General features: G+C 38.5%; 47 protein-coding genes and 1 riboswitch. Of the genes, 21 read left to right on the top strand and 26 right to left on the bottom strand.

Annotation, left to right across the window (positions count from 1 at the left end; genetic code table 11):
* Window positions 1–3 precede the first annotated feature (3 nt).
* Entirely contained in the window at window positions 4–1,080 is a 1,077-nt protein-coding gene (locus ACIQXP_RS20020; RefSeq protein ID WP_387507199.1) for an Mrp/NBP35 family ATP-binding protein, read from the bottom strand.
* 131 nt (window positions 1,081–1,211) lie between these two features.
* Here ACIQXP_RS20020 and ACIQXP_RS20025 point away from each other — a divergent pair, with 131 nt between their 5' ends.
* From ACIQXP_RS20025 to ACIQXP_RS20035, 3 genes are all read left to right on the top strand, one after another.
* Window positions 1,212–3,377, top strand: a complete 2,166-nt coding sequence (locus tag ACIQXP_RS20025; protein WP_387507202.1) for a transglycosylase domain-containing protein — start codon at window positions 1,212–1,214, stop codon at window positions 3,375–3,377.
* Between the two features lie 152 nt (window positions 3,378–3,529).
* Window positions 3,530–4,072: a hypoxanthine phosphoribosyltransferase gene (gene hpt / locus ACIQXP_RS20030; protein WP_293745009.1), complete on the top strand. Its 543-nt coding sequence runs from the start codon at window positions 3,530–3,532 to the stop codon at window positions 4,070–4,072.
* Window positions 4,073–4,127: 55 nt separating this feature from the next.
* Window positions 4,128–4,787 (top strand): phosphatidylserine decarboxylase family protein, encoded by a 660-nt coding sequence (locus tag ACIQXP_RS20035; RefSeq protein WP_387507205.1) that lies wholly within the window; start codon window positions 4,128–4,130, stop codon window positions 4,785–4,787.
* 342 nt (window positions 4,788–5,129) lie between these two features.
* Here the strand turns inward: ACIQXP_RS20035 and ACIQXP_RS20040 are convergent, their stop codons facing one another.
* The 7 genes from ACIQXP_RS20040 to ACIQXP_RS20070 form a co-directional block, all read right to left on the bottom strand.
* Window positions 5,130–6,308: a mechanosensitive ion channel family protein gene (locus ACIQXP_RS20040; protein ID WP_387507208.1), complete on the bottom strand. Its 1,179-nt coding sequence runs from the start codon at window positions 6,306–6,308 to the stop codon at window positions 5,130–5,132.
* A 70-nt stretch (window positions 6,309–6,378) separates the two neighbouring features.
* Window positions 6,379–6,726 carry a 50S ribosomal protein L19 gene (rplS, locus tag ACIQXP_RS20045; RefSeq protein ID WP_057930964.1) on the bottom strand — a complete coding sequence of 116 codons (348 nt, stop codon included), beginning with the start codon at window positions 6,724–6,726 and terminating at the stop codon, window positions 6,379–6,381.
* 138 nt (window positions 6,727–6,864) lie between these two features.
* Window positions 6,865–7,539: a tRNA (guanosine(37)-N1)-methyltransferase TrmD gene (gene trmD, locus ACIQXP_RS20050; RefSeq protein WP_387507213.1), complete on the bottom strand. Its 675-nt coding sequence runs from the start codon at window positions 7,537–7,539 to the stop codon at window positions 6,865–6,867.
* Between the two features lie 124 nt (window positions 7,540–7,663).
* A complete protein-coding gene (locus tag ACIQXP_RS20055; RefSeq protein WP_387507215.1) occupies window positions 7,664–8,128 on the bottom strand; it encodes a hypothetical protein in 465 nt (154 codons plus the stop codon).
* A gap of 24 nt (window positions 8,129–8,152) precedes the next feature.
* Window positions 8,153–8,581 (bottom strand): hypothetical protein, encoded by a 429-nt coding sequence (locus tag ACIQXP_RS20060; protein ID WP_387507218.1) that lies wholly within the window; start codon window positions 8,579–8,581, stop codon window positions 8,153–8,155.
* A 70-nt stretch (window positions 8,582–8,651) separates the two neighbouring features.
* On the bottom strand, window positions 8,652–9,179 hold the full coding sequence (gene rimM / locus ACIQXP_RS20065) for a ribosome maturation factor RimM (protein WP_293745004.1): 528 nt from the start codon (window positions 9,177–9,179) through the stop codon (window positions 8,652–8,654).
* A 142-nt stretch (window positions 9,180–9,321) separates the two neighbouring features.
* A complete protein-coding gene (locus ACIQXP_RS20070) occupies window positions 9,322–9,867 on the bottom strand; it encodes a 30S ribosomal protein S16 (protein WP_090981327.1) in 546 nt (181 codons plus the stop codon).
* A 143-nt stretch (window positions 9,868–10,010) separates the two neighbouring features.
* Here ACIQXP_RS20070 and ACIQXP_RS20075 point away from each other — a divergent pair, with 143 nt between their 5' ends.
* Window positions 10,011–10,532 carry a 5' nucleotidase, NT5C type gene (locus ACIQXP_RS20075; RefSeq protein WP_387507220.1) on the top strand — a complete coding sequence of 174 codons (522 nt, stop codon included), beginning with the start codon at window positions 10,011–10,013 and terminating at the stop codon, window positions 10,530–10,532.
* A 187-nt stretch (window positions 10,533–10,719) separates the two neighbouring features.
* On the top strand, window positions 10,720–11,043 hold the full coding sequence (locus tag ACIQXP_RS20080; protein ID WP_090497467.1) for a heavy metal-binding domain-containing protein: 324 nt from the start codon (window positions 10,720–10,722) through the stop codon (window positions 11,041–11,043).
* Between the two features lie 85 nt (window positions 11,044–11,128).
* On the opposite strand, the gene pfkA is transcribed toward ACIQXP_RS20080, so the two are convergent.
* From pfkA to ACIQXP_RS20100, 4 genes are all read right to left on the bottom strand, one after another.
* Complete coding sequence (gene pfkA, locus ACIQXP_RS20085) at window positions 11,129–12,112, bottom strand: 6-phosphofructokinase (protein ID WP_090981448.1); 984 nt, start codon at window positions 12,110–12,112, stop codon at window positions 11,129–11,131.
* A gap of 4 nt (window positions 12,113–12,116) precedes the next feature.
* On the bottom strand, window positions 12,117–13,799 hold the full coding sequence (locus ACIQXP_RS20090; RefSeq protein WP_293745002.1) for a protein-disulfide reductase DsbD family protein: 1,683 nt from the start codon (window positions 13,797–13,799) through the stop codon (window positions 12,117–12,119).
* A 136-nt stretch (window positions 13,800–13,935) separates the two neighbouring features.
* A complete protein-coding gene (locus tag ACIQXP_RS20095) occupies window positions 13,936–14,385 on the bottom strand; it encodes a protein-disulfide reductase DsbD domain-containing protein (protein ID WP_387507224.1) in 450 nt (149 codons plus the stop codon).
* Between the two features lie 7 nt (window positions 14,386–14,392).
* Window positions 14,393–15,169 carry a biotin--[acetyl-CoA-carboxylase] ligase gene (locus ACIQXP_RS20100; protein WP_387507226.1) on the bottom strand — a complete coding sequence of 259 codons (777 nt, stop codon included), beginning with the start codon at window positions 15,167–15,169 and terminating at the stop codon, window positions 14,393–14,395.
* Window positions 15,170–15,213: 44 nt separating this feature from the next.
* Here ACIQXP_RS20100 and rsfS point away from each other — a divergent pair, with 44 nt between their 5' ends.
* From rsfS to ACIQXP_RS20115, 3 genes are all read left to right on the top strand, one after another.
* The gene (gene rsfS / locus ACIQXP_RS20105) at window positions 15,214–15,588 is read left to right on the top strand and encodes a ribosome silencing factor (protein WP_090981333.1); all 375 of its coding nucleotides are present in this window, start codon (window positions 15,214–15,216) and stop codon (window positions 15,586–15,588) included.
* Window positions 15,589–15,616: 28 nt separating this feature from the next.
* Entirely contained in the window at window positions 15,617–17,632 is a 2,016-nt protein-coding gene (gene ftsH / locus ACIQXP_RS20110) for an ATP-dependent zinc metalloprotease FtsH (protein WP_293744999.1), read from the top strand.
* 65 nt (window positions 17,633–17,697) lie between these two features.
* Entirely contained in the window at window positions 17,698–18,342 is a 645-nt protein-coding gene (locus tag ACIQXP_RS20115) for a LutC/YkgG family protein (RefSeq protein ID WP_090981337.1), read from the top strand.
* On the opposite strand, the gene ACIQXP_RS20120 is transcribed toward ACIQXP_RS20115, so the two are convergent.
* Both ACIQXP_RS20120 and ACIQXP_RS20125 read right to left on the bottom strand, forming a co-directional pair.
* Complete coding sequence (locus ACIQXP_RS20120) at window positions 18,343–19,437, bottom strand: hypothetical protein (protein ID WP_387507231.1); 1,095 nt, start codon at window positions 19,435–19,437, stop codon at window positions 18,343–18,345.
* A 40-nt stretch (window positions 19,438–19,477) separates the two neighbouring features.
* Window positions 19,478–20,374: a hypothetical protein gene (locus ACIQXP_RS20125; protein ID WP_387507233.1), complete on the bottom strand. Its 897-nt coding sequence runs from the start codon at window positions 20,372–20,374 to the stop codon at window positions 19,478–19,480.
* Between the two features lie 153 nt (window positions 20,375–20,527).
* On the opposite strand from ACIQXP_RS20125, the gene ACIQXP_RS20130 reads away from it, so the two are divergent.
* From ACIQXP_RS20130 to ACIQXP_RS20140, 3 genes are all read left to right on the top strand, one after another.
* Entirely contained in the window at window positions 20,528–22,405 is a 1,878-nt protein-coding gene (locus ACIQXP_RS20130) for a sensor histidine kinase (protein ID WP_387507235.1), read from the top strand.
* Window positions 22,405–23,058 (top strand): response regulator transcription factor, encoded by a 654-nt coding sequence (locus ACIQXP_RS20135; RefSeq protein ID WP_387507238.1) that lies wholly within the window; start codon window positions 22,405–22,407, stop codon window positions 23,056–23,058. Before ACIQXP_RS20130 ends, ACIQXP_RS20135 begins: the two co-directional genes overlap by 1 nt.
* Window positions 23,059–23,136: 78 nt before the next feature.
* On the top strand, window positions 23,137–24,213 hold the full coding sequence (locus ACIQXP_RS20140) for a 3-oxoacyl-ACP synthase III family protein (RefSeq protein WP_387507241.1): 1,077 nt from the start codon (window positions 23,137–23,139) through the stop codon (window positions 24,211–24,213).
* Here ACIQXP_RS20140 and ACIQXP_RS20145 read toward each other — a convergent pair.
* From ACIQXP_RS20145 to ACIQXP_RS20165, 5 genes are all read right to left on the bottom strand, one after another.
* Entirely contained in the window at window positions 24,210–25,697 is a 1,488-nt protein-coding gene (locus tag ACIQXP_RS20145; RefSeq protein WP_387507243.1) for a tetratricopeptide repeat protein, read from the bottom strand. The two genes, ACIQXP_RS20140 and ACIQXP_RS20145, sit on opposite strands and share 4 nt — an antisense overlap.
* A gap of 171 nt (window positions 25,698–25,868) precedes the next feature.
* Complete coding sequence (locus tag ACIQXP_RS20150) at window positions 25,869–26,612, bottom strand: zinc ribbon domain-containing protein (RefSeq protein ID WP_090981351.1); 744 nt, start codon at window positions 26,610–26,612, stop codon at window positions 25,869–25,871.
* A complete protein-coding gene (locus tag ACIQXP_RS20155) occupies window positions 26,612–27,709 on the bottom strand; it encodes a Nif3-like dinuclear metal center hexameric protein (protein WP_387507246.1) in 1,098 nt (365 codons plus the stop codon). Before ACIQXP_RS20155 ends, ACIQXP_RS20150 begins: the two co-directional genes overlap by 1 nt.
* A gap of 113 nt (window positions 27,710–27,822) precedes the next feature.
* On the bottom strand, window positions 27,823–28,209 hold the full coding sequence (locus ACIQXP_RS20160) for a TM2 domain-containing protein (protein WP_090981355.1): 387 nt from the start codon (window positions 28,207–28,209) through the stop codon (window positions 27,823–27,825).
* Window positions 28,210–28,214: 5 nt separating this feature from the next.
* Complete coding sequence (locus ACIQXP_RS20165; RefSeq protein WP_293744991.1) at window positions 28,215–28,517, bottom strand: DUF2752 domain-containing protein; 303 nt, start codon at window positions 28,515–28,517, stop codon at window positions 28,215–28,217.
* Window positions 28,518–28,747: 230 nt separating this feature from the next.
* Here ACIQXP_RS20165 and mfd point away from each other — a divergent pair, with 230 nt between their 5' ends.
* From mfd to ACIQXP_RS20180, 3 genes are all read left to right on the top strand, one after another.
* Window positions 28,748–32,086 carry a transcription-repair coupling factor gene (gene mfd, locus ACIQXP_RS20170; protein WP_387507249.1) on the top strand — a complete coding sequence of 1,113 codons (3,339 nt, stop codon included), beginning with the start codon at window positions 28,748–28,750 and terminating at the stop codon, window positions 32,084–32,086.
* 92 nt (window positions 32,087–32,178) lie between these two features.
* Complete coding sequence (locus tag ACIQXP_RS20175; RefSeq protein ID WP_387507252.1) at window positions 32,179–33,315, top strand: ATP-binding protein; 1,137 nt, start codon at window positions 32,179–32,181, stop codon at window positions 33,313–33,315.
* A complete protein-coding gene (locus ACIQXP_RS20180) occupies window positions 33,316–33,537 on the top strand; it encodes a DUF3820 family protein (protein WP_145858153.1) in 222 nt (73 codons plus the stop codon).
* Between the two features lie 422 nt (window positions 33,538–33,959).
* Here ACIQXP_RS20180 and ACIQXP_RS20185 read toward each other — a convergent pair whose 3' ends face one another.
* Together ACIQXP_RS20185 and ACIQXP_RS20190 are read right to left on the bottom strand one after the other, a co-directional pair.
* Complete coding sequence (locus tag ACIQXP_RS20185) at window positions 33,960–34,676, bottom strand: DsbA family oxidoreductase (protein WP_387507255.1); 717 nt, start codon at window positions 34,674–34,676, stop codon at window positions 33,960–33,962.
* Between the two features lie 304 nt (window positions 34,677–34,980).
* The gene (locus tag ACIQXP_RS20190; RefSeq protein ID WP_387507258.1) at window positions 34,981–37,677 is read right to left on the bottom strand and encodes a M14 family metallopeptidase; all 2,697 of its coding nucleotides are present in this window, start codon (window positions 37,675–37,677) and stop codon (window positions 34,981–34,983) included.
* Window positions 37,678–37,803: 126 nt separating this feature from the next.
* Window positions 37,804–38,008: riboswitch (cobalamin riboswitch) on the top strand.
* Window positions 38,009–38,200: 192 nt separating this feature from the next.
* Between ACIQXP_RS20190 and metE the strand changes: the two genes are divergently transcribed.
* From metE to ACIQXP_RS20205, 3 genes are all read left to right on the top strand, one after another.
* Window positions 38,201–40,534 (top strand): 5-methyltetrahydropteroyltriglutamate--homocysteine S-methyltransferase, encoded by a 2,334-nt coding sequence (metE, locus tag ACIQXP_RS20195; protein WP_387507260.1) that lies wholly within the window; start codon window positions 38,201–38,203, stop codon window positions 40,532–40,534.
* Window positions 40,535–40,738: 204 nt separating this feature from the next.
* On the top strand, window positions 40,739–41,125 hold the full coding sequence (locus tag ACIQXP_RS20200) for an acyl-CoA thioesterase (RefSeq protein ID WP_090497417.1): 387 nt from the start codon (window positions 40,739–40,741) through the stop codon (window positions 41,123–41,125).
* Window positions 41,126–41,185: 60 nt separating this feature from the next.
* The gene (locus ACIQXP_RS20205) at window positions 41,186–41,854 is read left to right on the top strand and encodes a class I SAM-dependent methyltransferase (RefSeq protein WP_387507263.1); all 669 of its coding nucleotides are present in this window, start codon (window positions 41,186–41,188) and stop codon (window positions 41,852–41,854) included.
* 120 nt (window positions 41,855–41,974) lie between these two features.
* Here ACIQXP_RS20205 and ACIQXP_RS20210 read toward each other — a convergent pair whose 3' ends face one another.
* Genes ACIQXP_RS20210 through ACIQXP_RS20220 form a run of 3 tightly spaced genes read right to left on the bottom strand, consistent with a single transcriptional unit; the run spans window position 41,975 to window position 43,939 of the window.
* On the bottom strand, window positions 41,975–42,784 hold the full coding sequence (locus ACIQXP_RS20210; protein WP_293744984.1) for a phosphatidate cytidylyltransferase: 810 nt from the start codon (window positions 42,782–42,784) through the stop codon (window positions 41,975–41,977).
* Between the two features lie 41 nt (window positions 42,785–42,825).
* Window positions 42,826–43,032 carry a putative signal transducing protein gene (locus tag ACIQXP_RS20215; protein WP_134204437.1) on the bottom strand — a complete coding sequence of 69 codons (207 nt, stop codon included), beginning with the start codon at window positions 43,030–43,032 and terminating at the stop codon, window positions 42,826–42,828.
* The gene (locus tag ACIQXP_RS20220) at window positions 43,013–43,939 is read right to left on the bottom strand and encodes a CPBP family intramembrane glutamic endopeptidase (RefSeq protein WP_387507267.1); all 927 of its coding nucleotides are present in this window, start codon (window positions 43,937–43,939) and stop codon (window positions 43,013–43,015) included. The genes ACIQXP_RS20215 and ACIQXP_RS20220 overlap by 20 nt, the downstream gene beginning before the upstream one ends.
* Window positions 43,940–43,983: 44 nt before the next feature.
* On the opposite strand from ACIQXP_RS20220, the gene dusB reads away from it, so the two are divergent.
* Both dusB and apaG read left to right on the top strand, forming a co-directional pair.
* Window positions 43,984–44,991: a tRNA dihydrouridine synthase DusB gene (gene dusB / locus ACIQXP_RS20225; protein ID WP_090981379.1), complete on the top strand. Its 1,008-nt coding sequence runs from the start codon at window positions 43,984–43,986 to the stop codon at window positions 44,989–44,991.
* Window positions 44,992–45,025: 34 nt separating this feature from the next.
* Complete coding sequence (gene apaG, locus ACIQXP_RS20230) at window positions 45,026–45,412, top strand: Co2+/Mg2+ efflux protein ApaG (RefSeq protein WP_387507271.1); 387 nt, start codon at window positions 45,026–45,028, stop codon at window positions 45,410–45,412.
* A gap of 533 nt (window positions 45,413–45,945) precedes the next feature.
* On the opposite strand, the gene ACIQXP_RS20235 is transcribed toward apaG, so the two are convergent.
* A complete protein-coding gene (locus tag ACIQXP_RS20235; RefSeq protein ID WP_090981452.1) occupies window positions 45,946–46,641 on the bottom strand; it encodes a zinc metallopeptidase in 696 nt (231 codons plus the stop codon).
* 82 nt (window positions 46,642–46,723) lie between these two features.
* Here ACIQXP_RS20235 and ACIQXP_RS20240 point away from each other — a divergent pair, with 82 nt between their 5' ends.
* A complete protein-coding gene (locus ACIQXP_RS20240) occupies window positions 46,724–47,863 on the top strand; it encodes an NAD(P)/FAD-dependent oxidoreductase (protein WP_293744981.1) in 1,140 nt (379 codons plus the stop codon).
* 111 nt (window positions 47,864–47,974) lie between these two features.
* On the opposite strand, the gene purU is transcribed toward ACIQXP_RS20240, so the two are convergent.
* Window positions 47,975–48,814: a formyltetrahydrofolate deformylase gene (gene purU, locus ACIQXP_RS20245; RefSeq protein ID WP_387507273.1), complete on the bottom strand. Its 840-nt coding sequence runs from the start codon at window positions 48,812–48,814 to the stop codon at window positions 47,975–47,977.
* Between the two features lie 118 nt (window positions 48,815–48,932).
* On the opposite strand from purU, the gene ACIQXP_RS20250 reads away from it, so the two are divergent.
* Window positions 48,933–50,318: a DNA recombination protein RmuC gene (locus tag ACIQXP_RS20250; RefSeq protein WP_387507276.1), complete on the top strand. Its 1,386-nt coding sequence runs from the start codon at window positions 48,933–48,935 to the stop codon at window positions 50,316–50,318.
* Window positions 50,319–50,797 lie beyond the last annotated feature (479 nt).

Genomic DNA, 50,797 nt, shown 5'->3' on the forward strand with positions numbered 1-50,797 from the left:
TTTTTAGTAATTCACCATTTGTGCATTGTTAATGGAGATCTGTTGTGCAATCTTACTGGCAATATCTCCAAATACAACATCCAATAACGGGTTTTGATTTAGTGCTACAGGTTTTCCTTTGTCACCAGCTTCGGCAATACTTTGGATAATTGGAATTTCTCCCAGAAACGGCACATCAAAACGCGATGCAAGCTCTGTACCGCCACCTTTTCCAAAAATATAATATTTGTTCTCCGGCAATTCGGCTGGTGTAAAATACGACATGTTTTCTATAACGCCTAAAATCGGGATATTAATTCCAGGCATTCTGAACATCGCCAAGCCTTTATGCGTATCAGCCAGTGCTACCTGTTGCGGTGTAGTAACCACTACCGCCCCCGAAATTGGAAAACTTTGGGTAATGGTAATGTGGATATCGCCCGTTCCCGGTGGAAGATCTACAATCAGGTAATCCAGTTCTCCCCAGTTGGTATCATTAAACAATTGTTTTACCGCATTTGAGGCCATTGGCCCACGCCAGGGTACCGGTTGGCCGGGATCTGCAAAAAAACCAAGAGACAGCAACTTAATGCCATACTTTTCGATAGGTAAAATCTTGGTCTTTCCATCAGCTGTTTCTTCCGCACCTGGTTTTGCATCAACCAGATCGAACATGGTTGGTACCGATGGACCATAAATATCGGCATCAATAAGGCCAACTTTGGCACCATCTTTAGCCAATACAACGGCAAGATTGCTCGCTACAGTAGATTTACCAACTCCTCCTTTTCCAGATGAAACCAAAATAATGTTTTTGATGTTATCTAATGATGATGAATTGCTGGGCTGGGTAACCCTTGACGTTACATTGATCACGACTTCTGCTGTTGGCGATACAAAATGCCTGATGGCATTTGTACAGGCATTTTTCAGCATTTCTTTCATCGGACATGCCGGCGTAGTAAGCTCTAATGTAAAATTGACCTGGTTATCTGTGATCTGTAAATCTTTAATCATGTTTAAAGTAACCAGATCTTTTTTAAGATCGGGATCTTCAACATTTTTAAGCGCATCTAAAACTTGTTGCGGGCTAATCTGCATGGTATTAATTTAAATTCAAAATTAACAAAACATAGCCACAAATACTTTTATTTAGGCTTTTTAACTGTAATTTTAACACGAAATAAACATTTAATTGTTACGTTTAAGCAATTAACCATTTTAACGACTATATGCGAATACCAAAAATTAAGATCCCCAAAAAATATTTGAAAATCGGAGCCTGGTTTTTAGGTGTTTTTGTTGTTGTTTGTATCGCTTTTGGAGCCGTAGCCTACAGCAAAAGGGAAGCGCTTCTTAAAAAGATGGTGGCCAAAGCAATCGCTAAGGCCGACAAAGATTATAATTTGGAAGTCAAAATCGGATCAGCAGATTTTGCCGGGTTCAGCACCGTTAAAATGACCAATATTTCTGTCGTTCCTAAAGAACGAGATACCCTTTCAAACATTAACGAGCTGAGCGTTAGCGTTAAGCTTTTTCCTTTAATATTCGGTAACGTAAAACTTTCTGAAATAAAACTGAAAGAAGGTTATGTGAGTGTAGTGTTAAAAGATTCAACCACTAATATCGATTTCATCTTAAAACGGAAGAAAAAAGACAGCATTCAGACCAATCAAAAAGCAAATTTATCAGAAATTGCCAGCAACATTTTAAATCAGGTATTATATAAAATTCCTGATGATATGGATGTGAAGAATATGATTTTTAAGCTAAATGATCATGATACAGCCAAACTGAGCTTTGCAACCACTGCTACAATTGATGGAGGGGATTTAAAATCAACCATTGACGTAAACAACAACGAATCTACGTGGCATGTCAACGGGTATGTTGATCCGGGAAGTAAAAAGTTAAACTTTTTAGTCTATGCTGATGGAAAAAAGCTGGAATTGCCTTACCTCAACAATAAATTACACGCCAGGCTTAGTTTCGACACCTTACAAACTGAATTAAAAAATGCCAAATATAGTGGCGATGATTATAAGATATCAGGCTCCTGGTCAGTTAGAAATATGTTGATCAATCAGCCCCGTATCGCATCAAATGATATTATTGTACAAAGCGCAAAACTGGATGCCGATATTTTGGTTGGACCTAACTACATTGCGTTAGACAGCACCTCTACAGCCTATTTAAAAAATGCACAGATCCACCCTTTTGTTAAGTATACCTTAGGGAAAAATAAAATATATGAACTAAAGCTCAATGCCGAAGAACAGGATGCACAAGCGGTTTTAGACGCTTTTCCGCAGGGCCTGTTCGAATCACTGGAGGGATTAAAGGTACAAGGCAAGGTTAAATACAGCCTTAACTTTTACCTGGACACCAAAGAGCCCGACAGTGTCCGCTTCAACTCCACACTCACACCGGTAAATTTCAAAATTTTGCAGTGGGGCAAAACCAACCTGCAAAAAATCAACAATACGTTCGTTTATACACCCTATGAATATGGCAAGCCGATGCGCGACATTGCCATTGGCCCGTCAAATCCGAATTTTACACCCCTATCTGCCATTTCAAAGAATTTTATAAACGCCGTTTTAACAGCAGAAGATCCTTCCTTTTTTACCCATAATGGTTTTGTGGAAGAATCGATCCGCAAATCAATTGCTGTAAATTTTAAGGAAAAGAAATTTAAGCGCGGGGGCAGTACCATCAGCATGCAGCTGGTGAAAAATGTGTACTTAAGCCGTCAGAAAACTTTGGCTCGTAAAGCCGAAGAGATCTTAATTGTCTGGCTTATCGAGCATAATCGCCTCATCAGTAAACAACGCATGTTGGAGGTATATTTTAATATTATGGAGCTGGGGCAAAACATCTATGGTATAGGGGAGGCCTCAAGGTATTATTTTGGAAAGCAACCTGCAGATTTAACCATTGGTGAAGGATTATTTCTTGCCAGTATTGTTCCCAAACCAAAAGCTTCGATGTATAAATTTATGGCCGACGGCAGCCTGAAACCTTATATGTTCAACTATTTCAGGTTTATGGGCAATATTATGGCCAGAAAAGGTTTAACGCCTAGCGACACCTCAGGTTACGGCTTTTATAATGTTCGCTTAAGGGAAGGTTTGCGTCGTTACCTGGCTCCAGACACGGCCGTGGTTGACACCTCTGCTTTCGATGATGATGGAGATGGATTGCCGGTTGTAATTGTTCACGATAAAAATAAAAGCTTCTTCGAACGTCTCTTTGGTGGCAACCCTAAAAAAGACACCACCAACAATAAGCAGATCAACGCTCCGGCCGATACCACCAAGACAAAAAAACAGTTGAGGCAGGAGCGAAGGGAAGAACGGAGACGCCAGAAGGAACTGGAAAAGAGCCAGGAGCAGTAGTTTTGAGTTGCGCATCTTAGGACTGAACCTGGGTAACAGGTTTTCAGTTAGCGGTTGTCAATTCGCAAAACAACCCAACAATAAAGCAATCATCGACAAAAAACTTACAACTTTCCAACATTAAAACCTTTTTCAAACAATAACAAAGCAGCATGCACAAAATAAAAGTAGAGGATAAAGAATTCGAGATATTTTTAGAAAATGATACCTTAAACAAAAGAATCCGCTTACTGGGTATCCAGATGAACGTAGATTATGAGAATAAATGCCCTTTATTCATCGGTGTGCTAAATGGCAGCTTCCTGTTTATGGCTGACCTGATTAAAGAGATTAATATACCTTGCGAAGTTGCTTTTATGCGTGTTGCATCCTATGAAGGAATAGCAAGTTCGGGAAATGTAAAAGAACTGATCGGATTGCCAGATAATCTGGAAGGCAGAGATATCGTTATTGTGGAAGATATTGTTGATACAGGTCTGACTTTAACACATATTTTAAAAACGATAAAGGAAAAAAATCCGGCTTCCGTTAAAGTAGCTTCTCTTTTGCTTAAACCAAGTGCTTTAAAACACGAAATTGAAGCCTTAGAATACGTTGGCTTTGAAATACCTAATGAATTTGTAGTGGGTTATGGGCTGGATTATAATGGCCTTGGCAGAAACCTGACAGATATTTACAGAGCAACGGGCGCATAATTTTTAGATTGGATTAATTTATTTTTCGCACCTTTGCCGTATAATTTCTAAAACAATGACCATACATAAAGAAGGCTATACCACTATTGCCTTAAGCATATTGTTTATCTTCGTAATCAACGCCATAGTCGATTATAAATACCATGACATTACCTGGTTGCGCTGGTTTATCTATATCTTTTCTGCTGCTTTATTTATTATTGTGCTGCAATTTTTCCGCAACCCGAGCCGCAGCTTTTCTTCAGGCGATAATCTGGTGATTTGCCCTGCAGACGGCAAAGTTGTGGTAATTGAAGAGACGGAAGAAGGCGAATATTTTAAAGATAAACGTTTACAGGTTTCGATTTTTATGTCGCCCGTAAATGTGCACATTAACCGTAATCCGATTTCGGGGATAGTGAAATTTTTCAAATATCACCCTGGAAAATACCTCGCCGCCTGGAATCCAAAATCTTCTACTGAAAATGAGCGTACTACCACTGTTGTTGAACATAAAAACGGTACGCCTGTATTGTTCCGTCAAATTGCAGGTGCTTTAGCACGCAGAATTGTATGGTACGTTAAAGAAGGCGATCAGGTGGTACAAACCGAACAGTTTGGTTTCATCAAATTTGGATCAAGGGTGGATGTTTTTCTTCCGGTAGGCACCAAAGTTAATGTAGAACTAAACCAGGTTGTAAAGGGTGGGATCACTACCTTGGCGACTTTAAGTTAAGAATATAATATTTTAAAAAAGCCGTCCCGATTTTGCATCGTGGCGGTTTTTTTGTTATTACCATTTGATTAACACGATGTTCTGTGATGATACAAACCACGGCAAAGGAAAGGGATTTTGAAACACTAAAGAATCCACCTAAAGCTGATAGCAACGGAAAGCCCGGATTCCGATTTTTCATCGGGAGAGGACTTGTCGTGGATAGCAGGAGCAAACTTTAATCATTCTCACAGGCTTTGCTTGCCAAAAAAGCAACTTTTTCCATTATTCATTATACTTTCTGTATAGTAATTTCTTTAATTTAAACAGCGGTTTGTGGAAATACAAACCAAAGGATCAGAACTAATCCATAGCATCATTACCCACTTCTTTTTCTGTTGCGGCGTTACCGGGTGGCCTGTCGCTGATTAAACGTTGTGTAGGGTAAGCAAAATCCGATTTATTCCTAACTACAATCTCCATAATCTCCAGGTTAATTTCCTGCCTGATTTTCAGGAATTCAACAGAATCAAGTACGGTTACGAAATAATTGATCTCCACATTCAGGCTTGAATCGCCAAAGCTTTTAAAAGAGGCATTTCCATCATCGCTGGTACCTTCATGGTTGTTGATATAATCCTGGATTTCAGAAATAATTTTTCTTAAGGAATCAGAACTGGTTTCGTAGGTAAGTCCGATTACAAATGATACCTTACGCGAATTTCGCAAGGAGAGATTTTCCAAAACCCCATCAATCATACCTCTATTGGGTAGGGTAGCCATGGTTCTCTCAGAAGTCCTGATCCTTGTACTCCTAAAACCAACCTTTTCTACAGTACCTTCTACACCATCAACCTTTACCAGATCGCCGACCACAAAAGGCTTATCTAAAAATATGGTAAAAGAACCGATCAAGTTCTCCAGGCTCTCTTTCGCGGCCAAAGCAATGGCAATACCACCAATCCCCAATCCGGTGATCAGAGTTAAAACGTTAACCTCGAAAACAAAACCCAGCAGCGTGAAAAAACCGATAAAGATTACAGTTGTTTTAAGTAATTCTTTTAAAAAAGGTACTAATTGATCGTCAGCCTTATTTTCGGTAAGCGATGCTTTAAATAACAACACGTGGGTAATAAAATCAATTATCCTTAAAATAATCCAAAAAAACGATAGGATGATGCCAAACAAAAATACCCTGTCGATACAATCGCCAATAGATACCGGTATAGGCTCTTTAACCTTTCCAATTAACTTGCTGTAATGGAATACAGTTACCTCTAAAGGGTGTTTCAACTGGTTGATTGAAAGATAAAGTGTGGTTAACAGAATGAAAACCTCTATTGGCTTTACCAGCAGTGCCACAAAAGCTTCATCATGTGATTGGTTTGAAAAGTTCCTGAAAAGCTTGAAAAGCAGCTTGCTTAACAGCTTAGAGACGATATTTTTGAAAACTAAGCCGAAAAGAAGTATTCCTCCGAAAAGGAGATAATCCTTTATGGTATTGCCCCAAAAAACCTGATTGAAAAAAGCAGAGTCTAACATTTAACAAAGGTATAAACAAAAAAACCTCCACGAAATTAATCGTGAAGGCTATATCTTATAATAAAGAATATTATTTTCTCAAAGATTTGATACGAGCAGCTTTACCGGTTAAAGCACGTAAATAGAACAATTTCGCTCTACGAACTTTACCATAGCTATTCACTTCAACTTTCTCGATGTTAGGAGAACTAAAAGGGAAAATACGTTCAACACCAACGCCATTGCTCATTTTACGAACAGTAAAAGTTTCGTTAGCACCTGCACTGTTACGTTGTATTACAACACCTTGGTAAATTTGAACACGTTCTTTATTACCTTCGCGAATTTTATAGTGTACGCTCACTGTATCGCCAGACTTGAACGCAGGAAAATCTTTTTTCGCGATGGCCTGCTCTTCAACAAATTTTACTAAATCCATGATTTTAAGCTATTAAATCGATATTTCATCCCGTGAAAATCGGATTGCAATATTAGGGATTATTTTCGATAAAAAAAAACCTATTTTAATTTTTTCCACATTCTTAATGAATTCCACATTTGATTGTGTTAATTGCTTCTATTCCAAAAGATCAGGACGACGGGCTCTGGTCCGTTCTAAAGCCTGTTCATGCCTCCATTCGTTCACTTTTGCCTCATGGCCGCTCAATAAAACATCAGGCACTTTATGTCCACGCCAATCTGCCGGACGGGTATAAACCGGCGCATCCAGCAGCTCGCCCTGAAAACTATCAGACAGGGCAGAAGTTTCATCATTTAAAACCCCGGGGATTAAACGTACCACAGCATCCACCACAATTGCTGCCGGCAGCTCTCCGCCGCTTAAAACATAATCACCAACAGATATCTCTCTTGTTACGAAAATATCCCGTATACGCTGATCTATGCCCTTATAGTGGCCACACAAAATAATGATATTCTTTTTTATAGATAGCTCATTGGCCATGCTCTGGTTTAACGTAACACCATCCGGACTCATGAATATTACCTCATCATATTCCCTTTCTGCCCGAAGTTTTTCGATACAGGCTGCAAAAGGTTCGATGCTCATTACCATACCACTACCACCGCCGTATTGGTAATCATCTACACTTTTTTGCTTGTTGGTGGCATAATCTCTCAGGTTATGCACAACTATTTCGGCAATGCCCTTTTTTTGTGCACGGTGCAATATAGAATGGGCAAAAGGGCTTTCTAATAAAGCAGGTAAAACAGTAATAATATCGAAACGCATGGAGCAAAGGTAAGGCTTTTGACGGTCAAATGTAAATAAGCCAAACCGGGATCAACACCTGTGTATATTGGCAAAATAACTGACTAATATTTAGCGTTATAGCACTCCTGACCAAGACAGATGTCTAGCCTTTTTTTATCTTGTCCACTTTCCGCCATAGTTCCTGCCACTGGTAAGTTTCTTTTCCGTCAACTTGTTTTGCACCACCCATTATGCCAAGGTACCTGTTACCGTCAGGCCCATCAAAAAACTTAAATTTCAAACTGGAAACAGTATTGTTTAATGGCGCACTGATAGAATAACTAACACTTTCTTTTATAAAATTCTCATTTTCTACCTCAATTTTAGCGGTTTGCCACACCACCGCTCCTTGTTCAGTTACTTTCAACTGGAGACAGTTACCCATGGTATCAAATACCTTAAGGGTTGATAAAAATGGCAGCTGTGGAGCATTAGCTTGGCCAGATGGCTTTACAAACTCCCATGCCCCAACAAAATCTGATAAAGTTGATTTCTCCTGGGCGCTAACGCAAGTTGAGTTTAAGAAAAAAAGAACGGAAACAAGAACGAATTTAAAGGCTTTTCTCATATTAATTTTAGGTTTATTGTCGCGCTAAAATGATTTCACTTTGACCATACTTTCTTCCCACTTAAGTGTATCCGGCCCAGATTTACTATACACAACACCAGAAAGCTTAACGCTCTTCATATCTTTCCCAAAAACATAATGATTGATGTATTGGCGATCCTTAAGCGCATACTTTCGGTTAGGTAGTTCGTAGGTAATATCAAGTAAATAGGTGTCATCCCCAATCACTTTATAATGACCGCTGTGGGTAATTACTTGGCTATCACCTTCCTTATAGCTGTTGTAAAAATGGCCATCTTCGGTATAAGTGATAAAAGAACCTGTCTCTTTAACATTCTGCCAAATCCCAACAAAAGGCTTGTTGGCTTTTAAAGATAGTTTTTGTGTGGTGCAGGCTTGAAATGAAGCAACCAATAAAAGCAGCGCAATAGCTTTAGATAGTTTATTAAACATAAAGAATTAATTAGATATAGCTAATATAAAGATTTAGATCTATATCTAATTAATTGTTTTATTGCACGCTCTATTTTTCCAGGTAAACATCCAGCAAACCTTCTGGCAAACTAAGTGTGAGGATCTTTTCATCTTCATCATATTCAACAATAAAATCTTCATTTAGCGGAAACAGCACTTCGGTTCCTTTATACATCACCGTAGCAACAAATTGCTGTGGGTATTCGTTTACCTCCAGAATTTCGCCTAATTCACCTAAAGATTCATCTATCGCTAAATAACCTTTAAAATCGGTATAGAAAAATTCACCTTCTTCGCGTTCGGGCATCTGCGACAGCGGCAGGTACAATTTCTTTTTTAACAGTGACTGCACTTTATCGATATGATCAGCATCATCAAAGTTGAAGTAGCCTGTTTTATTGGCTTGCAGCTTTGCCGATGCTACAAAATAGGGTACTAGTTTGCCATTCATATCTGCAAATACCACATCAAAATCAAGTTCTTCGTATTCATCAAATTCAAAAAATACCTGAACTTCTCCCTTTAGACCCCTAGTTTTGGTTACATAACCGATATAAAATGCTTCTTCGTGTTTCATGATAATTTGCATTTTGATTCTGATGCACGAGGGATCTTTTAATAATCAGAAAGACCCTTCGTACCTCAGGATGACATTTTTGTTTAAAAAAATAGCGTTCCGGTAAACGGAACGCTATTTTATCAGGCAAAATAATTAAAAACTATTCTGCACCTTCTTCTTTAGGAGCTTCTTCAGTTGCTTCAGCCTCAACAGCTGGAGCTTCTTCTTCAACAACTTCTTCTGCAACTGGTGCATTTTTAGCTGCGATAGCTGCTGCTCTATCTTCTTTCTTTTTAGCTTCTGCTGCTAATGCTGCTTTACGCGCATCTGCTTTAGAATTAGCTAAACCCTCTGTTTTACCAGAAATTTTACCTGCTTTAGCATCTAACCAAGCTGCAAATTTTTCATCTGCCTGTTCTTGGGTCAAAGCGCCTTTTTTAACACCACCTTCTAAGTGTTTTTTGTATAAAACACCTTTGTAAGAAAGGATAGCACGAGCAGTATCAGTAGGTTGTGCACCACTGTTAACCCAAGCTAAAGTTTTTTCGAAGTTAATTTCGATGGTAGCTGGATTGGTATTTGGGTTGTAAGAACCTAAACGCTCAATAAATTTACCATCACGTGGAGAGCGGGAATCTGCTACCACAACGTGGAAAAAAGGTTTCCCTTTTTTACCAAATCTTTGCAATCTGATTTTAGTTGCCATTTTCTTTTGTATTTATGTATTCAACATAGTTCCCGGAGCTTCATACTGCGGGGCTGCAAAGATAACTAAAATACTGGAAATTAAAAACATAGTTTAATTTCTTTGTTTTCAGGATATTTACGCCTAAATATTTGCAGATACAAATGGAAAGAATTGCGATTGATATGGACGAGGTGATTGCCGATGCCGTTGGAAAATTTATTAAACTTTATAACCGGGACTTTAACGTTCCTTTAGACTTAAAAATTGACGCTGGAAATGAAATCTATCATCATGTTCCACAAGATGTGAATCAGAAATGGTTCGAATATATCAATGAACCTGGTTTTTTCCGGGATCTTGACGTTATAGCCGATAGCCAAAGGGTTATTAAGGCTTTACAACAGAAATACGATGTTTACATCGTTTCGGCAGCAATGGAGTTCCGGAATTCATTGGTTGATAAATACGACTGGCTGGCCGAACATTTCCCATTTATCGATTGGCAACATATCATGTTCTGCGGAAATAAAATTGTGAATGTTGATATTATCATAGACGACCGCATTAAAAACTTTATAAATTTTAGCGGCAGGCCATTATTGTTTACCTCTCCCCACAATTTGCTGGTTAAAGAGTATGAACGCGTAAATAACTGGGAAGAAATAGCAGGTTTGTTATTATAATCCTTGACGAAGTCTGTTATTGTAAACATCATTGGAGAAACCTAATACAAAATAACTTACAGAATCGCCATTACAGTGAGCAAAAATAACAATCGAAGTCATAAGATTCTCTGATTCTGATCTTCACATTTTCTGGAAAATGTAACATTTTTTAAAAAATTTGCTCTAATGATAAAAAAATTAAACTATGCTAGTAACCACAACGCCTACAGTTGAGGGCAGAAAAATTATAAAATATATTGGTTTGGTAACCGGAGAAACCATTATAGGTGCAAATATTTTTAAAGATTTATTTGCAGGAATAACAGATATAGTAGGAGGGAGATCGAGTTCGTACGAACGCGTTTTAAGAGAGGGAAAAGATACCGCTGTTAATGAAATGCAGCAATATGCAGCGGCACTTGGAGCAAATGCCATTGTTGGGGTTGATTTAGACTACGAAACCGTTGGTAGCGGTGGAAGCATGCTCATGGTAAGCGCCAATGGTACTGCGGTAATTTTAGCAGACTAAAAAAATTTGCTTATTGCGAAAACTAAGCAAAAAACAAGAAAGTCTTTCCGGTGCGGGAAAGACTTTTCTTTTAAACGTTTTTCACTTAAAACGAAAGTATGTCAATTAATTTCAGCCATTTAGAACTTACTTTCTCTGCATTAATATGCTTTATTGCGTGATCAAAAGGGGTAAAAACGATTTCCCGGTTAATCTGTCCCACCATTACACCACTCTCACCCTGAATTAAACCCTCAACTGCAACTACGCCTAAGCGGCTGGCCAATACGCGGTCCATACACGTTGGCTTACCCCCTCGTTGAATATGCCCCAAAACCGAAACTTTGGTATCGTAATGCGGATATTTTTCCTGCAAAATTTCGCCAACCTTAAAGGCACCACCGGTATCATCACCTTCAGCAACGATAATAATCTTTGAAGATTTATCTTTACGGCTGTGCTCCAGCTTGTGCAAAATATCATCCGCATTCATATTTGCTTCAGGGATCATGATGGCCTCAGCGCCAACACCGATACCACTTCTTAAAGCGATTAATCCAGAGTCCCGGCCCATTACCTCTACAATAAAAAGCCTGTCATGTGATTCTGCCGTATCTCGGATCCTATCTACCGCATCAACAACGGTATTAATAGCCGAGTCATATCCAATAGTGAAATCAGTACCCACCAAATCATTATCAATGGTACCAGGTAAGCCCACAATCGGAAAATCGAATTCTTTGGAAAAAACATTGGCCCCCGTAAAAGTTCCATCTCCACCGATTACCACTAAGGCATCAATTCCATTGGCTTTCAGGTTTTCGTAAGCTTTTTGCCTGCCTTCTACTGTCCTAAAAGCTTCACTACGGGCTGTTTTTAAAATAGTTCCACCTCGCTGAATAATATTGGCCACCGACTTACGGTCCATCGGAATAAAATCATTGTTGATCAACCCTTCATATCCACGGAGAAATCCGGTTACTTCAATATCATAATAAATAGAGCCTCTAACTACCGCTCTGATTGCGGCGTTCATGCCTGGCGAATCTCCGCCAGAGGTTAAAACGCCAATATTCTTAATCTTATTCATTTGTTTATTTCTTGGCAAATCCAGATAATCCATTATCCAGGTATTGCAAATATTTATCTATATCAAATTCTACCCCAATAGGAGGCGAAACTAATTCTTTTTCATCAGTGCCCAAAAGCACATAATATGGTTGCGAAATGGTATTAAATCTCTCTGCCTGCAAATGTTTGAATTTTTTACCAACGGTATTCACTCTTGTGCCTAAAATTTTGGACTCAAATTGTTCTGCCTCCGGCAAACTGGTTTTGTCGTCCGTGTAAAGCGATACTACAATGTAATCTTCTTTCAATTTTTTTAGCACTCTGGGATCAGACCAAACACGCGCTTCCATTTCGCGGCAATTTACACAACCATGTCCTGTGAAATCAAGAAATAATGGTTTTTTTACTTCCCTGGCATAGGCCAAAGCTTCTTCATAATCAAAAAAACCATCAATATTGTGCGGAATATGAAGAAAATCAGCATATTTACGTTTAGCATGATTGGTTGTTGCCGTTTGGTTTGATCCCCCGCCGGCATCTTGTCCAATTACAAAATCCTGCGTAGAAAGCGGAGGTACCAGTGCACTTACAGCTTTCAAGGGCGCTCCCCACAAACCCGGAATGAGGTAAATAGCAAATACAAAAGTTGCCGTTGCAATGAATAGTCTTGGCACAGAAACATAAGGGAGGTCACTATCATGAGAGAACTTAATTTTCCCCAATAAATAAACGCCCAAAATTAAAGCCAGTACAATCCATATAGCTAAAAATATCTCACGGTCCAATATTCCCCAATGATAAGCCAGATCTGCTGTTGAAAGGAATTTCAGTGATAAACCCAATTCTAAAAACCCTAAAAAAACTTTAATGGAGTTTAGCCAACCACCTGATTTTGGCAGCCCAGTCATTAAACTCGGGAAAATAGCGAACATGGTAAAGATCAATGCCAATGACAGCGAAAAGCCGAACATCACGATAACAGGCGTTAATAAATCGGTATTGATGGCAACTAAGGAAGTTCCGATTAATGGTCCTGTACAAGAGAAGGAAACAACCGCTAAGGTTGCCGCCATAAAAAAGATTCCACTTAAACCTTTAGCATCAGATTTTGCATCAAGTTTGTTCACAAATGAACTTGGCAGGGTAATTTCGAAAGCACCTAAAAACGATACGCCAAAAATAATTAATATCAGAAAGATAAAAATATTAAAAAATCCATCTGTAGAAATTTCATTCAGTGCACTGGCGCCCCAGATTAAGGTAATGATTACACCTAAACCCACGTAAATGACAATAATCGATAAACCATAAATAATGGCACTCCTGATGCCTTTTGCCCTGCTTTCAGCCCTCTTGGTAAAAAAACCAACAGTAAGCGGTACCATCGGAAAAATACATGGAAGAAAAAACGCAGCGACACCCGCCAAAAGCCCCAAACCAAAGGTTACCCAAAGCGATTGTTTAGGAGCATCTTTTCCCGCTACAGGAGCTTTTACTTCTTTAACCGTATCCTTTTTAAGTGTATCATTTTCTGTTTTTACCTGCTTATTGGCGGCACTATCCTGTGCAGAGCCTACCTCGGTAAAAACAATATCATCTGGAGGAGTTGTTGCTGCGGTATCCTGTGTTACCGTTGCGTAGGTCTTAACGGCAGGCCATGCAATAAACGTTGCCGCCACTAAGAACAATAATAAAACCTTTTTCATTTGTGTGTATTTTGAAACCGTGAAATTAAGAATAATTTTAGAAACGATTTTTTTTAAACCACAACACCTTGTAGATTTTACTTTAAAAAGAAACAGTCCCAAAATTTGGGACTGCCTGTAAATATTTTGATGTCAATTATTTAACCGGAATACTAAACTCCACTTCTTCTGGCGGAAGGCATTGTTTATCGTTACAAACCATAAACTCTACCACACCTTTAACTACAGTTGTTGCTTTGTTCAGCTTAATTTTTTGTTGAAAAATTACTGATTTTTCAAAGTAACTTACATTCATTTTAAATGTGCTTTCGTATTTAACAATTGCTTTTGGCTCAATTGTTTTGCCTACAAGACTAAAATCTTTTGATGGGGAAAAAGTAAAAGTGGTTTTTACAGGTCCTCCGTCTTTTACATTTTGAGAATAAATATGCCATCTATCATCAATCGTAGCCTTTAAATAAATTATAGCTTCAGTTTTACTTACTTTCTTTGCAGAGTATGCCCAAGTTACCGGTTTTTCGATCTGAGCAAATGCACCAACAACGGTAAAAAGTACCATCGAAAGCACCAGGGTGATTTTTTTCATTTGTGTTTTATTTTGTGTGTATAAATTCAATTTCTTTAAAGTTAAAAATTTTTAAGCCATTTTTTGTATCAACTTTTAACCTGCCGTTATCTTCAACTCCTTCAATCGTTCCTTCAAAAATCCCGCCGTTGTGCTTATATAACGAAGCAACTCCGTAATTATATAGTTTCATAAGGTAATCATTTTGTAAAATACTGAATTTCGCTGCCCTCAAAATTAGGTAGTACTTTTCGATAAATATGAATATTTTATCCATAATATCCATTAAGGGAACCTCTTTTTGTAAAATTTGAATCACCGAAGTAGCACGTCCACTGATGCTCTCTGCAAATTCTGATTGATTCACGTTTAAGCCAATGCCAATCACTGATGATTTAAAAGTACTGCCTGTCAGTGTATTTTCAATCAATATCCCTCCTAATTTCTTATCCAGATAGTAGATATCATTAGGCCATTTCACCATTATTCCTTGCGGTATAAAACAGCATAAAGCATCACTAACGGCCAAACTAACGGCTATATTTAAGTAAAACTGCTTTTCAAGCGGCAAAAAAGAAGGCTTTAAATATATACTTGTACTGATATTTTTTCCTTCCTGTGTTTGCCAAACGCTATCCTGCTGTCCTCTTCCGGCAAACTGGTGGTCTGCCATAATTACAGTGCCTTCTACTAATGGCTCGGATTTTGACACCAAATTTTTTAAAAAGTTATTAGTAGAATCAACTTCTTTTAATTTGATTAAATTTTGACCAACAAATAGTGTTGAAAAAGTGTTATTTTGCAAGTGTTGAATTTATAATATTGTAATTCCAAAATTAAAGCATTTTAATGGTAAAAAAGAAAATAGTAGCCCTTTCTACATATCTTTCTGAACTGGCCGTTCACGGCATACAAGAGAAAAAAGGAGAAGATATTGTGCGGTTAGATCTTAGAAATATTCATACTTCAGTGGCTGATTACTTTATTATAGCGAGTGCCAACTCTGCTACCCAGGTTAAAGCTATTGCCGATAGTGTAGAAAAAGAAATATATAAAGCCACTCAAGCCGACCCAAGGCATAAGGAAGGTTTCGAATCAGCAGACTGGATCATTCTTGATTATTTCGATGTGGTTGTGCACATCTTTAAAACTGAAAAGCGCCACTTTTATGGCATAGAAGAACTTTGGGGGGATGCAGAAAGCACAAATTTTCAAAGCGCATAACCTAATAGAACCATTTTGAAAAAGACAAATGAACGACAATCAAAATAATAACGAAAAACAGGGAAGAAGAATCCCAAACATTCCTAAAAAACCACAAAAAGGTTCAAAATTTAATATTTTTTGGGTATATGCGGCCATTATTATAGCCATTATTGCCGCACAGTTTTTATTTACCACCGATGGAGGTAAAGAGGTAACCTACCAGAAGTTTGAACAACAAATGTTGCTAAAAGGCGACGTGCAAAAAGTTGTTGCTTATAAATCTGATGATTTAGTGCGTGTAGAGGTATATATCAAGAAAGACAGCCTGAAAAAGCCAACATACGATCCATATAAAAGCAGCAGCACTTTTAACGTAAATAATGCGTCAGGTCCCGTTGTGTTTTTCAATGCCGGAACGATGGATGGACTGGATAAACAACTTGCCGATTCGCAAAAAGACCTTCCAGCCAACCAACCAAGGATATTGGCAGAAAAAACCAGCCGCAGCAATCCGTTGGCAAGCTGGTTTTTAAGCATCATTTTACCTGTACTGCTTTTAATCGGTTTCTGGATTTTTATGATGCGCAGAATGGGTGGCGGTGCTGGTGGTGGTGGCCAGATTTTCAGTATCGGAAAATCTAAAGCAACACTGTTTGATAAAGAAAGCCAGGTAAACATCACTTTTAATGATGTTGCAGGTTTGGAAGAAGCTAAAACCGAGGTAATGGAAATTGTAGATTTCCTTAAAAACCCAAAAAAATATACCGATTTGGGTGGAAAAATACCTAAAGGTGCCTTATTGGTAGGTTCGCCAGGTACAGGTAAAACTTTATTGGCTAAAGCTGTTGCCGGCGAGGCCCAGGTTCCTTTCTTTTCTCTGTCAGGGTCTGATTTTGTAGAGATGTTTGTTGGAGTTGGTGCATCCCGTGTTCGCGACTTGTTTAAACAGGCAAAAGACAAATCGCCTTGTATCATCTTCATTGATGAGATTGATGCTATTGGTCGCGCACGTGGTAAAAACGGTGTTATGGGTGGAAATGACGAACGTGAAAACACCTTAAACCAGCTTTTGGTTGAGATGGATGGTTTTGGTACCAATACACATGTGATCATTTTAGCAGCAACAAACCGTGCTGATGTTTTAGATAAAGCCTTATTAAGGGCAGGTAGGTTCGACAGACAGATTTACGTTGATTTACCGGATGTTATAGAGCGTAAACAGATTTTTGAGGTACACATTGCGCCGCTTAAAAAATCGGAAGAGCTTGATACCGAGTTTTTAGCTAAACAAACGCCGGGATTCTCAGGTGCAGATATTGCAAATGTTTGCAACGAAGCGGCGCTAATTGCAGCACGTAAAAACAAATCGTCAGTTGATAAGCAAGATTTCTTAGATGCTGTAGACAGAATTGTAGGTGGTTTAGAAAAGAAAAATAAAATCATCACCCCGAGCGAAAAACGTGCAATTGCGATTCACGAGGCTGGCCACGCCACCGTAAGCTGGTTACTGGAACATGCTGCGCCTCTAGTTAAGGTTACAATTGTTCCGCGCGGACAAAGCTTAGGTGCAGCCTGGTACCTTCCAGAAGAGCGCTTAATTGTTCGCCCTCATCAAATGCTCGACGAAATGTGTGCAACAATGGGTGGTAGGGCTGCCGAAAAAGTAATGTTTGATACCATTTCTACCGGTGCACTTAGCGATCTGGAGAAAGTAAACAAACAAGCGAGGGCAATGGTTACCATTTACGGACTGAACGATAAATTAGGAAACATTACTTATTATGATTCATCTGGCCAGAACGAGTATAATTTCTCAAAACCATATTCGGAAGACACCGCTTTAACTATCGATAAAGAAATTTCAGCATTAATCGAAGGCCAATACCAGCGGGCAATTCAATTATTGGAAGAAAATAAAGATAAATTGATCCAGTTAGCTGATATCCTGATCGAAAAAGAAGTTTTATTTAAAGATGATTTAGAAGTGATTTTCGGTAAAAGATTATTCGAAAATCAAGGAGAAAGCGGAAATCCCGGACACATTAAGCCAGTTGAAGCTTAAATAAATAATTTCTATTATTACATTTGCTACCTTGGTTTAACCATCAGGGTAGCTTTTTTTTTATAATGAAGGATAATACGACTGCGAAAGAACAAATACTGAAAAAGATAAGGAAAGCACTATTAGAGAAGCGCGAAAATCCCTATCCTAATTTAGAAGAAAGTCCATTGTATAAAACAAATACAGATGAGCTTGAGATATTATTTGCCGAACAGCTTACGGCAATATCCGGTAACTTTATCTTCTGCGAAGACGGGATCGACTTTTTTGAAAATATGCTGCATCTGGCTGATAAGTTTAAATGGCGAAAAATATACTGCTGGGAACCCGAATTACAGCAGTTTTTAAGCAAATACGAATTTCCGTTTTACCAAACCGATAAGGATTTTGAGCAGGCTGAAGTAGGTATTACCCTTTGCGAAGCCTTAATTGCCCGTAATGGAAGCGTAATGGTAACTAACCAGGGCGCTGCAGGACGAAGGCTCAGCATCTTTCCGCACCATCATATAGTGATTGCTAAGACCAGTCAGTTGGTTTTAGATCTTAAAGATGCCTTTCTGTTATTGAAAAACAAATATGGCAGCCAAATTCCATCCATGATCAGTAATATTACAGGTCCAAGCAGAACAGCAGATATCGAAAAAACGTTGGTTTTAGGCGCACATGGTCCTAAGGAGCTTTTTGTATTTCTGATTGATGATTTTAGTTAATTACCACTCGTAATAAGCCTGGAGGCTTACCCATGTATGCCAACGGGTAAACTCGCCTACAGTATTAAATTCAGGCGACCGTCCAACAGCCATTGCGGATAATCTTATTGCTTTTTGTCCACAGGTTGGTATTTTCGTGCCAAAACCTAAATTCCAATCAAGAGTGGCCTTATTTAGTTGTTTAAAACTTATAGTATAAGGACTATCTCTAAACTGCCCCATTAGTAAGGCGTTGTAAAGCCAACCATTACCTTTAATACCTGCCAGGAGATATACCTCTTTCAAATTTTTATTTTCACTTGTAAAGCTTGTTATGTTAGCCATTGGCAGAGTATTTATAGCCCAGTTTTTCTTATCAAGCAAACCTAACCTTGCATTAAAACCTAAACCTGTACTTACATAATAGCCTAGACGTACTTCAGCATTGGTACTCAATTGAAAAAAACCACGGTCATCACGGTTACCTTTTCCGATAAGTAACCAATCCTTCTTGCCGGTAATCAATAGCGTAAGTTCTCCTCCTTTCGAGATCTGGCCTTCCCACCCGTAAGGAATATCAGCAGTATTTCCGAACCAGTGATCGCTGTGAATCGTTGTTTGTACTGCTTTGGAAACATTTAATCCAATGGCACCAACATTAATGCCTAAAGTCATTGACTCATTACCGCCATCATCCTGCAAACCCAACCCCGTACCAATAATATTTAGGCTGGCAAATGGCCGATCATTCTTACGTTTAAATTCATGTACAGGATCATGCAAATTACCTAAATACTCCGGCGTAAACGTGGTGTTTGCCAACATTATGGTTGCATCGTAGACATCATATTCTTTAAGCATTTTGCCAAACAGTGTTTTCGCTATAAATCTATGCGGAGCGAAAACCCATGATCCGCCGAGTCTTTTATCCTGATAAATTAGGCCCAGTCCCATAGTGTAGTTTCTATCCGTAGCATAAGATGGCTTTACGAATTTTAGGAAGTAATCTTGATCAACAACGATCCCGGCACGATGCAATGGTTTTTCAGATTCTTGCGAAAAAGATGCTTTAGCTACTAAAAGCATTAAAAATATTGACAATAAAGTATTTTTCATAAGAGCAGTTGTTAATTAATCGTAATACCGATTGCTTTAATTATTGCGTTTGATCGTTAGAGACTGATGTTTTACTTTCTCCAAACAAGCTAAATCCAATGGCAAAACCAAGCCATGGCTTGCCCTGATAAGCCCAATCAGCACCTCTAGATTTGTCAATAAAATCAAGTCCCGTAAATACCCCAATCTGAAACTTATCATACTGATACATGTAACCTGCAGACAGAGAGATTGCAGATGCGGAATTATCCTTGTCTAACTTTACAGCACCAGCAGATATTCCACCCAACAAATTACTAGCAGAATATACTGTATTAACATGTTGCCATTTGATACCTGCCGATATACCAAAATTAATTTTTTCTTCGAAAGTAAATGGTGCTTTTTTATTGCCAAAGCGTGCCTTTATCGGTAGCGTTAAAAAGCCCCATGTAAAACCTCGCTTGTGTGGGTAAATAAATTCACATTTATTATTAAAATCTTTTAAAGAGATAAAAAATTGGGTATTGTTAGCCCAAAGATCTACATAAGCAAGATCCTTAAACTTGCTTAAAATATCAGTATTACTAGTATTTTCTATACCTAATTGGGCTTTACTCATTTTATAATATTCGTCTGATTGTGCATTCAGGTTATCTCCTACCTTTTTTCCATCTAAAGATTTATAAAAATTTAGTTTGGCAGTATCAGCTTTAAAATCCCAGATCGAAATAATATATCCATTATCAGCAATGTCGTATATATAAAATTTTATATCATCGTTAAGCATAAAAGATAAATCTTTTACCTCCTTTTTGATTGGGTCATATACCTTCACCAATACACTTGCTTTTGTTACATAAGATTGTCCGATAAGATTGGTTCCCTGAGCATTGGTTTGACTGTATACCTTGACAAATGATAAAGCTAATAGTGAAAGAAACATTAAATTTTTCATAATTGAGTTAATTTAGATTGTGAATAAAATTTATTTAGCGTAAAATTAACCTGTTGATTATGTGATTTATATACCCTCTACTCGGTATATTTAATATCTGCTTTATATACTATATTTATACAATATTGAATGTATCGGCTAATTCTCTCATCAATGGATAAAGTTTTCTTCTTATTCCTATTTTTTCTAATTGCACTTCGTATTTGCTTTGCCCAGCAGGGTAACCCCATTTTAATCGATACGGCTAAAAAATTCAATATCAGCAAACACGGGTATTTCTTTGAGGACAAAAAATTAAACCTGAGCATCGATTCGATTGTAAAATATAAGGAGGCAGGCAAACTCATCCCGTTAACACCGGGAAAAGTCTTTAGTAAAGGTTATACCCAATCTTATTACTGGATCGCTTTTGATATCGAAAACACCTTAAATCAATCTGTGCACCTGATGTTTAAGGAACAGAGTTCCAGCATTAACCAGCTCCAGTTGTTTAAAGCAGATCAGCAGGGAAAGGTTTATCCGCTAGGCTTAACCGGCGATCATTTTCCTTTTAAACAACGTCCTTACCGCAACAGAAGCTTTATCTACCCAATGGTGCTTTCGCCTCACGAAAAATCTACGTTTTATTTATGGGCAGATAAACGCGGACAGAATATGTACATGCCGATGTCTATCGGACGCGACGTTGATATTATACAGGCAGAAATTCCGCAGCACACTTTATTTGGATTTTATACTGGCATTTTTGTTTTTGCAGTGATCTTTAACCTTTTGCTTTTTGCTTCGCTCAGGGATAATATCCATTTATACTATGCGATTTATATTTTTTGCACACTAATTTTTATCCTAGAAGAAGAAGGGCTGGCTTTCCAATGGTTTTATCCAAATTTGCCCGGTTTACAGGATTATATGCGGTTAATGATGGCATCATTAAGCTGTGGCCTTTTAATTCAGGTGATGCAGCTGTTTGTGAATCAAAACAGCACAAACAGTAAGTTATACCGTTTTACAAACTATTATAAAAGATTCTGCTGGGCCATGTTCATCATTCCGGTATTTATGTTCTTTAAATCATTTATTCTTTTAGAAAAAACGGTATTTTACATCAACAATTTACTTGCGCTACTTACAGTAATTATTATAATTATCTGTGTAATAGAAAGAATCAGAGCAGGCTACAAGTTGGGTTGGTATTATTTTATTGCAACCGTGATGTTGTTGTTTGGCGTGTTTAACTATGTTTTTAATACCTTAGGGCTGACCAACTTTAATTTATTAAAGCCAAATGGCTTAGTAGTAGGGTTAACGGCAGAAATCATTTTTCTTTCATTTGCACTAACACAACGCTATAACTTCCTTAAAAAAGAAAAAGAAATCTTACTCGAAGAAAAAAGCAGGCACCAGGTTGATCTGGCAGATGGTATTTTCAATGCTCAAGAAGATGAAAGAACGCGGTTGGCCCGCGATTTACATGACGACCTGGGCGGAACACTGTCCATCATCAAGTTAAATATTACTGCTTTTCAACACAAGGTTTTAAAACTTGCCGAAAATGAACGCATATTTTACGATCAAACCATTGACATGATCGAAAAGGCCTGCGCAGACTTAAGAGAAATATCGCATAACCTGATGCCAAAAAACTTTGAACAATTTGGCCTGATTGAAACCTTAAATGAACATTTTAAAACTTTGAACCATTCTGGTAAAATTGCGTTTGAATTTGTTTTTCAGGTAGAAAACCCTATTGATAGGGGCATTGAGATTACCATATACCGTATAGTTAATGAACTGGTTAATAACATCGTCAGGCATTCTTTTGCCTCAAAGGCAACCATACAGATTTTATCATTTACCGACCGCATTAGTATTATGGCAGAAGATAACGGCATTGGCTTCAATCCCGATGTTGATAAAAAGGGCTTAGGCATCCAAAATATTCTATCAAGGGTAAATTATCTTAACGGAAAAATCCAGATCGATAGTAATCAAAACGGCACAACTACAGCAATTGATATTCCGCTAAAATAATGGACATAATACAACAACGCCCCATAACAATTATGATTGCAGATGATCATAAACTTTTTGCGCAAGGCCTATCTGCAATCCTTTCCGGACAATCAAATTTTAAGGTAATCGGAATGGCCGCAAATGGAAAAGAAATTTTGCACCTGCTCAATCACCAGCTGCCAGATGTTTTAATCCTCGACTTAAACATGCCCGTTCTGGATGGTGAAATTGCTGCCGAAAAAGTAACTCAGCTGTTTCCTTCTGTGAAAATAATGGCATTGTCCATGTATTATACAAGCAAACTATCAGCTAAGCTTGAGAATATAGGTGTAAAAGCATTTGTACAAAAGGATACCAATGCAGAAACGCTGTTTGAAATAATAACGGGTATACATCAGGGCAAAAAATACTTTCAAAAAGCGAAACCTGATGCCCTTACTTCATCCGTATTTAACGATGGTGATCATTTTCAAAAAAGCCACAACTTAACAGCCCGTGAAATGGAAATACTAAAACTGATAAGCGAAGATTATTCCTCACAACAGATTGCCGAAAAACTATTTATAGCGTTGAACACGGTTGACACCCACCGCAAGAATATGGCACAGAAGCTAAATGTAACCGGAAAAGCAGGGTTATTAAAGTTTGCGCTTGAGAATAAGCTACGCTAAATTTTTATTTATTTTCAATTACCGAAGATAAATGGTATTTTTATACTACATACCGTTTTAGTATGTGGTATTATAATTATGAGCAAAGCAATAAATACGGTAATAACCGGTACTGGGAGTTATATTCCACAAAATATTATTTCAGGTAATGAATTCTTGAACTCCACATTTTTTGAGAATGGAAATGTACTTGAAAAAGAAAATTCTGAAATTATTCATAAATTTTCAGAAATCACAGAAATTGTGGAGCGTCGTTACGCTTGTCCTGATCAGTTAAGTCATCACATCGGCGCAAAAGCAGCAGAAAATGCCATTGAAAATGCAGGTATTGATAAAGAATCCTTAGATTATATTATATTCTGCCATAATTTTGGAGACATCCCTTTGGGCAGTAACCGCACTGACGTTCTGCCATCTTTAGCCTCAAAGGTAAAACAACGACTTGGTATTCAAAATCCAGACTGCGTTGCTTACGATATCATTTTTGGTTGTCCAGGATGGATTCAGGGTGCAATACAGGCTGATTATTATATTAAAAGCGGAGATGCCAAACGGGTTATGGTTATTGGTGCAGAAACGCTGAGCCGTATTATTGATCCGCATGACCGTGACAGTATGATCTTTTCGGATGGCGCCGGAGCCGTGATATTTGAAGCAGAAGAAGTAGCCAAAAAAAGAGGAATATTGGCCCACAAGACAGAAACGCATGCACTTCATCATAGTAATTTGCTCACCATGGGTAAAGGATCTAATCCTGATGAGACCAGCGGAAACTTCTACCTGAAAATGAACGGACGCAAGCTATACGAATTTGCGGTAATCCAGGTTCCCCAGGTAATCAAAAAAGCTATCGACAAAGCAGGTTTAAGTGTTGATGATATCAATATTGTATTTGTGCACCAGGCCAATGGCAAAATGGACGCTGCGATCATGAAACGTTTGTTCAAACTTTATGGAAAAGATACCGTACCAGAAAACTTAGTTCCGATGACGATTTCGTGGTTAGGAAACAGTTCTGTTGCCACAGTACCAACTTTATTAGACCTGGTATTAAAAGGACAAGTTAAAGACTATAATGTTAAGCCTGGTGATATAGCCGTATTTGCTTCAGTAGGGGCGGGCATGCACATTAATGCTTTTATATACCGCTTCTAATTGCCTAACCGCTTTAACCCAGCCCTCGCCTGGTTTTCAATACTGCTTTCAAACTCATGGTTTTTCATGGCAATCGCAGTATTGAAAGCCTCTTTTGCTTTCGCTATATTTTTCCTTCTCTCATAAATCTTACCCATTTGTACAGCAGCGTTGGCCGCAAAATAATATTTCAGGTTTCTCCCTTCATCAATCGTTTCCTGATAGGCGGTTAAGGCCAGATCATCTTTCCCTAAATCATCGTAAATTCTACCTAAACGGTAATGGAGTTCTGTTCTATCTCTATCGCTGGTGTAATCTGTTGCCTTCTTGCTATCAATTACCTGTAAGGCCCTGTTTAAATAACCGCCATCAAACAACAGTCTGGCTTTTAACAGATCAATGTTCGGTACTGCTGCCGAAGCCTCTGCTTTAGCCTGCTTATCCTTTTCCATATAAGTGTAGCCATTTTTAATGGCCTTGGAGGCAAATGCCGCATATGTTCCTTTATCTCCTTTCATAAGCGCAATCCATCCCAGATGAAGATAAGCATCTTTAACAAAGTTTACACCCTTTGTAGTCTGCAAAAACCGGTTAAAATAGGTGCCCGCAGTAAGATCAAGTTTATTTAAATGTGCAATTCCTTCCAAATAATCCAGACAAGGAAAAGGCTGATAAACACCTCCCTCTGGTCGTCTTGCTAAAATAGAAATTGCTTCTTCACTATGCCCGTTTTTAATGCAAACATAACTCTGCAGATAACTTTTTAACAAACTGGTATCGGCAATCCGTTCGGTGTACCTCATGGTTTTGGCATATGCCTGCGGGCTATGCGCCACATCGGTTAAAACGTAGGCATAATAAAACACCACTTCTTCATAAAAAGGTTCGTAAGATGATTTTGGCAGGTTATCAGCCAATTTTTCGAACATATTCAATCCACTCTGCAGGTTTCCCTTAATGCCGAATGTTGAAAGTGCTGTTTTTAAAGCCCCATCTGGAAGATTGCCTAATACTGCGTTAATCAATCCCAAACCTTTTAAGTTCAGGTGAAAATTTGGAAACTTCTTATTATTATCCTGTAACAGATTGTTTGCTCTTTTAACTTCCATGGCGGCATTAAAATATTCACCAAAACGGCCTCGGATGAGCGCCCATTGCAAATTGATTTCTGCCTGCGCATAAAGGTAGTAAGGCGAATTTTTATCATCATCGCTTATTTGATCCAAACGTTTAGATTTATTTCCTTTCAAACGGTCAAAATCAGCCTTGCTTTCTGAAGTAAGTACGGTAAAATAATCAACATAATTTTCCAGAAGTGGAATAATGGAATTATTGGGATGCTGCTTTTTTTCGGTAGAAATATAAGCCCTCGCATTGCCCAACTTCAATTCGAATATGCTTTTATAAGCATTTAAGCAGTTGCTATTAAAATCGAAATTTGCAAGTGAAAACAAAGGGGAGAGGAGCAGGAGAGACGTTACGGAAAAACGGAAATTTTTATTCATCAGGGATTCTATTTCGGTTTGGTTCTATGCTGCAGCAATCGCTCACATTCAAACAAATATCTACACTAAACGATAAAATCATATTCTTGTTTTGAGTAAGGCCAAGAAAATAGCCATAAACAAAAAACGTCCCGATTAAATCGCGACGTTCAAATACTTTTATTATTTAGCTTAAGCCTCTGCTACTTCGTGTGTTAGCGCTTCATCAACCAAAATACGACCACAGTGTTCGCAAACGATAATTTTTTTACGTTGGCGAATATCTAACTGGCGTTGTGGTGGAATCTGGTTAAAACATCCGGAACAAGAATCGCGATCAATGGTTACTACAGCTAAACCATTCACCGCATTTTTGCGTAAACGTTTATAAGCAACCAATAAGCGTTCTTCGATTTGAGGTTCCGCTTTATCTGCTTTCTTTTGTAAATCCTGCTCCTCTTTTTCAGTTTCGGCAGTAATTACATCTAGTTCTGCTTTTTTAGCTTCCAAATCTTTTTTTCTTCCATCTAATTCGGCTTTAGCAGCTTCATAGATTTCAGTTTTTGAAGTGATTTCAAAACCATGTTCTTTAATTTTCTTTTCAGAAACCTGGATATCTAAACCCTGAATCTCAATTTCTTTGGTTAAAGCATCGTATTCACGGTTATTTTTAACTTCTTTTAATTGAGAATCATATCTTTTGATGGCAGCCTGCGCATCTTTGATTGTATTTTTACGCGTTACGATCGAATCTTCAAGATCATCAAGCTCACCTTTAATTTTTGCAATTCTAGTTTCTAGTCCTAGAACGTCATCCTCAAGGTCGGCAACTTCCATTGGTAATTCGCCACGTACCTGGCGGATTTTATCAATTTTCGTGTGGATATTTTGTAATTCGTATAAAGCTTTTAGCTTTTGTTCTACGGTTTGTTCCATTAAAACAAGTAATTTATGGGGTTTGTATTTTGCTCCGTTAAACGGATTGCAAAGTTAGTAAATTTTTTCTGAATAATTTCAAGCAATAAATTTGAGGTAAATTGTTCAGTTTCAAAGTGTCCGATGTCTGCAATGATCAATTTTTCTTCCGCGTCAAAAAACTCGTGGTATTTAAAATCTGCGGTAATAAATGCATCTGCCCCGGCAGCTATGGCTTCTTTTAACAGGAAGCTTCCCGAACCTCCGCAAACCGCAACTTTCTTAATCCTTTTGCCAATTACTTCTGTATGCCTAACCACTTTAGCCTGCATCCTATCTTTCACCAAATGCAGAAAATCATAAGCATCCATATCGTATTCCAGCCAGCCTACCATTCCCGAACCCACCAGCTGATGTTTATTTTCGAGTTTATAAATGTCATAGGCCACTTCCTCGTATGGATGGTTTTCAAACAAAGCAATGAGGATTTTTCGTTCAGCCTGGGTAGGGTAAACCATTTCGATCCTTATTTCGGCCTCCCGGTGGCGAACACCTTTTTCACCAACAAAAGGGTCGGAATCTTCATTTCCCTTGAATGTGCCAAAACCATCAACGTTGAAACTGCATTCGCTGTAATTACCAATGGTACCTCCACCAGCATAAAACAATGCCGACCGCAGTTGCTCCGCCTGGGCCTGTGGACAATAGGTAACCAATTTTTTTAACAGCCCTGCTTTTGGCAAAAGTACTTTGGTACCTGTTAAACCTAAACGTTCACAAATCCTGGCATTTACACCTGTATGAATACTGTCTAAATTGGTATGAATAGCATATAGCGCAATATTATTCCTGATTGCCTTTAAAACCACACGCTCTACATAGTTTTTACCATTAAGCTTTTTTAGTCCTTTAAAAACTATCGGGTGATGGGTAATAATCAAATTGCATCCTGTCGAAATGGCTTCATCTACAATTTTCTCTACACAATCCAAAGCCACCAAAGCAGCGTGGATTTCCATATTTGGATCCCCCACAATTAAACCGGAGTTATCATAGTCTTCCTGACAATTAAGCGGGGCGATGCTTTCTAAATAATTGGTAATTTCAGCTAATTTCATTCGATAAATATAGAAATTTCATCGTTTTCTTTTTCCTGTCATGAAAGTTCGTTTAACAAAAAGTCCGCATCCAATTTATTTGGATACGGACCTAAGTATTGAGATTAATTATCTTAGAATTTTCCCGCTTGTTGGAATCCACCTCCCATTCTTACCATCTGTAAGCTTTCGAAAACCATTTTCTGGTTATATTCAAAAGCAAGTGTTTTGTGGTTTACCACATCGATAATCGAACCGATAAAGCATAAACCGGCAGTTAAAAGGTACAAAATACCCATACCGATCTGGCCTATGATAAACCTTTGCAAGCCTGGAACAGCAAACAATCCGATTAAACAAAAAATCAACATATCTGATGGGTTTTTTCTTTTGCTGCTGTAAACCATCAGGAAATTACGTAACTGCTCTTCAGTTAAACCGGTAGTGGCTTGTTGTAAATATGAGTATTCCTCTGGTGTTATACCTGGTAACGACATTAGAGGTGATTGAAATATATCCATGGTTTCTATGTATTTGTGGTTAAAACTGTAAACTTCTTTTTGTTCCTTATCAATGTGCAAATTCTATAAATTATAATTAAAAGTGCCGGAAAACCAAACCAATGTTCGGAAAAGCTTTCGGTAAACTCGCCATGCAAAATATGACTGATTGACCTGCCTATGCCACACCCCGGACACCAATCCGCAAAGCCCAAATTGGCTAAAGGACAAAGTGTAAAATGATGTTGGTGGCTATCCGCCGTTGCCAGTAATATTAAAGCTGTTAACCAGAAAAAAAGTTCCAGTGGAAAGCTTTTAATGTACTTCATTGTTTCACTTTTTATAACATTTAGAGGCTATAGAACTACCTTTGTTACACCGATTTGCCCTTAATCGACGAAAGGGGGATATATTTCGACCAAACGAACGTTCCCATCTAAGAATAAGTTTTCGTTTTTTCACAAATCTGATTATTCTATCACAACCCTGCCAAAAATAGTTAAAAAAACCTTTACACAAATTGCGGGTTAATATTAAAAGATAAGCTTATTTTTGTGCCTTGAACATTCGCGATTTAATAAACAGATACAAAACCGACGATAGGGTAACTCAATTTACCAAAGCGTTGAACAGCAGCAAAAACCCAAAGATACAATTAAAGGGATTGGTGGGTTCGGCTGATGCTATTGTTGCACTTTCTTCTTATTTCCTGTTACATAAGCCCCTTCTGTTCGTTTTGCCTGATAGGGAAGAAGCCGCTTATTTTCAATCTGACCTTGAAAGTGTATTGGATAAACAGGTTTTACTATTTCCTTCATCGTACCGAAAATCTTTCGATTTCACCCAGGTAGATACCGCTAACGTGCTGGCCCGTGCGGAAGTATTGAACGAGCTGAATCATGATTCAGAATACGGAAAAATTGTAGTTTCCTATCCTGAAGCCATTGCCGAAAAGGTGATAGATCGCTCTGCGCTTGAAAAAAACACTTTAGAAATCAGTTTGGGCGCCAAACTGGGCATCGATTTTATCAATGAATTTCTAATTGATTATGATTTTGACAGAAGAGATTTTGTTTACGAACCCGGACAGTTTTCCATCCGTGGTGGCATTGTAGATATTTTCTCCTTCTCATCTGATCTTCCTTATCGCATCGAGTTTTTTGGTGACGAAGTAGAAAGTATCAGAAGTTTTGAAATTGAAAGCCAGCTGTCGGTTACCGAAGTTAAATCGCTTACCATTGTTCCAAATGTTCAGGCAAAGTTTTTAACCGAAAGTAACATCAGTATTCTCGATTATATCGATCAGGACACGCAACTCTGGTTTAAAGACGTAGAATTTACCCTGGATATTGTTAAAGCCGGTTTTAAAAAGGCTGTTGAACTTTGGAAAGCCTTGCCAGCGGCAGATAAAAGTCAAAACCCGGAGTGGATCGATCCTAAATTTGCCTTTACGGATGAAAAGTTATTAGGCGATCACCTTCAGGATTTCCCTTTGGTAGAATTCGGGAAACAGTTTTTCTATAAAACAGATAATCGTTTTGAATTCGAAACCAAGCCACAACCATCATTTAATAAAGATTTCAATCTGCTGATTTACAACCTTAAGGAAAATGAAAAGGCTGGAATCGTTAATTTTATTTTTACCGATTCGCCTAAGCAGATTGAGCGTTTATATGCCATTTTAGAAGATATTGACAAAACGGCCAAGTTTACACCAATCAACAGCATGCTGCGCGAGGGTTTTGTTGATCCGCAGATCCAAACGGCATTTTACACGGATCACCAGATTTTCGACCGTTACTACAAATACAAGCTTAAAAAGGGTTATCAGAAAAGTCAGGCCATTACCCTAAAAGATTTGAGGGAACTAAAATCAGGTGATTATGTTACCCATATCGATCACGGTATCGGAAAATATGCCGGGCTCGAAAAAGTGGAGGTAAATGGCAAAACCCAGGAAATGATCCGTTTAGTTTATGCCGATAACGACCTGCTTTACGTCAACATCAACTCCCTAAACCGGATTGCCAAGTACAGCGGTAAGGAAAGCGGCGTTCCTAAAATGAATAAGCTGGGTACCGATGCCTGGGATAAGTTAAAAAAAACCACTAAAAAAAAAGTTAAAGATATCGCACGGGATTTGATCAAGCTTTACGCCTTGCGCAAAACCCAGGCCGGAACAGCATTCTCTCCAGATAGTTATTTACAGACGGAATTAGAGGCTTCTTTTATTTATGAAGATACCCCCGATCAGTTAAAAGCCACCCAGGACGTGAAAAAGGATATGGAATCGCCACATCCAATGGACCGTTTGGTGTGTGGTGATGTTGGCTTTGGAAAGACAGAAATTGCCGTACGTGCTGCATTCAAGGCCGTAGCGGAGGGTAAACAGGCTGCTGTTCTGGTGCCAACAACCATTTTAGCTTTACAACATTTTAAAACCTTCTCTTCCCGTTTAAAAGATTTCCCGGTTACGGTCGATTATATCAACCGTTTTAAAACCAATAAGCAGATTAAAGATACCCTGGCCGAAGCTGCTGCTGGCAAAGTTGACATCCTCATCGGAACACATCGTTTACTGAGCAAGGATGTTAAGTTTAAGGATCTCGGCATCATGATTATTGACGAAGAGCAGAAGTTTGGCGTTACGGCAAAAGAGCGTTTAAAAGCGGTACGTGTAAATGTTGATACTTTAACACTAACCGCAACACCAATTCCGAGAACATTGCATTTTTCTTTAATGGGGGCAAGGGATTTATCTATTATAAGTACACCACCGCCGAACCGGCAGCCCGTTAGCACCGAATTGCATGTTTTTAATGATAAATTAATCCAGGAAGCCGTGCAGTTTGAACTGGATCGCGGCGGACAGGTATTCTTTATCCATAACCGGGTAAATGACCTGATGCAATTGGGTGGGTTAATCCAGAAATTGGTTCCAAAAGCAAGGATTGGTATTGCGCATGGCCAATTAGATGGAGATGCTTTGGAAGATGTAATGCTTGATTTTATTAACGGAGAAAAAGATGTTTTGGTAGCCACAACTATTATTGAAGCAGGTTTGGATATTCCAAATGCCAATACCATCATCATCAACCATGCACACATGTTTGGTTTGAGCGATCTGCATCAAATGCGTGGCCGTGTAGGCCGGAGCAACAAAAAAGCTTTCTGTTATTTACTTTCGCCTCCGTTATCTACCTTAACTTCTGAGGCCCGGAAACGTTTAAGTGCCATTGAAGAGTTTTCTGATCTGGGCAGTGGCTTTAATGTGGCCATGCGCGATTTGGATATCCGTGGAAGTGGAAATTTATTGGGTGCCGAGCAAAGTGGATTCATCGCCGAAATCGGTTTTGAAATGTACCATAAGATATTGGATGAAGCCATTCAGGAATTGAAAGAAGCTGAGTTTAAAGGCCTGTTCGAAAATGAACCTGCCCGTCCGTTTGTAGGCTTTACACAGGTAGATACCGATCTTGAATTATATATTCCCGATGCTTACATTACCAATATTACTGAGCGTTACAATTTATACACCGAGCTTTCTAAGCTTGACAACGAAACTGAATTAGCCGTTTTCGAAAAACACCTGGCCGATCGTTTCGGACCTATACCCCCGCAGGTAAAAACCATGCTCAGCGTAGTACGGTTACAATGGTTGGGTAAAAAATTAGGATTCGAAAAAATCAGTTTTAAGAAAAATAGTTTAAGAGGATATTTTTTAAGTGATAAACAGTCGGCTTATTTCGACTCAAATACCTTTACCAAAATTTTAACTTTTGCGCAGAACCATCCGCGCATGTGCAATTTAAAGGAAGTAAAGAATACACTTAGAATTGCTTTTGATCATGTAAAAACCGTTGAAGAAGCGATTGAAACTTTAGAACTGATCGATTAAAAAACATTAATTGAGTCAGTCTATTGACTGAATTAACGTTAATTGAGTCAGTCTATTGACTGAATTAATGTTTTTATCTATATTTGGCTTAAATGGAAAGTCAAATTGTTAGAGCTTTAAAGCCGATTATCCTCAACAAAATTGGTAAGAACAAAGTAATCCTAATATTCGGAACAAGGCGGGTAGGTAAAACCTGGTTGGTAGAAAGCATTACCAAAGATGCGAACATCAACTACCTCTCTTTAAATGGAGAAGACCAGGATGTACAGGTATTACTTTCAACCCGAACAGCTGCCAATTACAAAAGGGTTTTGGGTGATGCCAAGCTACTCATTATTGACGAAGCCCAGGTTATACCTGAAATCGGAAAAATATTAAAGTTACTCATCGATACTTTTAAAGATCTTACCATTATCGCAAGTGGATCATCTACTTTCGATTTGTCAAACCAAACAGGTGAACCCTTAACCGGAAGAAGTTTAACCTACCATCTCTACCCCATAGCACAGGTTGAGTTGGATAAACAGGAAAATGCTTTACAAACCACTCAAAATCTGGAAGAAAGATTAATTTTTGGTTCTTATCCTGAGTTATTCCACCTGAATTCATTGGCTGAAAAAGCACAGTATTTAACAGAACTGGTTAAATCATATCTGTTAAAAGATATTTTGATGTACGAGAACATCCAAAATAGCGCTAAGTTACTGGAATTATTAAAACTGATTGCCTATCAGGTAGGATCGGAAGTTTCAATTGATGAGATTTCCCGTAATTTGGGTATCAGCAAAAATACGGTAGATCGTTACCTTGATTTACTCTCAAAGGTTTTTATCATTTATAAAATTAGTGGATATAGTAATAACTTACGGAAAGAAGTTACGAAATCATCCAAATGGTATTTTTACGACAATGGGATCCGGAACGCAATCGTAAATGATTTCAGGTTGTTAGCTTTAAGGAACGATCAGGGTATTTTATGGGAAAACTACTGCTTTAGCGAACGCATTAAAAAAATGGAGTACGAACAGCAAAGTGCCACTTATTTCTTTTGGAGAACCTATGATCAACAGGAAATAGACCTTATTGAAATTAACAACGGAGAAATGTTAGCTGCCGATTTAAAATGGGGAAACCAAAAGAAGAAAATCCCGGGCTTTTTTGCCAAAAACTATCCTCAAGCCAGTTTTTCCGTAATTAACAAAGAAAATTATTTAGATTTTATATTATAAATGTTAGATCCCTCCTTATTGCTTGATTTAGTAAAAATGCAAATGCCTTACGGAAAATATAAAGGTTACCTGATTTGCAATATTCCTGAAAGCTATTTGCTATGGTATAAGGATAAGGGTTTCCCGAAAGGAAAATTAGGCGATTTAATGGCTACCATGTTCGAAATCAGGGTGAATGGTTTGGAGTATTTATTAACGCCATTGAAGAATCAGCAACGGTAAGTTTCCCGAGCCATTGTCATCCTGAGGAATAATTTATGATATAAAAATCAATATGATTGACAGAAGTATTTAATGGAAATAAGCCTCTAATAGGATCGTCATTGCGGGAAGGCTTTTTCAGCCGACGAAGCAATCTTACAGCGAGGATCATTAGCATGGAAAGATTGCTTCGTCGTTCCTCTTCGCAAGGACGACTTTTTTAGAGATTCTGTTAATGGTAGCGGAGTATCGAAGAACCTAAAACGATCGTCTCCTGGCAGTGTTTCACGATTTAACATCCCTCAGTTACCGGCATTTCGAGCGAAGTGCAACGAAGCCGAGAACCCGAAGGCTCGGCGAAGCTAAATCTATCTCGAGATAAATCTCTCCATTGCACTGCGCTTCAGTCGAAATGACGATTTTTATATCTGCAGGAAACAAATCTATATCTCACAACCATTCTCATCACAAACCGCATCATTATTTTTATTTAATGAAGTAATCGTGGTTTTAGGCTGAGCGGCTTTCCATTCGGTAAAACTCTGGGTGAGCGCATCAGTAAAAGCCTGAACAGGTTGGGCACCAGAAACACCATATTTACGGTCCATAACAAAATATGGCACACCGCGGATTCCTAAATTCTGACTTTCATAAATATCATAACGAACAGCTTCAGCAAACTCGTCGCTATTTAAAACGGCCACAGCTTCGTCCTTATTCAATCCTATTTCTACTGCAAGATCAACTAAAACATCTGTTTCGCCGATATTTTTACTGTTCACAAAATGTGCTTCAAACAGTTTCTCTTCGGCTAAATCCTGAAGATTATGTTTTGCTGCCAAATGGATCAAACGATGTGCGTTAAATGTATTTGCAGGAATATTTGTATCAAAATCCATCTTCAAACCAGCATTTGCAGCCATATCTGCAACCTGTTTGGTCATTTGTTTAGCCTGTTCAATGGGCATTCCCTTGCTTCTCGAAAGGTAATCGTATACTGTTTCGTTATTCGTATTATGGTATTCAGGATTGAGCTGATAACTTTTCCAATCGACTTCAATTTCGTTTTTGAACGGTAGTTTTTCTATCGCCTGTTCAAAATGTCTTTTTCCGATATAGCAAAACGGACACATTACGTCCGACCAGATTTCTACTTTCATAATACAAAATTAAGCTGATTACAGTTGGCTATAGTAAGTCTAAAGTAAAAAGCCACTATCATTTGGGATAGTGGCTTCTATATTAATCACAGAATGTCAATTCTGAGGATAATTTATTATACAATTCCAGATACGTGACAAGGACATTTTAATAAATCGACTTTCCATGAGAAACCGTCATTCCCAACTCGATTGGGAATCTTAATGTCTTGGTAGGTTTGCTGATTGCATTAAGATGCTCGCCTGCGGGAGAATGAAGACCGATCAGAAAGCTCAACGTGACAGACTAACCCATAACTGGTTATTATTTATACAACTGGTTAAATATTAGCTTAAAAGTACCATGTGTTTGTGCCCTAAAAGCAATTTCAGGCCCGAAAGCAAGTAATTTACCCTTACCAACCCTCGCTTCGAAGGCCGTTACACCATCTTGCAGGTAAGCCTGCCCCCAGGCCCAGCCGCTGCGCAGCGGTGTGGTATTTTCGAACCACATTAAAGGTTTGATCTTTCCAGTCACAATGGCATCGCCGGTGAGCTTAAAAACAGGACTATTATCGAAATATACATCAGCTTCTTTTTCCATGCCCCAATTGGCTGGTAAGGTGGTATCTACACCAACATTTAAAACACTTCCCGGAACATAATATTTTTCAGCAGGTAATCTTTTTTCTTCACCATTTATAATTTCGACCATTGCATTACGTACGGGTAGGTTTAAGTGATAAGCCAGGTTGGTACTGCTCCCAATGGTTACAATGTTACCCCCGGCTTCTAAAAACTTCTTTAATTCAGGGATGGATTGATCAGCACTAATCCTGCCCAAACGGTTTCTAAACTCCTGTGGAATTTCATCTGACTTTGGTCCGACAGATCTGTTTCCACTGCCTCCGCCCTGAACCGATGGAATGGCACCGCCCACAAAAATGATCACATCGAATTTAGATTTCAAATTTCCGGCATCAATCTCCTGCGGATAAATTACAGTAGCAGCATAATGGTACTGTTCCATTAAAAACCGCACCCAGCCGGATGCCATAGAACCACCATAAGCATCCCAAAGGGCAATTCTAGCCGTAGAAACTTTAATTTTATTTTTAGGGGCAGCAGCAATTTTTAGTTTGATGTTTGCTTTTTCAAGTACTGCTTTTCCTGCTGATGAAACATAAAAATCGCCATTTTCAGGAGAGCGGTAAACTTCAACTTTGTTTTTCAATAAATCGTTAACTGCAGTATAAGAATCATTTTGTGCAGCACTTAATACATAACCCGACCCATTTGGCAATTTATTTTCTGGCTGTAAGAGTCTCCCGTAAGGATTTTTCTCAAACGGACCAGAAAAGTCATCCAGCATGCGATCGAATTTCACGTCCATGAGATAAGCCAAAGTCCATCCGGCTGCATCATACGGCGGAATGGGTGCACCACCTTCGTATTTAAAATCATTTGGATGATCCTGTGGTTCGAACATATCCAAAACGTGCGGACGGAAAGCCTGATCGGTTTTAACCACATAACTTCCGGCAGGATAGTTTTTCCCAGCAACGGTAAATGGAGCGGTCGCTTTTTGAACTACAACACCCGTTCTGATCAATGCATTCAAGAACTTAATAGCAGTATTAAAATCAGGCTGCTCTGCGGATAAGATATATCCACGTGGGTCCCGGTTTGCAGGCGCTTTCATAACGGTATCGAAAGCTTTCATGCTAATCTGATGCCGGGATCCAAAACCTGCATCGCCTCCGGACATTGCGGCGCCCTTTTCACCTTTTGCAGCGCTGTTAATGGCTTCTATCTTCTTTGGGGAGAAAGACCAGCTGTCTTTTTTACCTCTTTCAATCGAATTTCTGCCCATCTGATAAATATTGTACAGTAACTCATCATGGTATCGCGCTGCGTAATTCAAAACGGCATAGTTTAACGATACAGAATAATCAATCGAATTTTTAAAATACCATTTTCCCGGAGTGATTGGGTTTGGTGAATCGCCGCTTGGCAGCAAACGCGATGGAACCAATGGAATTTCAGATGGAGTAGGATTACCGATAATTTCCGTCAGCAGTCCGATCATGTTATGAAAGTAGGTAGTTGTCCTTAATCCGCCGTTGTACCAGGTAGAATAAACCGATCCGCCACGTTGAGTGTAACCGGGCTTATTTTCTACGTTCATCCTGTTATGCATGGCCGCACCTACCGCATCTAAACTGGTTAACAAGGTTGGATCAAAAACATAATTAAACGGATCCCGGTAAGGAGGACCTGCCAGAACCGTTCCCGCCGGACCGGCCTGATGGTGGTTATACATGATCTGTGGGATCCATTCTATAAAAAGCTGGCGACCGATATTTTTTGTTTCTTTAAGATTTAACATAAAAAAATCGCGGTTATTATCATGTCCTGCATATTTTTCATACAAAACCGGCAAGCCTGAAGTTGTTCTTTTCTTTGGGTCTTTTTCCCTCATGTACCAGTTGCTCACCAACTCCTGTCCATCTGGGTTTGCATGTGTAAATAAGATGATCACATTATCCAGAATACGCAAGGTTTCCGGGTCTGTTCTGGAAGCAAACTCATATATCGTCTGAATCAGCTGATGGGTACCAACAACTTCATTTGCATGTAATCCGCCATCTATCCATACCACTGCTTTACCTTCTTTTGCCAAAACTTTGGCCCGCTCTGGCGTAATTTCTGCATGAGCCAACTGTTGCGAAATCTCTTTATAAAGATCTAATTTCTTTAGGTTTTCCGGCGAAGAAACAACCAGCATGTATTGACTTCTGCCTTCTTCGGTTTTACCGATATCAACCAGCTTAATGCAGTCAGAATTTGCTGCGAGTTTCTTAAAGTAAGCTTCTGTCTGGGTATAATTGGCCAATTGGTAATCATCACCAATATCAAAACCGAAATGTGATTTGGGTGTTGGTATTTCCTGTGCCAGCACTGCAGCGTTACTTACCAATAAAAAAGCGATACAAAGCCTGATAAAATAGATTTTCATCATAATTTGAAAGTTTAGTAGGGTAATCAAATATAACAGAGAAAATTTCCAAAAACGGCTTACTGTAAATTTGTTACAAGTTTTAAATCCTAATCCATACATTTGCCCTGATATAAGTTCTTAACTTTATTTTCATCAACCGATACAGGTTCCCGGAATACAACCGGGATTAATAGGGAATCGTGTGCAAATCACGAGCTGTCGCGCAACTGTAAATTCTGTCTTTAACAAGAAGACAACGGTCTTATCATTTATGCCACTGTGCCTTTACCGGTATGGGAAGGCGATAGGATCGGGAATAAGTCAGGAGACCTGCCTATGTTGAATTGACGGTGCTTTCGCGTTATAAAGTAATTGGTCAGGTCTGATTGTACACGATAAAATTTAAATTTTATAGGCTTGCTTAAAGTTTTTGCTGATGAGTGGGCAGGCTGTGCCATAACCTTTCCTTTAATTTTAACAAAGAGTATTACAAATATTGCTTTAAGAGCTTTTAAATGATTTATTTACTTAATCTTTAAGAGAGATGCTAACGCAAAATCTAGGCTATCCGCGAATAGGTAGCCAAAGGGAATTAAAGAAAATCTGCGAAAATTATTGGGCAGATAAAACTGGGTACAAAAGTGTACTGCAGGTGGGCAAAAATATCCGCCACGAAAACTGGAAACTTCAAAAAGAAGCCGGGATTGATGTAATTCCATCAAACGATTTTTCTTTTTACGACCATGTACTCGATCATTCCTTAACTTTTGGAGCCATCCCAAAAAGGTACAACGAAGTGATCCTGAAAAAAGGAAATGAGGAACTGGATCTTTATTTTGCGATGGCCAGAGGCTACCAAAAAGAAGGACTGGATGTGGTAGCGATGGAAATGACCAAATGGTTCGATACCAATTACCATTACATTGTGCCCGAATTTTACAAAAATCAACCTTTTAAACTTTTTTCCACCAAGATTATCGACGAGTTTTATGAGGCAAAACAATTAGGAATTAATACTAAACCCGTACTGATTGGACCGGTTTCTTACCTTTTATTGGGTAAGGAAAAAGAGGCTGGATTTGAAAAAATAGACCTGATTAAAAACCTGCTTCCGGTTTATATCGAGATTTTATCTCGCTTAGAAGCGCTGGATGTAGAATATATTCAGTTTGATGAACCATTTTTGACTTTAGATTTAACCGGCAAAGACAAAAAAGCTTATGAATATGCTTATAAGGAAATTAGAAAAGCTTTCCCTGGGTTAAAGATCATTTTAGCGACTTATTTCGAGGGTTTAGGCAACAATCTTGCTTTAACTACTTCATTGCCTGTAAATGTTTTACATATCGACTTAATCCGTGCAGAAGATCAATTAGACGATGTTTTAGCTTCGTTAAGAGAAGATACCATTCTTTCTTTAGGCTTGGTAGACGGGAGAAACATTTGGAAAAATGACTTTGAGAAATCTCTTTCGATCATTAACCATGCGGTAGACAAAAGAGGATTGGATAAAGTATGGATTGCTCCATCCTGTTCGTTAATTCACTCACCGGTTGATCTGGACAATGAAACCAATGAGAAAAATTTATCGCCAGAAATTAAACAATGGCTGGCCTATGCAAAACAGAAAATTGCGGAAGTAGCTACCTTAAAAAAACTGATCACCAACGAAAGCCCTGCATCTACCCTGCAAAAACTTGAAGAAAATAAGATCGCAATTGCTAACCGTAAAGTTTCTAAAATCATCCATGATCCGGCAGTTAAACAAAGGGTTTTGGACTTAAAAGAGCAGGATGCCGAACGTTTGAGTCCATTTTCGATCAGAAAAATTAAACAACAGGAACTTGATCTGCCCATTTATGCCACCACCACTATCGGCTCGTTTCCACAAACTGCAGAGGTAAGAAGCTGGAGAGCAAAACTTAAAAACGGAACGTTAAATATTGAAGAATACGATGATCTCATTGCAAAAGAAACTGAAAAAGCGGTAAAGTGGCAGGAAGAAATTGGTCTGGATGTTTTGGTTCACGGCGAGTTTGAACGCAATGATATGGTTGAATATTTTGGTGAGCAGCTAGATGGTTTTGCTTTTTCTAAAAATGGTTGGGTACAGAGCTACGGATCACGCTGTGTAAAACCACCAATTATTTTTGGCGATGTTTCGCGCCCAAAACCCATGACGATCAAATGGACAGCCTATGCCCAGTCGCTAACCTCCAAATACATGAAAGGCATGTTAACGGGTCCTGTAACTATCTTACAATGGTCGTTTGTGCGGAATGATCAGCCGAGGTCGGAAACCTGTACACAGATTGCCCTGGCTATCCGCGATGAGGTTTGCGACCTGGAAAATGCAGGAATTAAAATTATCCAGATTGATGAACCTGCCATTAGAGAGGGATTGCCATTGCGCAAAGCAGATTGGCAAAACTACCTGAACTGGGCAGTGAAAGCTTTCAAAATCTCAGCAAGTGGGGTAAAAGACGATACACAGATCCATACGCACATGTGCTATTCGGAGTTTAACGATATCATCCAAAATATTGCTAATATGGATGCAGATGTAATTACGATCGAAACCTCGCGTTCGCAGATGGAATTATTAGACGCTTTTGCCGATTTTAAATATCCAAACGAAATTGGACCAGGTGTTTATGATATTCACTCTCCAAGAGTTCCGAAACGCGAAGAAATGGTTCTGTTGCTTAAAAAGGCAAGAGCCGTTATTCCTTCTGCACAACTTTGGGTAAATCCTGATTGTGGCTTAAAAACCCGCGGATGGGACGAGACCAAAAAAGCATTGATCGAAATGGTTGAAGCCGCAAAAGAGATGCGAAGAACCGAACATGTACTTTTAGCAAACCTTCAGGTGAATTAATTTAATTTTGGCCAGCGAAGCAATAATACGATGATGTTAAATATTATCCCGTTGTCAGTCTGAGCCTGTCGAAGACTTTTCATCTTCAATAACTGAAGTAAACTATATTGCGAAATGCTCAGGAACATTTTATCCTGATCTTAACTTTGACAACTTTCTAATCAGAAAGTTGTCAAAGCTTTTTACTCACCATATATTTACCCCATGACCTTAGCAGAAAGAATAGAAAACTCAAAAACCAGTATTTTTAAAGCCGTTTTCCCAAATACAACTAATCATTATGATACGCTTTTCGGCGGAACAGCCATGCATTTGATGGACGAAGTGGCTTTTATTACCGCAACCCGGTTTAGCCGTCAGATTATGGTAACGGTAAGCAGCGACAGGATTGATTTTAAAAAGCCGATTCCAGCAGGTACCATTGTAGAGCTTATTGGTAAGGTAAACCACGTAGGCAATACCAGTTTAAAAGTTAACGTAGAAATTTATATCGAGCAGATGTACGCTGAGGGAAGAGAATTAGCCGTACATGGCGATTTTACGTTTGTAGCTATTGATGAAAACAAAAAGCCAGTTCAGGTAATTAAATAATTTGATAATTTTTAGCTAAAATGTTATAAAGTTCATCAGGTTTAAATCTTTAATTTAATAATGGAGCATCAACATTCCGAAGAAGAATTAAAAAACATTGCGAAACAGCTAAGCTGTCCGGAAGGCGAACATGGCATTAAAACAGGGGAGATGATGCATACCAGCAACATCGGCATGACCAGTTCTGCTATTGATGCATTAGACCTCCAAAATAATGAAACTGTTTTAGAAATCGGCCATGGCAACGGTGGGCACATTGCTCAGTTATTTTCCCGAGCCGAAAACATCAACTATTTTGGTGCTGATATTTCTGCTACCATCATCGCCGAAGCTGAAAAAAACAATCAAGTTTTCTTAGCACAGGGAAATGTCCAATTTAAACTGACAGATGGAAACAGTCTGCCTTTCCATAATCATCAGTTCGATAAGATTTTCACAGTAAATACCATATACTTTTGGAAAAATCCGTGCGAATACCTCGCCGAGATCAATCGCACTTTAAAACCAAACGGCATCCTCGCCTTATGCTTTGCCGATAAAAGCTTTATGCAAAACCTTCCTTTTATATCTTATGGTTTTACGCTTTACGAAGTAGAAAAAGTAAAAGAATTATTGAAAAGTGCTGGCTTCGAAATTAAAAATACCTTTAAAAAAACAGAGCAGGTAAAAAGCAAAACAGGTGAACAGGTAGAAAGGGAATATCATGTTATGGTTGCTTCCATTAAATAAATAGCCCTCGTTTGCAACGAGAATTAGCGGGAATAGCGATTGCATCGCTTATAGTGCAACCACATTACAAATGTGAATTTCATTTCATCCTCGTTACAAATGAAGATGATGGATACATCTTTAATACAAAATCAGATACAAATACGCATAAACTACCGGTGCAGCCAATAATAAGCCATCAAAACGATCTAACAAACCGCCGTGCCCTGGCAACAGACCGCCACTGTCTTTAGTATCTAAACTGCGTTTAAGCATCGATTCTACTAAATCTCCCAATGTTCCAAAACCTGCAATTAATACAGCCATACCCATCCAAACCCAGGACGGGCTTTCGGTAAAAAGAAAAGACAGACCAAAAGCGACCAAAATGCTGGTAAACATCCCGCCGAAAAATCCTTCCCAACTTTTCTTCGGCGAATGACGCTCAAACAATTTGCGTTTACCGTATTTTACGCCAAAAAGATAGGCTCCGGTATCATTTGCCCAAAGCATTAACAAAAATGCGAGCGGTAAATGAAAGTTATATTCATTCCAGTTCTTTAAGAAACCGAGGGCATGGAAAAAACAGAAAGGGATGGTTACATAAACAAAGCCAACAAATGTATAAGAGATATTGGCAAATGGAATTTTGTTTTTCTTATACAATTCAGTGATAAACACAGAGAAAATGAGTGGGATACAGAGCAACAGGTACTTAACATCATATTCTAAATAATGTAAACCTGCTGCCATTAGAAAAATTAAAGATCCTGCCATTAAACCGATGTTTCGGTGTGGCCTGATACCAGCATTTTTAATCAGCTTATAAAATTCAAATAAGGATAAACCACTCAGGATAAGATAGAAAATAGTAAATGCGTAACTCCCCAATAAGATAGAGCCAAGCATCACAATGGTAAAAAAGAAAGCGGTTATTGCCCTGGTTTTCATTTAAGTAGAGGTAAAGGGTATAAGGTTTAAAGTCATTATTACTATTCAATTTCGTTCTCAACGATGTATTCTATGGCTTTATTGAAATCTAACTTACTCACCAAAACATTTATTTCGCCAATATTATATGCCGAGAGCTGCTTATTTATCGTCACTGCGGGAATACCTGCTTCTGTTAATCCCTGTTTTAATACCTCTGCCGCAAAGGCATTGCTGGTGGTGTATACCTTAACCCAATTTTCGCTCACGTGATGCGCTATCTTTAAAAAATTTAAACAAAGCTATGGTAATTATTGCACTAATTAAATACCCATACCAAGGAAAACCAATCGGTTCATCAGCTTTATCAAGTGGCATATGGCGCTTTTGCATATAAAAAGCGGCGCAAACCGCATAAGCATTGTTTAAAAAGTGCGCAAACATGGCATACCAGATACTTCCGCTAAAATAATACAGGTAACCAAAGCCTGCACCCAATAACATCCGCGGCACAAAACCATAAAACTGTACATGTATGGCACTAAAAATTATAGCAGATAACCAGATAGCCAGGTGCGGATTGCCAAACGATCGCTCCAATGAACGTTGTACACCACCCCTGAACATCAACTCCTCACCAATCGCTGGTAAAACTGCAATCATAATCAGGTTAACCACAAAGTCGAAATTGCTGCGTACAGTGATCAGTTGGATGGTCATTTTTGCTGCCAGTTCTTCTTTTTCTTTCATCCACGCCTCAATCCCTTTTAAAAAATCGGGCAAAACCATTTTTTGGTTCCAGATTACTGTCCACTCCATAAAAGGCATACTCACAATCATAATCAAGATTACCAGCAAAAGCAGTAAAACTTTTGGTTGTTTGAAGCTATAAAACCGGGTAATTTTTGTTCTTTCTGTTAAGGCAAGGGCAAGGGGTGGTAAAATGAATGTTCCTATTGAACTTAGAATCTGTATCACCTTAAAACCAGAAATATACTTCGCATCACCCGATATAAGCAGGGCGAAATTACTTACTAATCCCATTCCATACATGGCCATACAGATTACGATTCCAATGATACCGAAAACAAAAGCTCCGGCAACTGCGTAAAATAAAAGTAAAAGTAATTGCAAGAAAGGATTGATTTCCTCGTGTTTAGGTGTTACAAAACTCATTATTTGTACCTTTGTATGTTTTTATTAATCGTTGAAGATAGAAAATGTCTGTAAAGATAGGAAATATAGATTTAGGTGAGTTCCCGTTATTGCTGGCTCCAATGGAGGATGTAAGTGATCCACCGTTCCGTTACGTATGCAAAAAAAACGGTGCAGATATGATGTATACCGAATTTATCTCTTCGGAAGGTTTGATCCGGGACGCCGCAAAAAGCCTGCAAAAATTGGATATTTTCGAATATGAGCGACCAATTGGCATCCAGATTTTCGGTGGCGATATCGAACACATGCGCGAGGCCTCAGAAATTGCTTCTGCAGCAGGGCCCGATCTGGTTGACATCAATTATGGCTGCCCGGTAAAAAATGTAGTTTGCAAAGGTGCAGGATCAAGTTTGCTTCAGGATATTGATAAAATGGTAAAAATGACTGATGCGGTGGTTAAAGCTTCGCATTTACCTGTTACCGTAAAAACCCGCTTGGGTTGGGATGACAATACCAAAAATGTTTATGAAGTAGCCGAACGGCTTCAGGATGTGGGTATCCAGGCACTAACCATTCATGGCCGCACCAGGGCGCAATTATATAAGGGAGAGGCCGATTGGAGTTTAATCCGTGAAATTAAACGCAATCCGCGCATTAAAATTCCGATTTTTGGCAACGGTGATGTAGATAGTCCTGAAAAAGCAGCCAATTGGCGCATGGAATATGAGGTAGATGGCATTATGATCGGTCGTGCCGCAATTGGTTATCCATGGATTTTCCGCGAAGTAAAACACTTCTTCAAAACCGGAAAACACCTGGCCGGACCAACCATAGAAGAAAGAATTGAGGTTTGCCGTACACACCTGGATAAATCGCTGGAATGGAAAGGTCCTAAAACCGGTATTTTCGAAATGCGTCGCCATTATGCCAACTATTTTAAAGGCCTGCCAGATTTTAAACCGTATCGCATGCGATTGGTTGCTGAATCAGATATCAGCAACATTTACAGCATTTTAGAAGAAGTGGCAGAAAAATTTGCCAACTATGATGCTACAAGTGTACTGGCTTGATTTTTGAAAGTTTTTTCTTACATTCGTTATTATCATGGTTACAGCAATTACAGATGGTGTTAAGGTTTCGGTAGAAACCGTCTACCAGCCAGAATATTCAAATCCGGCGAACGAACATTATATGTTTGCCTATCGCGTAGAAATTTCAAATCTTTCTGATTATGCTGTCCAGTTAATGCGCCGCCAATGGTTGATTTTCGATTCGAACTCAAGCCGTAGAGAAGTAGAAGGTGAAGGTGTTGTAGGTCTACAACCCATTATCAAACCTGGCGAAACGCATGTCTACGTTTCAGGTTGTAACCTCAAAACCGATATGGGCAGCATGAAAGGCACTTACCTGATGAAACGCGATATAGATGGCTCTGAATTTGATGTTGACATCCCGGAATTTCAATTGGTAGCCCCTTATCGGTTAAACTAATCTCTTACTTACTTTTGTTACCCATGGAATAGTCGAACGGCTAGACCAAGATTCATTTTAGAAAAGCACATTCAGTATTCCATTTTACTAATTATTCCTGCTTTTTTGCTCCAAGTACTCTCCACGCTTTGAGCTTTTACATCAATATCAAAGGCTTAGGTTATCTATGCACCCTGCGACCCCAAATAGTACAAGCTACCGTGCCACCTAAACCCGATCAGAGTGGGATGCCGATATTTTCATCGGCAGAAGCGGGAGCGGGAGCGAAGTTTTCCTATTACCATAAAGCCTGCTTTCCAATAAACATTTAAATATAGTTGTCACCTGGTCGGGTAGATACCGGATTTCAATCAGGTTTACTTAGTTGGAAAGATTCTGACTACGTAATCGCTACGAAACAATTGAAAATACTACCTCTACGTGTAAAACAAATCCGATGGATCGGATCAGCATGACGATCGGGTTAAATTAATAAACAAAAACGGCCAGGATAATGATCCCGGCCGCGTTGTATTTTTCTTATTCAATATTCCCTAATCCCTGCTCCGTCCAAAAAGCATTGATGCGTAATATAATAAATTGGCTAAGGCACCCACAGCCGCAACCACGTAAGTCATGGCTGCCCACCAAAGTGCATCTTTGGCCTGCGCATTTTCTTCCTGTGTTTGCATCACACCATTATTGTTCCTGAGCCAGGCTAAGGCCCGGTTACTGGCATCAAATTCAACAGGTAGGGTAACGATACTAAATACGGTTACTAATGCTAAACCCACTACACCAATCGCCAAAACAATCGGGTTTCCGGTAAAACCTATTAACAATACACCTATTAATAATACCCACTGCAAAAGATTAGACGATATGCTCACAACTGGCACCATGCTGCTTCTTAACTGCAACCAGTTATATGATTTCGCCTGTTGCACCGCATGACCACATTCGTGAGCCGCTACCGCTGCAGCTGCTACGCTACGACTATAGTATACATCAGTACTTAAATTAACGGTTTTATCTGACGGATTGTAATGATCTGTTAATTGTCCCTCGGTACTCATCACCTTCACATCGTATATTCCATTATCATGCAGCATTCTTTCTGCTACCTCTTTGCCCGATAAACCAGAGCTTAATTGCATTTCAGCATACTTAGAAAACTTGTTTCTAAATCGCCATTGTACAAACATGCTCAGCAATAATACCGGGATGATTAATATTAAATAAACTCCCATTTTCTTATGTATGTTTTTCATTTAGCCTATATCAAAAAGCGTTCCCATATTATTTAAATTTAAAAAACAGTACATTTATGTTATGCCAAACGAACTTTCATACTGGGAAAAAGAATCATTTTTTTGTAATTATGATGCGATTGTAATTGGCAGTGGAATAGTAGGATTAAATGCCGCAATTCACCTTAAAAAAACAGTTCCTTCGTTAAGGATAGTCATACTTGAAAAGGGATTTTTACCTACCGGTGCAAGCACAAAAAATGCTGGTTTCGCCTGCTTTGGAAGCATTTCTGAACTAACTGAGCAAGAGAAAAGGATGGGTAGCGAACGCCTTGCCATGCTCATCGAAAAACGGTGGAAAGGTCTGCTCAAACTACGTTATTTATTGGGCGATAATACCATTGATTATCAATGCCTGGGCGGATATGAACTATTTAAAAAAGAAGATCATTCTTTAGCTGAATTAGGTGTATCCAAAATTGAACATTTTAACCTTTTGGTTAATGATATTGTCGGATCCAATGCTTTTCGTGTAAACAATAAAAAAATCATTTTATCTGGTTTCGAAGGGGTTAGTGCTTTAATTGAAAATCAATATGAAGCCCAGATTGATAGTGGTAAAATGATGTCCGCTTTAATTCAATATGCGCAACAACTTGGCATCGGTATTTTTAATAATTGTACTGTAGACCGGATTGAAGAAGAATCGAAGGGTATTTGCCTGATGACCAAAAACGGAAATTTTTTATGCAAAAGATTGATCATTACTACAAATGCCTTTATCAAAGATCTATATCCTGATGTGGATATCAACCCAGGTCGCGGTCAGGTTTTAATTACCAAACCCATTAAAAATTTAAAGATCAGGGGCATTTTCCATTACGATAAAGGGTATTACTATTTCAGAAATATACATAACAGAATTTTATTGGGTGGTGGCAGAAATATTGATTTCAAAGCCGAAGAAACTACTACTTTTGGCCAAACTGAACCTGTCCAATCGTCACTCGAACACCTGCTAAAAGAAGTCATCTTACCAGTCGCTAAATTTGAAATTGATTATCGTTGGAGTGGGATTATGGCTTTTGGAAAAATACTAGAACCCTTTATTGAAGAAATCCGTCCAAATGTATTTTGTGCAACCAGGTGTAATGGTATGGGCGTTGCTATCGGTTCTCAAAGCGGAGAAGATGTGGCGAATTTATTATTGAATAAATTGTAGTTGTTTTTTACCAAAGAGACATAGAATTAATTTTTTTAAAGATCCTTTATTGCATTTAGGATGACGACGGTGGTAAAAGGGTTTTAAATCACTTCCATTTTACACCATGCATCATTTAAACACCACCGTCTTATTTCCACTCACAAAAACCCGGTCTTCAAAAATAAGTTCCAAAGCCTCCAATAATACTTTTTTTTCTATCTCCTTACCGGCATGTACCATTTCCTTCACACCAAAATTATGATCTACATGATTGGTATGCTGCGTAATAATAGGCCCTTCATCTAAATTATCGGTAACAAAATGTGCGGTGGCACCTATAATTTTTACCCCACGCTCAAAAGCCTGCCGATAAGGATTGGCACCTATAAAAGCAGGTAAAAAGGAGTGATGGATGTTGATGATTTTACCTGCATAATCCTTTACAAAATCAGCTGAAAGAATCCGCATAAATTTAGCCAATACCAGATAATCTACCTCAAACTGATTAATGATGGTTTTTACTTCAGCTTCAAATTCACTTTTATCTTTGTTATTATGATCTACATAAAAATAGGGAATCCCTATTTTCCCGGTAAAATCTTTAAGGCTTTCATAGTTACCAATTACACATTGAACATTTGCCCCTAAAGTTTTAAAGTGATTTTTAATCAGTATTTCTGCCAAACAATGATACTCTTTAGTCACCAGAACAGCAATCTGTTTTTCCTGTTTGGTAATTAGATTTACCTCTGCCGCATTTGGTAAATTTTCCAACAGTTTTTTCTTTAATTTTTCAGGATTTTCCAGCTCTCCGGTGCAGGCAATTCTCGTAAAAAATGCTTTATTGGCTTCATCTACAAATTCGCGCATGGCAATGATATTCAGTTGATACGCAGCCAGCACATGGGTAATATGGGTAACCAAACCCACTTGATCTCGACAGGAAATAAGGACAGTTAAAGCGTTCATTTTTAAAATACTAATATCCAATTATAAATAATTTTTACGGTTTTTTACGGTTAAAACTGACTAATTTTTTTTGGTATATCTATTTTAAATCTCCATTTTTGCTAAAATTATTATCATTATGGAGATCGCTGGTATTGCTTTGCTAATTGTAATTTTAATTGTCCTTATTATTTTATTACTAAAGAAACCTCAGGCTTCAATCCCCATCGTTTCATTAGAAGATTTTGAAAGGACAAAAAGTGAAAATGAAACCTTAAAAATAAGATTAGCAAAAGCGGACGAACGTATCTCTAACTTATCTTCAGAAAAAGAGCATATTACCGTTTTGCTTAAAGATGAACAACGGCGTTTAATTGATGAATTGCAGGCTGAGCGAGACCGGCTTGCAGATGCCAACCGTGAGCTCGAAAGTACGAGATCATTTTACCTGGCCGAGAAGGAAAAGCTAGCAGAACAAAAATTAAGTTATGAGCAGTCGCAACAAAAACTGAATAAAGATTTCGAACTGATTGCCAATAAAATTCTGGAAGAAAAATCGACCAAATTTATCGAGCAGAACAGGACAAATCTGGATATTATCCTTAATCCTTTGAAAGAAAATATCAAGGCTTTTGAAGATAAGGTAGAAAAGGTTTATAAAGCAGAATCTGATGAAAGAAATATACTCAAAGGTGTAATTTCGGAACTGCAGATTCAAAGCAAACTTATTCAGGAAGACGCCAACAATTTAACCAAAGCCCTAAAAGGCGATAGTAAAAAACAGGGTAATTGGGGCGAAATTATATTGGAAAAGGTTTTGGAGCGGTCTGGTTTGGTCCGGGATCAGGAATACCGCATCCAGGCTTCGCATGCATCAGCCGAAGGCAGCCGTTACCAGCCAGATGTGGTAATAGACCTTCCAGACGATAAACATCTCGTTGTTGATGCTAAAGTAAGTTTAGTTGCTTATGAGCGCTCCGTATCTGCAGATACTGATGAAGAGCGTGAAGGCTATGTAAAGCAGCACCTGGCCTCAATTAAGAATCATATTCAGGAACTTTCATCAAAAAACTACCAGGATTTATATAAAATTAATTCTCCGGACTTTGTTTTATTGTTTGTACCCATCGAATCTTCTTTTAGTATAGCAGTACAAAAAGATGCCGAACTGTTCAATTTCGCCTGGGACAGGAGGGTGGTAATTGTAAGTCCATCTACTTTGCTGGCTACTTTGCGCACCATAGCCAGTATATGGAAACAGGAACGTCAAAACCGGAACGTAATGGAGATTGCCCGTTTAAGCGGCAGCATGTATGATAAGTTTGTAGGTTTTATTGCCGACATGGAAAACATTGGAAAACATATTAAAAATGGACAGGACGCCTACGATAAAGCCATTAATAAATTGTCAGAAGGTGCAGGAAATTTAACCAATACTTCAGAAAAGATAAAAAAACTTGGTGCAAAGACTTCTAAACAGATTGATACAAAGTATTTGGATTTGACTGAAATACAGGATTTATAACTTTTATAATTATGAGTCAAGGGCTCTGGATTTCTCGGTAAATACTTAAAAAGGTTAAAACTTGCAAAGTTAGTGATTTTTTCTGATATCCTTAGGACGATTTTTTTCTTTTTTTTTAAGTGAATAGAATACATTTATTTTGCCTATAAGCAATATAGATGGCTTTAAAACAAAAAAGTCGATGTAGCTGAGAACGTTTTATATTTTCTTAGCAAGATCGACTACAAAGTAAAATCGCCATCTCGGATGGAACGCAATGGAATGGAGAGATCTATACAGACAGATTTATCTTCGCTGAGCCTTCGGGTTCTCTACTTCGTTGCACTCCGCTCGTATTCTAGGTTTATGATATATCCAAATTTATTTTTAAAAAAATATTTCTAGGCTGATCTTAGATATTCTTCAACATATTTTTCCTTTCTCTTTACCAGGGAGAACATTCTAAGGATAAGCTTGAATTTAACATTATTTAGTACTAA

Source organism: Pedobacter suwonensis (assembly GCF_044762335.1).
Taxonomy (GTDB): Bacteria; Bacteroidota; Bacteroidia; order Sphingobacteriales; family Sphingobacteriaceae; genus Pedobacter.

Coding starts and splice junctions, on each gene's coding strand:
- ACIQXP_RS20150 (WP_090981351.1), bottom strand. CDS start 26,612: ATGGAACAAACCGTAGAACAAAAGCTAAAAGCTTTATACGAATTACAA.
- ACIQXP_RS20070 (WP_090981327.1), bottom strand. CDS start 9,867: ATGGCAACTAAAATCAGATTGCAAAGATTTGGTAAAAAAGGGAAACCT.
- ACIQXP_RS20135 (WP_387507238.1), top strand. CDS start 22,405: ATGGACATAATACAACAACGCCCCATAACAATTATGATTGCAGATGAT.
- purU (WP_387507273.1), bottom strand. CDS start 48,814: ATGAACGCTTTAACTGTCCTTATTTCCTGTCGAGATCAAGTGGGTTTG.
- pfkA (WP_090981448.1), bottom strand. CDS start 12,112: ATGAATAAGATTAAGAATATTGGCGTTTTAACCTCTGGCGGAGATTCG.
- ACIQXP_RS20025 (WP_387507202.1), top strand. CDS start 1,212: ATGCGAATACCAAAAATTAAGATCCCCAAAAAATATTTGAAAATCGGA.
- ACIQXP_RS20115 (WP_090981337.1), top strand. CDS start 17,698: ATGAAGGATAATACGACTGCGAAAGAACAAATACTGAAAAAGATAAGG.
- ACIQXP_RS20165 (WP_293744991.1), bottom strand. CDS start 28,517: ATGAAGTACATTAAAAGCTTTCCACTGGAACTTTTTTTCTGGTTAACA.
- ACIQXP_RS20160 (WP_090981355.1), bottom strand. CDS start 28,209: ATGGATATATTTCAATCACCTCTAATGTCGTTACCAGGTATAACACCA.
- ACIQXP_RS20020 (WP_387507199.1), bottom strand. CDS start 1,080: ATGCAGATTAGCCCGCAACAAGTTTTAGATGCGCTTAAAAATGTTGAA.
- ACIQXP_RS20140 (WP_387507241.1), top strand. CDS start 23,137: ATGAGCAAAGCAATAAATACGGTAATAACCGGTACTGGGAGTTATATT.
- ACIQXP_RS20205 (WP_387507263.1), top strand. CDS start 41,186: ATGGAGCATCAACATTCCGAAGAAGAATTAAAAAACATTGCGAAACAG.
- ACIQXP_RS20075 (WP_387507220.1), top strand. CDS start 10,011: ATGGAAAGAATTGCGATTGATATGGACGAGGTGATTGCCGATGCCGTT.
- ACIQXP_RS20145 (WP_387507243.1), bottom strand. CDS start 25,697: ATGAATAAAAATTTCCGTTTTTCCGTAACGTCTCTCCTGCTCCTCTCC.
- ACIQXP_RS20125 (WP_387507233.1), bottom strand. CDS start 20,374: ATGAAAAATTTAATGTTTCTTTCACTATTAGCTTTATCATTTGTCAAG.
- ACIQXP_RS20090 (WP_293745002.1), bottom strand. CDS start 13,799: ATGAAAAAGGTTTTATTATTGTTCTTAGTGGCGGCAACGTTTATTGCA.
- hpt (WP_293745009.1), top strand. CDS start 3,530: ATGCACAAAATAAAAGTAGAGGATAAAGAATTCGAGATATTTTTAGAA.
- ACIQXP_RS20120 (WP_387507231.1), bottom strand. CDS start 19,437: ATGAAAAATACTTTATTGTCAATATTTTTAATGCTTTTAGTAGCTAAA.
- rplS (WP_057930964.1), bottom strand. CDS start 6,726: ATGGATTTAGTAAAATTTGTTGAAGAGCAGGCCATCGCGAAAAAAGAT.
- ACIQXP_RS20060 (WP_387507218.1), bottom strand. CDS start 8,581: ATGTTTAATAAACTATCTAAAGCTATTGCGCTGCTTTTATTGGTTGCT.
- ACIQXP_RS20055 (WP_387507215.1), bottom strand. CDS start 8,128: ATGAGAAAAGCCTTTAAATTCGTTCTTGTTTCCGTTCTTTTTTTCTTA.
- ACIQXP_RS20250 (WP_387507276.1), top strand. CDS start 48,933: ATGGAGATCGCTGGTATTGCTTTGCTAATTGTAATTTTAATTGTCCTT.
- ACIQXP_RS20180 (WP_145858153.1), top strand. CDS start 33,316: ATGTTAGATCCCTCCTTATTGCTTGATTTAGTAAAAATGCAAATGCCT.
- ACIQXP_RS20155 (WP_387507246.1), bottom strand. CDS start 27,709: ATGAAATTAGCTGAAATTACCAATTATTTAGAAAGCATCGCCCCGCTT.
- ACIQXP_RS20040 (WP_387507208.1), bottom strand. CDS start 6,308: ATGTTAGACTCTGCTTTTTTCAATCAGGTTTTTTGGGGCAATACCATA.
- ACIQXP_RS20220 (WP_387507267.1), bottom strand. CDS start 43,939: ATGAGTTTTGTAACACCTAAACACGAGGAAATCAATCCTTTCTTGCAA.
- ACIQXP_RS20130 (WP_387507235.1), top strand. CDS start 20,528: ATGGATAAAGTTTTCTTCTTATTCCTATTTTTTCTAATTGCACTTCGT.
- ACIQXP_RS20210 (WP_293744984.1), bottom strand. CDS start 42,784: ATGAAAACCAGGGCAATAACCGCTTTCTTTTTTACCATTGTGATGCTT.
- ACIQXP_RS20185 (WP_387507255.1), bottom strand. CDS start 34,676: ATGAAAGTAGAAATCTGGTCGGACGTAATGTGTCCGTTTTGCTATATC.
- trmD (WP_387507213.1), bottom strand. CDS start 7,539: ATGCGTTTCGATATTATTACTGTTTTACCTGCTTTATTAGAAAGCCCT.
- ACIQXP_RS20200 (WP_090497417.1), top strand. CDS start 40,739: ATGACCTTAGCAGAAAGAATAGAAAACTCAAAAACCAGTATTTTTAAA.
- rimM (WP_293745004.1), bottom strand. CDS start 9,179: ATGAAACACGAAGAAGCATTTTATATCGGTTATGTAACCAAAACTAGG.
- ACIQXP_RS20235 (WP_090981452.1), bottom strand. CDS start 46,641: ATGGGAGTTTATTTAATATTAATCATCCCGGTATTATTGCTGAGCATG.
- apaG (WP_387507271.1), top strand. CDS start 45,026: ATGGTTACAGCAATTACAGATGGTGTTAAGGTTTCGGTAGAAACCGTC.
- ACIQXP_RS20175 (WP_387507252.1), top strand. CDS start 32,179: ATGGAAAGTCAAATTGTTAGAGCTTTAAAGCCGATTATCCTCAACAAA.
- ACIQXP_RS20080 (WP_090497467.1), top strand. CDS start 10,720: ATGCTAGTAACCACAACGCCTACAGTTGAGGGCAGAAAAATTATAAAA.
- ACIQXP_RS20190 (WP_387507258.1), bottom strand. CDS start 37,677: ATGATGAAAATCTATTTTATCAGGCTTTGTATCGCTTTTTTATTGGTA.
- ACIQXP_RS20095 (WP_387507224.1), bottom strand. CDS start 14,385: ATGAAAAAAATCACCCTGGTGCTTTCGATGGTACTTTTTACCGTTGTT.
- metE (WP_387507260.1), top strand. CDS start 38,201: ATGCTAACGCAAAATCTAGGCTATCCGCGAATAGGTAGCCAAAGGGAA.
- ACIQXP_RS20035 (WP_387507205.1), top strand. CDS start 4,128: ATGACCATACATAAAGAAGGCTATACCACTATTGCCTTAAGCATATTG.
- rsfS (WP_090981333.1), top strand. CDS start 15,214: ATGGTAAAAAAGAAAATAGTAGCCCTTTCTACATATCTTTCTGAACTG.
- ACIQXP_RS20240 (WP_293744981.1), top strand. CDS start 46,724: ATGCCAAACGAACTTTCATACTGGGAAAAAGAATCATTTTTTTGTAAT.
- ftsH (WP_293744999.1), top strand. CDS start 15,617: ATGAACGACAATCAAAATAATAACGAAAAACAGGGAAGAAGAATCCCA.
- dusB (WP_090981379.1), top strand. CDS start 43,984: ATGTCTGTAAAGATAGGAAATATAGATTTAGGTGAGTTCCCGTTATTG.